Origin of the sequence: Streptomyces humicola (genome assembly GCF_024436035.1) — a bacterium.
Lineage (GTDB): Bacteria > Actinomycetota > Actinomycetes > Streptomycetales > Streptomycetaceae > Streptantibioticus_B > Streptantibioticus_B humicola.
This window is the reverse complement of record NZ_JANFNG010000003.1, coordinates 282,303-339,006: the sequence shown is the minus strand read 5'-3', so window position 1 is coordinate 339,006 and position 56,704 is coordinate 282,303. Positions and strand designations below refer to the sequence as shown.

Annotated in this window: 54 protein-coding genes (2 of these 54 only partly in view); 19 read left to right on the top strand and 35 right to left on the bottom strand. The window is 70.1% G+C overall.

All coding sequences use genetic code 11. The annotated features are described in order from the left end of the window. The 5 genes from pyk to NGB36_RS07570 all read left to right on the top strand — a co-directional run. Positions 1 to 1,062: the 3' portion of a pyruvate kinase gene (gene pyk / locus NGB36_RS07590; RefSeq protein ID WP_255919346.1), read on the top strand. It extends 369 nt beyond the left edge of the window; only the last 1,062 of its 1,431 coding nucleotides appear in the window; its start codon lies beyond the left edge, outside the window; the stop codon is at positions 1,060 to 1,062. Positions 1,063 to 1,299: 237 nt separating this feature from the next. Next, positions 1,300 to 2,565: a hypothetical protein gene (locus NGB36_RS07585; RefSeq protein WP_255919345.1), complete on the top strand. Its 1,266-nt coding sequence runs from the start codon at positions 1,300 to 1,302 to the stop codon at positions 2,563 to 2,565. A 254-nt stretch (positions 2,566 to 2,819) separates the two neighbouring features. Beyond that, positions 2,820 to 3,899, top strand: coding sequence for a mannose-1-phosphate guanylyltransferase (manB, locus tag NGB36_RS07580; RefSeq protein WP_255919344.1), 1,080 nt, complete (start codon positions 2,820 to 2,822; stop codon positions 3,897 to 3,899). Positions 3,900 to 3,929: 30 nt separating this feature from the next. Next, entirely contained in the window at positions 3,930 to 4,760 is an 831-nt protein-coding gene (locus tag NGB36_RS07575) for a polyprenol monophosphomannose synthase (RefSeq protein ID WP_255919343.1), read from the top strand. Next, positions 4,744 to 6,339: a hypothetical protein gene (locus NGB36_RS07570; protein WP_255919342.1), complete on the top strand. Its 1,596-nt coding sequence runs from the start codon at positions 4,744 to 4,746 to the stop codon at positions 6,337 to 6,339. Before NGB36_RS07575 ends, NGB36_RS07570 begins: the two co-directional genes overlap by 17 nt. A 46-nt stretch (positions 6,340 to 6,385) precedes the next feature. Here NGB36_RS07570 and NGB36_RS07565 read toward each other — a convergent pair whose 3' ends face one another. Together NGB36_RS07565 and NGB36_RS07560 are read right to left on the bottom strand one after the other, a co-directional pair. Then, positions 6,386 to 8,068, bottom strand: coding sequence for a glycosyltransferase family 2 protein (locus NGB36_RS07565; protein ID WP_255919341.1), 1,683 nt, complete (start codon positions 8,066 to 8,068; stop codon positions 6,386 to 6,388). A 59-nt stretch (positions 8,069 to 8,127) separates the two neighbouring features. Continuing rightward, on the bottom strand, positions 8,128 to 10,401 hold the full coding sequence (locus NGB36_RS07560) for a bifunctional glycosyltransferase/CDP-glycerol:glycerophosphate glycerophosphotransferase (protein ID WP_255919340.1): 2,274 nt from the start codon (positions 10,399 to 10,401) through the stop codon (positions 8,128 to 8,130). A 111-nt stretch (positions 10,402 to 10,512) separates the two neighbouring features. On the opposite strand from NGB36_RS07560, the gene galE reads away from it, so the two are divergent. After that, on the top strand, positions 10,513 to 11,484 hold the full coding sequence (galE, locus tag NGB36_RS07555) for a UDP-glucose 4-epimerase GalE (RefSeq protein WP_255919339.1): 972 nt from the start codon (positions 10,513 to 10,515) through the stop codon (positions 11,482 to 11,484). Positions 11,485 to 11,590: 106 nt separating this feature from the next. Here the strand turns inward: galE and NGB36_RS07550 are convergent, their stop codons facing one another. The 4 genes from NGB36_RS07550 to NGB36_RS07535 all read right to left on the bottom strand — a co-directional run bounded on the left by NGB36_RS07550 (position 11,591) and on the right by NGB36_RS07535 (position 15,645). Beyond that, a complete protein-coding gene (locus NGB36_RS07550) occupies positions 11,591 to 12,811 on the bottom strand; it encodes a hydrogenase expression protein HypF (RefSeq protein WP_255919338.1) in 1,221 nt (406 codons plus the stop codon). After that, the gene (locus NGB36_RS07545; RefSeq protein WP_255919403.1) at positions 12,804 to 13,337 is read right to left on the bottom strand and encodes a DUF6114 domain-containing protein; all 534 of its coding nucleotides are present in this window, start codon (positions 13,335 to 13,337) and stop codon (positions 12,804 to 12,806) included. Before NGB36_RS07545 ends, NGB36_RS07550 begins: the two co-directional genes overlap by 8 nt. Positions 13,338 to 13,467: 130 nt before the next feature. Next, entirely contained in the window at positions 13,468 to 14,091 is a 624-nt protein-coding gene (locus NGB36_RS07540; protein WP_255919337.1) for a DUF6230 family protein, read from the bottom strand. Positions 14,092 to 14,688: 597 nt separating this feature from the next. Continuing rightward, entirely contained in the window at positions 14,689 to 15,645 is a 957-nt protein-coding gene (locus NGB36_RS07535; protein ID WP_255919336.1) for a tetratricopeptide repeat protein, read from the bottom strand. A gap of 250 nt (positions 15,646 to 15,895) precedes the next feature. Here NGB36_RS07535 and NGB36_RS07530 point away from each other — a divergent pair, with 250 nt between their 5' ends. After that, positions 15,896 to 16,567, top strand: coding sequence for a TetR/AcrR family transcriptional regulator (locus tag NGB36_RS07530; protein ID WP_255919335.1), 672 nt, complete (start codon positions 15,896 to 15,898; stop codon positions 16,565 to 16,567). Here NGB36_RS07530 and icmA read toward each other — a convergent pair. The 5 genes from icmA to NGB36_RS07505 form a co-directional block, all read right to left on the bottom strand. Next, a complete protein-coding gene (gene icmA / locus NGB36_RS07525) occupies positions 16,543 to 18,243 on the bottom strand; it encodes a coenzyme B12-dependent isobutyryl-CoA mutase large subunit (RefSeq protein WP_255919334.1) in 1,701 nt (566 codons plus the stop codon). The two genes, NGB36_RS07530 and icmA, sit on opposite strands and share 25 nt — an antisense overlap. A 131-nt stretch (positions 18,244 to 18,374) precedes the next feature. Continuing rightward, positions 18,375 to 18,713: a DUF3817 domain-containing protein gene (locus NGB36_RS07520; RefSeq protein ID WP_255919333.1), complete on the bottom strand. Its 339-nt coding sequence runs from the start codon at positions 18,711 to 18,713 to the stop codon at positions 18,375 to 18,377. A gap of 50 nt (positions 18,714 to 18,763) precedes the next feature. After that, entirely contained in the window at positions 18,764 to 19,273 is a 510-nt protein-coding gene (locus NGB36_RS07515) for a MarR family winged helix-turn-helix transcriptional regulator (protein ID WP_255919332.1), read from the bottom strand. Between the two features lie 100 nt (positions 19,274 to 19,373). Continuing rightward, positions 19,374 to 19,670, bottom strand: a complete 297-nt coding sequence (locus tag NGB36_RS07510; RefSeq protein ID WP_255919331.1) for an MTH1187 family thiamine-binding protein — start codon at positions 19,668 to 19,670, stop codon at positions 19,374 to 19,376. Continuing rightward, positions 19,667 to 20,014, bottom strand: coding sequence for a DUF3817 domain-containing protein (locus NGB36_RS07505; protein WP_255919330.1), 348 nt, complete (start codon positions 20,012 to 20,014; stop codon positions 19,667 to 19,669). The genes NGB36_RS07510 and NGB36_RS07505 overlap by 4 nt, the downstream gene beginning before the upstream one ends. Positions 20,015 to 20,350: 336 nt before the next feature. On the opposite strand from NGB36_RS07505, the gene NGB36_RS07500 reads away from it, so the two are divergent. Beyond that, a complete protein-coding gene (locus NGB36_RS07500; protein WP_255919329.1) occupies positions 20,351 to 21,136 on the top strand; it encodes a DUF2127 domain-containing protein in 786 nt (261 codons plus the stop codon). A 154-nt stretch (positions 21,137 to 21,290) separates the two neighbouring features. Then, a complete protein-coding gene (locus NGB36_RS07495; RefSeq protein WP_255919328.1) occupies positions 21,291 to 21,767 on the top strand; it encodes a MarR family winged helix-turn-helix transcriptional regulator in 477 nt (158 codons plus the stop codon). Here NGB36_RS07495 and meaB read toward each other — a convergent pair. Then, entirely contained in the window at positions 21,764 to 22,744 is a 981-nt protein-coding gene (meaB, locus tag NGB36_RS07490) for a methylmalonyl Co-A mutase-associated GTPase MeaB (RefSeq protein WP_255919327.1), read from the bottom strand. The genes NGB36_RS07495 and meaB overlap by 4 nt on opposite strands. Before the next feature lie 99 nt (positions 22,745 to 22,843). Further along, positions 22,844 to 24,061, bottom strand: a complete 1,218-nt coding sequence (locus tag NGB36_RS07485) for an acetyl-CoA C-acetyltransferase (protein WP_255919326.1) — start codon at positions 24,059 to 24,061, stop codon at positions 22,844 to 22,846. 140 nt (positions 24,062 to 24,201) lie between these two features. Between NGB36_RS07485 and mce the strand changes: the two genes are divergently transcribed. The 7 genes from mce to NGB36_RS07450 all read left to right on the top strand — a co-directional run bounded on the left by mce (position 24,202) and on the right by NGB36_RS07450 (position 33,716). Next, positions 24,202 to 24,630 carry a methylmalonyl-CoA epimerase gene (mce, locus tag NGB36_RS07480; RefSeq protein WP_255919325.1) on the top strand — a complete coding sequence of 143 codons (429 nt, stop codon included), beginning with the start codon at positions 24,202 to 24,204 and terminating at the stop codon, positions 24,628 to 24,630. Positions 24,631 to 24,844: 214 nt separating this feature from the next. Further along, on the top strand, positions 24,845 to 28,546 hold the full coding sequence (scy, locus tag NGB36_RS07475) for a polarized growth protein Scy (RefSeq protein ID WP_308288815.1): 3,702 nt from the start codon (positions 24,845 to 24,847) through the stop codon (positions 28,544 to 28,546). A 101-nt stretch (positions 28,547 to 28,647) separates the two neighbouring features. After that, a complete protein-coding gene (locus tag NGB36_RS07470; RefSeq protein WP_255919324.1) occupies positions 28,648 to 29,583 on the top strand; it encodes a coiled-coil domain-containing protein in 936 nt (311 codons plus the stop codon). A gap of 318 nt (positions 29,584 to 29,901) precedes the next feature. After that, positions 29,902 to 30,912, top strand: coding sequence for an ABC transporter ATP-binding protein (locus tag NGB36_RS07465; protein ID WP_255919323.1), 1,011 nt, complete (start codon positions 29,902 to 29,904; stop codon positions 30,910 to 30,912). Positions 30,913 to 30,914: 2 nt separating this feature from the next. After that, the gene (locus NGB36_RS07460) at positions 30,915 to 31,685 is read left to right on the top strand and encodes an ABC transporter permease (RefSeq protein ID WP_255919322.1); all 771 of its coding nucleotides are present in this window, start codon (positions 30,915 to 30,917) and stop codon (positions 31,683 to 31,685) included. 104 nt (positions 31,686 to 31,789) lie between these two features. Beyond that, positions 31,790 to 32,890, top strand: coding sequence for an ABC transporter ATP-binding protein (locus tag NGB36_RS07455; protein WP_255919321.1), 1,101 nt, complete (start codon positions 31,790 to 31,792; stop codon positions 32,888 to 32,890). A 1-nt stretch (position 32,891) separates the two neighbouring features. Beyond that, positions 32,892 to 33,716 (top strand): DUF2705 family protein, encoded by an 825-nt coding sequence (locus NGB36_RS07450; RefSeq protein WP_255919320.1) that lies wholly within the window; start codon positions 32,892 to 32,894, stop codon positions 33,714 to 33,716. Between the two features lie 24 nt (positions 33,717 to 33,740). Here NGB36_RS07450 and NGB36_RS07445 read toward each other — a convergent pair whose 3' ends face one another. Continuing rightward, on the bottom strand, positions 33,741 to 34,055 hold the full coding sequence (locus NGB36_RS07445; protein WP_255919319.1) for an Rv1322 family protein: 315 nt from the start codon (positions 34,053 to 34,055) through the stop codon (positions 33,741 to 33,743). A 255-nt stretch (positions 34,056 to 34,310) separates the two neighbouring features. Between NGB36_RS07445 and NGB36_RS07440 the strand changes: the two genes are divergently transcribed. Continuing rightward, entirely contained in the window at positions 34,311 to 35,351 is a 1,041-nt protein-coding gene (locus NGB36_RS07440; protein ID WP_255919401.1) for an LLM class flavin-dependent oxidoreductase, read from the top strand. An 88-nt stretch (positions 35,352 to 35,439) separates the two neighbouring features. Here the strand turns inward: NGB36_RS07440 and NGB36_RS07435 are convergent, their stop codons facing one another. Further along, positions 35,440 to 35,832, bottom strand: a complete 393-nt coding sequence (locus tag NGB36_RS07435) for an SCO5389 family protein (protein ID WP_255919318.1) — start codon at positions 35,830 to 35,832, stop codon at positions 35,440 to 35,442. A gap of 326 nt (positions 35,833 to 36,158) precedes the next feature. On the opposite strand from NGB36_RS07435, the gene nucS reads away from it, so the two are divergent. Beyond that, positions 36,159 to 36,818 carry an endonuclease NucS gene (nucS, locus tag NGB36_RS07430; protein WP_255919317.1) on the top strand — a complete coding sequence of 220 codons (660 nt, stop codon included), beginning with the start codon at positions 36,159 to 36,161 and terminating at the stop codon, positions 36,816 to 36,818. 74 nt (positions 36,819 to 36,892) lie between these two features. Here nucS and NGB36_RS07425 read toward each other — a convergent pair whose 3' ends face one another. The 4 genes from NGB36_RS07425 to NGB36_RS07410 all read right to left on the bottom strand — a co-directional run bounded on the left by NGB36_RS07425 (position 36,893) and on the right by NGB36_RS07410 (position 41,617). Further along, positions 36,893 to 39,421, bottom strand: coding sequence for an ATP-binding protein (locus NGB36_RS07425; RefSeq protein WP_255919316.1), 2,529 nt, complete (start codon positions 39,419 to 39,421; stop codon positions 36,893 to 36,895). Positions 39,422 to 39,560: 139 nt separating this feature from the next. Beyond that, entirely contained in the window at positions 39,561 to 39,902 is a 342-nt protein-coding gene (locus NGB36_RS07420) for an STAS domain-containing protein (RefSeq protein WP_255919315.1), read from the bottom strand. Between the two features lie 180 nt (positions 39,903 to 40,082). Next, positions 40,083 to 40,931: a 3-hydroxyacyl-CoA dehydrogenase family protein gene (locus NGB36_RS07415; protein WP_255919314.1), complete on the bottom strand. Its 849-nt coding sequence runs from the start codon at positions 40,929 to 40,931 to the stop codon at positions 40,083 to 40,085. 128 nt (positions 40,932 to 41,059) lie between these two features. Next, positions 41,060 to 41,617, bottom strand: a complete 558-nt coding sequence (locus NGB36_RS07410; protein ID WP_255919313.1) for a Uma2 family endonuclease — start codon at positions 41,615 to 41,617, stop codon at positions 41,060 to 41,062. Between the two features lie 73 nt (positions 41,618 to 41,690). Here NGB36_RS07410 and NGB36_RS07405 point away from each other — a divergent pair, with 73 nt between their 5' ends. Then, positions 41,691 to 42,263 carry a cob(I)yrinic acid a,c-diamide adenosyltransferase gene (locus NGB36_RS07405; protein WP_255919312.1) on the top strand — a complete coding sequence of 191 codons (573 nt, stop codon included), beginning with the start codon at positions 41,691 to 41,693 and terminating at the stop codon, positions 42,261 to 42,263. 16 nt (positions 42,264 to 42,279) lie between these two features. Here the strand turns inward: NGB36_RS07405 and NGB36_RS07400 are convergent, their stop codons facing one another. From NGB36_RS07400 to prfA, 16 genes are all read right to left on the bottom strand, one after another. Then, positions 42,280 to 42,732 carry a DUF2550 domain-containing protein gene (locus NGB36_RS07400; RefSeq protein WP_255919311.1) on the bottom strand — a complete coding sequence of 151 codons (453 nt, stop codon included), beginning with the start codon at positions 42,730 to 42,732 and terminating at the stop codon, positions 42,280 to 42,282. A gap of 119 nt (positions 42,733 to 42,851) precedes the next feature. Beyond that, positions 42,852 to 43,229 (bottom strand): F0F1 ATP synthase subunit epsilon, encoded by a 378-nt coding sequence (locus tag NGB36_RS07395; protein WP_255919400.1) that lies wholly within the window; start codon positions 43,227 to 43,229, stop codon positions 42,852 to 42,854. Between the two features lie 112 nt (positions 43,230 to 43,341). Further along, entirely contained in the window at positions 43,342 to 44,796 is a 1,455-nt protein-coding gene (atpD, locus tag NGB36_RS07390) for a F0F1 ATP synthase subunit beta (RefSeq protein WP_255919310.1), read from the bottom strand. A 5-nt stretch (positions 44,797 to 44,801) separates the two neighbouring features. Continuing rightward, complete coding sequence (locus tag NGB36_RS07385; RefSeq protein WP_255919309.1) at positions 44,802 to 45,710, bottom strand: F0F1 ATP synthase subunit gamma; 909 nt, start codon at positions 45,708 to 45,710, stop codon at positions 44,802 to 44,804. Between the two features lie 2 nt (positions 45,711 to 45,712). Beyond that, complete coding sequence (gene atpA, locus NGB36_RS07380) at positions 45,713 to 47,284, bottom strand: F0F1 ATP synthase subunit alpha (RefSeq protein ID WP_255919308.1); 1,572 nt, start codon at positions 47,282 to 47,284, stop codon at positions 45,713 to 45,715. A gap of 218 nt (positions 47,285 to 47,502) precedes the next feature. Next, positions 47,503 to 48,318 carry a F0F1 ATP synthase subunit delta gene (locus NGB36_RS07375; RefSeq protein WP_255919307.1) on the bottom strand — a complete coding sequence of 272 codons (816 nt, stop codon included), beginning with the start codon at positions 48,316 to 48,318 and terminating at the stop codon, positions 47,503 to 47,505. Further along, complete coding sequence (locus NGB36_RS07370; protein WP_255919306.1) at positions 48,315 to 48,866, bottom strand: F0F1 ATP synthase subunit B; 552 nt, start codon at positions 48,864 to 48,866, stop codon at positions 48,315 to 48,317. The genes NGB36_RS07375 and NGB36_RS07370 overlap by 4 nt, the downstream gene beginning before the upstream one ends. Before the next feature lie 40 nt (positions 48,867 to 48,906). After that, a complete protein-coding gene (gene atpE, locus NGB36_RS07365; RefSeq protein WP_255919305.1) occupies positions 48,907 to 49,155 on the bottom strand; it encodes an ATP synthase F0 subunit C in 249 nt (82 codons plus the stop codon). Between the two features lie 74 nt (positions 49,156 to 49,229). Further along, on the bottom strand, positions 49,230 to 50,036 hold the full coding sequence (atpB, locus tag NGB36_RS07360; protein WP_255919304.1) for a F0F1 ATP synthase subunit A: 807 nt from the start codon (positions 50,034 to 50,036) through the stop codon (positions 49,230 to 49,232). A gap of 285 nt (positions 50,037 to 50,321) precedes the next feature. Beyond that, positions 50,322 to 50,924 carry a Cg1360 family ATP-synthase-associated protein gene (locus NGB36_RS07355; RefSeq protein ID WP_255919303.1) on the bottom strand — a complete coding sequence of 201 codons (603 nt, stop codon included), beginning with the start codon at positions 50,922 to 50,924 and terminating at the stop codon, positions 50,322 to 50,324. Positions 50,925 to 51,192: 268 nt separating this feature from the next. After that, the gene (locus NGB36_RS07350; RefSeq protein WP_255919302.1) at positions 51,193 to 52,512 is read right to left on the bottom strand and encodes an MraY family glycosyltransferase; all 1,320 of its coding nucleotides are present in this window, start codon (positions 52,510 to 52,512) and stop codon (positions 51,193 to 51,195) included. Between the two features lie 99 nt (positions 52,513 to 52,611). Continuing rightward, positions 52,612 to 53,910, bottom strand: a complete 1,299-nt coding sequence (glyA, locus tag NGB36_RS07345) for a serine hydroxymethyltransferase (RefSeq protein ID WP_255919301.1) — start codon at positions 53,908 to 53,910, stop codon at positions 52,612 to 52,614. Between the two features lie 210 nt (positions 53,911 to 54,120). Continuing rightward, positions 54,121 to 54,777, bottom strand: a complete 657-nt coding sequence (locus tag NGB36_RS07340; protein WP_255919300.1) for an arsenate reductase/protein-tyrosine-phosphatase family protein — start codon at positions 54,775 to 54,777, stop codon at positions 54,121 to 54,123. Beyond that, positions 54,777 to 55,424, bottom strand: coding sequence for an L-threonylcarbamoyladenylate synthase (locus tag NGB36_RS07335; RefSeq protein WP_255919299.1), 648 nt, complete (start codon positions 55,422 to 55,424; stop codon positions 54,777 to 54,779). Before NGB36_RS07335 ends, NGB36_RS07340 begins: the two co-directional genes overlap by 1 nt. 68 nt (positions 55,425 to 55,492) lie before the next feature. Then, a complete protein-coding gene (gene prmC, locus NGB36_RS07330; RefSeq protein ID WP_255919298.1) occupies positions 55,493 to 56,368 on the bottom strand; it encodes a peptide chain release factor N(5)-glutamine methyltransferase in 876 nt (291 codons plus the stop codon). 18 nt (positions 56,369 to 56,386) lie between these two features. Continuing rightward, on the bottom strand, positions 56,387 to 56,704 hold the final stretch of the coding sequence (gene prfA / locus NGB36_RS07325; RefSeq protein ID WP_255919297.1) for a peptide chain release factor 1. 753 nt of this gene lie beyond the right edge of the window; only the last 318 of its 1,071 coding nucleotides appear in the window; its start codon lies beyond the right edge, outside the window; it ends in the stop codon at positions 56,387 to 56,389.

Sequence of the window (56,704 nt, the reverse complement as noted above, 5' to 3'; positions counted from 1 at the left end):
AACGACGGCAATGTCGCACTGCAGGTGATCGAGGTCTCCGGCCCGCAGGTGCGCTGCCTGGTGGTCGAGGGCGGCGTGATCTCCGACCACAAGGGCATCAACCTGCCCGGCGCGGCCGTCAACGTGCCGGCGCTGTCCGGGAAGGACGTCGAGGACCTCAAGTTCGCGCTGCGCATGGGCGCGGACATGGTCGCGCTCTCCTTCGTACGGGACGCCAACGACGTACGGGACGTGCGCCGCGTCATGGACGAGGTGGGCCGCCGTGTCCCGGTGATCGCCAAGGTCGAGAAGCCGCAGGCGGTCGACAACATGGAGGCCGTGGTCGCGGCGTTCGACGCGGTGATGGTCGCCCGCGGTGACCTCGCCGTGGAGTACCCGCTGGAGAAGGTGCCCGTCGTCCAGAAGCGGCTGATCGAGCTGTGCCGGCGCAACGCGAAGCCGGTGATCGTCGCGACCCAGATGATGGAGTCGATGATCAACAACTCGCGGCCGACCCGCGCCGAGGCCTCCGACGTGGCCAACGCCGTGCTCGACGGCGCGGACGCGGTGATGCTCTCGGCCGAGTCCTCGGTCGGCAAGTACCCCATCGAGACGGTCAAGACGATGTCCCGGATCGTCGAGGCGGCCGAGACCGAGCTGCTCTGCCGCGGCCTGCAGCCGCTCGCGCCGGGCAAGAAGCCGCGCACGCAGGGCGGCGCGGTGGCCCGTGCGGCCGCGGAGCTCGCCGACTTCCTCGACGCGAAGGCGCTGGTCGCCTTCACCAAGTCGGGTGACACCGCGCGGCGGCTCGCCCGCTACCGGGTGCCGGAGCCGGTGCTGGCGTTCACCACCGACCCCTCGACGCGCAACCAGCTGGCGCTGACGTGGGGCGTGCAGCCGCACCTCGTCCAGCACGTGGACCACACCGACGCGATGGTCGACCTCGTCGACCAGGAGATGCTCAAGATCAGCGCCTACGACAAGGGCGACACGGTGATCATCACGGCGGGCTCCCCGCCCGGCGTCCCCGGCACGACCAACCTGGTCCGGGTGCACCACCTGGGCGGCGGCAGGGAGAGCTGACGTACACAGCGGGGTGACCCCGGCCGGGGGTCACCCGGCGGAAGCGTCCCCACGTCCGCGCCGAGGGGGTTACGCTGCTCCCGGGCTCTGGCCCGCAGCTCGCGGTCCCGCCGCAGGCCACCGTAGGCACTGTGTCGGCACTGTCTGAATTCGCCCGGGATTTCATCCCGCACCCGCTTTGACCTAAGGTACTCATTCGCTATTTCGCCCGACTGCTTGACCCCGGAGTAAACCCCCATGGTCGACGTGACCAATCCCCCCGAGGCCTCGGGAACGACCTCGGGATCCGTGCCGGCCCAGCAGGGGACGCCGGGAACGCAGCCCAAGCGCGGGGTCGTCGCACGCCTTGACACCCTGCTGCGCCGCGAACCGGTGACAATACGTTTCGACCGCCGTGAGGCGCTCAACGCGGCCGGGATCTATCTCGCGCTCTCCGCGGTCGGCTTCGGCCTGCTGATGGTGATCAGTCACCATCTGGGCTACTCCGCCGACCATGTGCTCCGCCGCTGGGACAGCGAGAACTACCTCAAGATCGCCGAGGGCGGCTACCCCAACCACCTGACGTACCGCCCCGACGGCACGCCGACCTTCAACACCCTCGCATTCTTCCCGCTCGTCCCCGCGCTGATCCGCGGCGTCCACCTCGTCTTTCTCGGCGCCCTCGCCTTCCCCTACGCCGGCGTGCTCGTCTCCTGGGTCGCCGGCGCGGTGGCCGCCGCCGGCGTGCACACGTTGTCGCGGTCGCTCGTCGGCCGCCGGGCCGGCTACGCGTGCGTGGGCCTGTGGGCCTGTTCGCCGTACGCGTTCGCGCTGTGGGTGCCGTACTCCGAGGCCTGCTTCAGCGCCGCACTGATGTGGACGCTCGTCGCGCTCGTCGCCCGCCGCTGGATCCCCGCGGCCGTGCTGTGCGTGGTGGCCGGCACCATCCGGCCGACCGCCTCCGTGCTCGTGGGCGTCCTGGTGCTCACCGCCGCCTGGTCGCTGCTGCACCGGCGCGGCGGCCGGCGCCCGTGGCTCGCGATGATCATCGCCCCGCTCGGACTGGTCTTCAGCTGGCTCTACTTGGGCAGCAGGATCGGGCAGCTCAACGGCTGGTTCGAGGCGGAGAAGGCGTGGGGCCAGTCCTTCGACTTCGGCTGGGGCACGCTCAGGTTCCTCAAGCGCGTCGTCTTCTACCAGCACATCGACATCCGCTACCCGCTGGTGCTCGCGCTGATCCTGCTGGTCGCGGTGGCGGTCGTGGCACTGGCGATGGACCGCCACATCCCGTGGGCGCTGGTGCTCGCGCTCGCCGGCGCCTGGGAGCTGATGGTGGGCACGCCTGGCTCGCCGCTGTCCAAGCCGCGGTTCATGCTGCCGTTCCTGCCGATCATGCTGCTGCTTGTGGCCAAACCGGTGGCCCGGCTGCCACGGCTCGTCCAGGGCGGGCTGTACGTGTGCGGGGCGATCTTCGCGGGGTGGTACGCGGTCGGTCTGCTCGTCCTGTTCAAGATGTCACCGTGAGCAGTCGATCCTTTGCCATTCCGCGACCTGATGAACGGAACGTGACACCACCACGAACCGTCTGACTCAGTGGGGTGCACAACTGTGCTTCCGGCGCAACGGGTTTTCGCGTCACGGCGCCCTTCGCGTAGCATCGCGCGTCCGACGCTCCCGTCGGCCATACGTGGCCCGCATGTGATCCATGCGTGGCGCACACGCGGCCCCGGTAGCATCGCCATTCGCACATCGACCAACTGTGATTGAGGTAACTGTTAGTGGAAGCGATCCTCCTGGTCGGCGGGAAGGGGTCCCGTCTGCGCCCCGTCACGGAATACACCCCCAAGCCGATGGTTCCCACCGCCGGAGTGCCCTTCCTCGCGCACCAGCTCGCCAGGGCCCAGGCTGCGGGCGTCGAGCACGTGGTGCTCGCCACCTCCTACCTCGCCGAAGTCTTCGAGCCGTACTTCGGTGACGGCTCGGCACTGGGCCTGAAGATCACCTACATCCACGAGGACGAGCCGCTCGGCACCGGCGGTGCGATCCGCAACGCCGCCTCCGCTCTGGAGTCGGGGCCGGACGCGCCCGTCCTGGTCTTCAACGGCGACATTCTCACCGGCCTCGACATCGCTGGCCTGGTCCGCAGCCACCAGGCGGCCGGCGCGGACGTCTCCCTCCACCTGACCCGCGTCGAGGACCCCAGCGCCTTCGGGCTCGTCCCGACCGACCCCGATGGTCGTGTGCAGGCGTTCACCGAGAAGCCGCAGCGTCCCGAGGAGATCGTCACCGACCAGGTCAACGCCGGGTGCTACGTCTTCCGCCGCTCCGTCATCGACACCATCCCGGCCGGGCGCGTGGTCTCCGTCGAGCGTGAGACCTTCCCCGGGCTGCTCGCCTCCGGCGCCCACCTGCACGGCGTGGTCGACAAGACGTACTGGTTGGACCTGGGTAAGCCCGCGGCGCTCATCCAGGCCTCCGCCGACCTGGTGCGCGGCGTGGTTCCCTCCCCCGCCGTCCCCGGGCCGACCGGCGACTACCTGGTGCTTCCCGGCGCCGAGGTGGCCGACGGCGCCAAGCTCACCGGCGGCACGGTCGTCGGCGCCGGAGCGCGGATCGCGGCGGACGCCGTGGTCGACGGCTGCGTCGTGCTCGACGACGCGGTGATCGAGGCGGGCGCCCAGGTGCGGGCCTCGCTCGTCGGCGCCGGAGCCCGGGTCGGTTCGCGTACGGTGTTGGAAGGTGCCGTCGTCGGAGACCGGGCCGAGGTCGGCGAGGACAACGAACTGCTCAGCGGGGCGCGGGTGTGGTGCCACTCGCAGATCCCCGCCGCCGCGATCCGCTTCTCCCCCAAGCCCTGACGGCCGCGGCCCGACAGAGAAGACACCCTTATGAGTGCTACGAGGATGCCCGCGCAGACCACCGGCGCCGACGCCACGCTGCGCCGGCCGCAGCCGCTGCCGCCGGAGTGGGGCCGCATCCCGCTGACCGTGGTGATGCCCACCTACAACGAGGCGGACAACCTCCCGAAGATGGCCGAGGCACTGATGGGCCTCGACCTGGAGGGGCTGCGACTGCTGGTGGTGGACGACAACAGCCCTGACGGCACCGGCGAGGTCGCCGAGACGCTCGCCAAGCAGTACAACAGCGCGGACCGCACCCGCATCACCGTCCTGCACCGCACCGCCAAGGACGGCCTCGGCCGCGCCTACGCAGCGGGCATGGACCAAGCGGTCGCCGAGGGCGCGCAGTACGTGCTGCAGATGGACGCCGACGGCAGCCACCCGGTCGAGTACGTGCCGCAGATGCTGGGGACGGCCCTGGCCACCGGCGCGGGCTTCGTCGTCGGCAGCCGGTACGTGGCCGGCGGCCGGCTCGCCGAGGAGTGGGGCCTGCACCGCAGGCTGCTCTCCCGCTGGGCCAACGCGTACGTCAGCGCCGTGCTCCACACCGGGCTGCGCGACGTGACGGCCGGCTTCGCGATGTGGCGCGCCGACGTGGTCACCGCGATGCGGCTCGCGGAGGTGCGCAGCAACGGCTACAGCTTCCAGGTGGAGCTGAAGTACCAGGCCGTGCGCACCGGTTACACGGGCGTCGAGGTCCCGATCCACTTCGAGGAGCGCCAGATCGGCGCCTCCAAGATGACGGCCGCCGTCCAGTTCGAGTCGGCCGTCCTGCCCTGGAAGCTGCGTTTGGATTCGTCCCGTGCGCGTCGCGGCTGACAAGGGCGCCAAGAGCGCCGCCGAGCCGGCCGAGCCGCGGGGCACCGACGCCGCGGCCGGCCGGCTGTCGCGCCTCCGCAGGGACACGCGGGTGAGCTGGGTGCGGGCGAACCGGCTGTGGAAGGGCGTTGCCGTCGCCGCCGGGCTGATCGTCGTCCTGCTCGCGCTCATGGTCATACGGCTGCCGTGGGCGGGCGATCTCGGCATTCACGCCGCGACGATCGAACGGCTGCGGCACGATCTGGGCAACCCGGGCGACCCGCTGGTCAACGCGGATGTGGCGAGCCCGTACTACTCGCCGTGGATGGCCGCTCTCGCCGTCATCGGCCAGGTCACCGGCGTTTCGACCTTCGGCGTGCTGCACTTCGCCGCCCTGGTCGACCTGGTGTTGCTGGTCACCGGCATCCACCACTTCGTGCGCACGCTGACCCGGCGGCGCGCGGCGGTGCCGCTGGCGATCCTGTCCATGACGCTCCTGATGGGCTGGGGACTGTTCACCTGGAGCGGCTTCCCGGGGCTCACCTCGCTCGCGCTCTGCCTCGCCTACCCGAGCACGTTCGCGCTCGGCGCCTCGTTGCACCTGTGGGCGCTGCTGCGCAAGGCGCTGACGCGCGGCTGGAAGCTGCCCGCGTTCCTCGGGCTCGGCGTGCTGCTCGCGCTCGTCATGCTCGTCCACCAGTTCACCGGCGTGGTTGCCGTCTGCGGGCTGCTGGCGCTGCTGCTCGGCGCGCGCCCCTTCCCCGCCCTCGCGGTGTGGCTGCGGGTCGCCGTGGCCGCGGCGCTCGCGCTGGCGATCCTGCTGGTCTGGCCGTACTACTCGTTCCTTTCACTGCTCGGCGTCGGCGGTCTCGACTCCGTCCACAAGCCGCTGTACGAGCACCTGTTCTCGCACTACGGGCTTGTGCTCGTCGGGGTGGTCGCGCTGTGGATGCGCTTCCGCCGCGACCGGCGCGACCCGCTGGTGCTGCTCTTCGCGCTCGGCGTCCTGGTCTTCGCCGTCGGCGGGATCACCGGCCACTACTCGTACGGACGGATCCTGCCCGCGGTGCTGATCTCCGCCCAGCTCGCCCTGGCGGTTGAGTGCGTCGAAGCACCCGACCGGGACAACCGGGCGATCCTCGGCACGGTTGCCGGCGCGGCGCTGCTGATGGGCTGCTGGGCGCAGGCGGGGACGCTGAGCTATGTACTGCCGACGAAGTCGCTTCCGGTCATCGGCAAGGCCCCGACGCAGAAGACGTGGGGATCCTTCGCCTGGGTGACCAAGCATGTTCCGTACGGCGGGGTCGTGATGACCGAGGACTACTTCCCGCTGCGACAACTGCCCGCGTACGGTCCGTACACCGTCGAGTCGGGCTATCCGGACTTCTTCCTCAAGGACACGGCGCAGCGGGCGAAGGACACCAAGGCCTACTTCTCGCCGACGACCACGCGTGAGGAGAGGCTGGCGCTGCTGCACGCATACCACGTGGGCTGGGTGCTGCAGACCGCCCACGACGGCGGCCTGAGCGAACACGACCCGGCGCTCCAGCTGGTCGAGAAGGGGCCGAAGGGCGAGCTGCTCTTCAAGATCGTCCGCTGAGCGGTCGCCGATCGGCGGAGGGGGCCGGAGGTCCGGCCCCCTCGTCTCACTTCATCAGGCCACGGACCAGTCCGCGCGCCCGCTTCAGCCCCGGTCCCACGACCTTGTTGATGGCGGGCAGGTGCGGTTCGGCCTTTGCCAGCAGTCCCGCGCGCTCCCAGACCACCTGCAGCCGCCCGGCGCCGTGGCCCTCCGGCTCGACCGTGACCATGTGCTCGGCGAGGCCGTGGCGGTACGCGATCTTCTTGCGCATCGTCGGGAACTCCAACGGGGCAAGGAGCAGGCCGGTGTTGTGCTGCTTGTGCTGAGTGATCGCCAGCACCGGGTGGCGGATCCCCGCGAAGCCGTGTGGTGGCAGCGGAACGGCCGCCAGGTCCAGCGTCACCTGGCCCTCGAAGAGGCCCGGGCGGACCGGGTCGAGGCGGAAGGATGTGCTCAGCCGGTGGTCCTCGGTGGGCGCCAGGTGGACGGTGGCGACGACCGGGCCCATCGGCAGCTGGGCGCCCGGGTCGTAGGTGCGCACGTCGAGGGTGACGCGCGATCCCGTGCCCGGCTCGACGCGGGTGATCTCATGGCGGAGCATCGTGGTGCGGAACGGCCGGTCGTGCAGCTCCAGATCGGTCACGTCCAGCTCGCGCGCCGCCTGAGGGTCGGCGGGGACAACCGGACCCCAGTAGACGCGCCCGTCGCCGTCCTCGGTGATCTCCCGGGGCGCCACGTCACGTCCCACGCCGCGGGCGGCGAGCTGCGCCTCCTCGTACCGTCCGCTGCGCACCAGCTGGATCACGACGCGCTGGTCGCGCGGCAGCCGCTGGAACGCCTCCGGGGCGAGAGTCGCCAGGTACGGGGAGACCTCGTCGGCGAACTGCTTGATCCAGTCGGTGGTGCGGTAGGGCAGGTCGCCGGTGTACATCCGCAGGTCGTGCTTGAGGAACTTGAAGTCCTTGTCGGCCTTGATCTCCTCGTGGCCGCTCTCGACGAGGAAGTCGTCGATGAGGCGAGCCACGTTGACGCGGTCGCGGACGTTCTCGATGCGGTGGCGCTGGTTGGAGATCGACAGCGAGTCGACCGCCTCGAACGGTGAGATGTACCAGCGGTAGACCGGGTCCGGGAGCACGGCGAAGGCGCGCGCCAGGCAGTAGGCCTGGGCCGAGAAGAGCTGGTCCTCGTAGTGGATGCCCTCGGGGAAGCGCAGCTGATGGCGGTCGATGAACTCGCGCCGGTACATCTTGTTGGTCGACAGGTGCTCGAAGAGCATCCCGGGCTGCTGCCGGATGCCGCGCACCGTGCGCTTCTTGGTGAACAGGTGCGGGTGCCAGGACGAGACGGAGCCGGTGTCCGTGCGCACCCGCTCGACGCCGCCCATCGCGAAGTCCACGGTGTCGTCGGCGCGCAGCTCGTTCAGCAGCATCTCGCAGGCACGCTCCGGCAGTTCGTCGTCGCTGTCGAGGAACATCAGGAACGGGGCACGGGCGATCCCGATCGCCGAGTTGCGCGGCGCACTGCAGCCGCCGCTGTTCTGCGGCAGCCGGTTGTAGACGATCCGGTCGTCCTGCGCCGCCAGGGCCTTCGCCACCTCGGGTGTGTTGTCCGTCGAGTGGTCGTCGCTGATGATGATCTCGATGTTGCGCAGCGTCTGACGACGCAAGGACTCCACCGCGCGCGGGAGTCGTTCGGCGTCGTTGTAGACGATGACGGTGACCGTGACGTCAGGGGCCGTCGGGGCCATGGGGTCCTCCGGGGAACTTCTACGTGGCAAGGCGAGCTTAGGGTGTGACGCCGTGCGGCTCACCCGTCCAGCGGGCCCAGCGCGGCGGCCTTGTCGGGAGTGGGCGCGGGGGTGCGCTGGTCGACGGGGACGATCGGCGGCACGCCCTTCTCCCCCAGGCCCCTCTCATTGAGAAAAACATGGCGTACAACGCGCTCGGCTGCGTTCCCGTCGTCGAACTCGCAGAACTTGCGGCGGAACGCGGCGCGGTCGGCCGCCGCCGCCTCGTCGCACCAGGCGCCCGACGCGAACAGCTCCTCGACCTCGTCCTGGCTGCGGGCGACCGCGCCGGGGCTGGTCGTGGTCAGGTCGAAGTAGACGCCGCGGGTGACCGAGTAGGTCTCCCAGTCGTCGGCGAACACCACGATCGGCCGGTCCAGGTTGGCGTAGTCGAACATCACCGAGGAGTAGTCGGTGATCAAGGCGTCGGAGGCGAGGCAGAGCTCCTCGACCGAGTCGTAGGTGGACACATCGATGATCACCCCGCGCCGGTGCAGGTCCTCCAGCGGGGACAGCCCGCGGTCGTAGAAGTAGTGTCCGCGCACCAGCAGCACGAAGTCGTCGCCGAGGCGTGCCGCCAGCCGCTCCAGGTCCAGGCGCGGGGTCCACTCGGCCTCGTAGTCGCGGTGGGTGGGGCAGTACAGCACCGCCTTGCGTCCCGGGGCGATGCCCAGCCGCTCACGCACACGCAGCACGTCCTCGGCGCTTGCGCTGTAGAAGACGTCGTTGCGCGGGTAGCCGTAGTCCAGCGAGGTGAACGGCACGGGATAGGCGCGCTGCCAGGTCTCGGTGGAGTGCTGGTTGGCGGAGACGGAGAAGTCCCAGCGGGCGCACCGCTCCAGCAGTGCTTCGTAGTTCTCGCCGCGGGAGGTGGCGGGGAAGGGGATCTGGTCGACGCCCATTCGCTTGAGGGGGGTGCCGTGATGGGTCTGGACGTGGATCTGGCCGGGCCGCTTGAGGATGGTGTCCGGGAAGTTGACGTTGTTGACGAAGTATTTGGCGCGGGCCATCGCCAGCCAGTAGCGGCGGGTGCCGGGCACGATGTAGTCGATGCCCGGCGGGACCAGCGGCACGTTGGCGCGGCGCACCACCCACAACTGCCGGATGTTCGGGGCGAGTTCGGCCAGCTTGACGGAGATCGCGGCGGGGCTGCAGGCCAGCCCGCGATCCCAGTAGGCGGAGAAGACCGCAAGGTCCTCCTCAAGCGGCAGCCGCATCAGCTCGCGGTAGGCGCCGTCACGCGCCTTCTCGCCGAGTACCTGCTTGGCCTTGACGGCCACCGTGCGCAGCCCCCGACGCCTGCGGTTGGCCGCCTGCAGCGCCCGGTAGCCGGAGAACGAGCCGCGCTCCAGCATCGAGTGGCGCACGCCGTTGAGATTGGCCGGGCGGGTGTAGCCGACGGGCCTGAAACGCCGGAAGTGCTGGGCGGCTGCGCGGAAGAACTCTGCCTGATCGCGCTCGCTCAGCCCGGGCAGGGTCAGCACCTTCAGGTACCGCTGGATCTGGCTGTTGAAGACGAGCAGGCGGTGCTCGGCGGTGAACGACGGGCGCTCCAGCAGCTCCCACAGCCGCTCGTACTGCGGGAAGAGGGTCAAGTGCCCCTCGGGCGCCGTGGCCTCCGGCTCGCGCACCCGTACGCAGATCGCGTCGTGGATCGCGATGCGCTCGGCGACGAGCAGACTGCCGATGCCGGGGAGGGCCGGTTCGTAGTCGTCGTTGGTGAACAGGTCGAGGTGGTCCCGGTAGAAACCGGTGCGGACGAGCCGGTTGGCGAGGCTCGCGGTGACCTGCAGCACCTCGGGGTGTGCGGCAAGACCGAACGCGTCCCGGCCCAGCTCTTGGAAGTGTTTCGCGTCACCGCTGGGGATCGCGGGGTTCGACCAGTGGGCGCGCACATGGTCGAAGAGGACGACGTCCGGCTCGCCGGCCTCGGCGACGCGCCGGGCGAGTGCGGCCGGCGCGCCCGGGAGGAGGATGTCGCGCCCGTCGAGGAAGAGCAGATAGCCGCCGTTCGCCTGTTGGACGCCCGTGTCCCTCGCTTCGCCCGCGGTGAGCCGGTGCGGGAGGTGGATCACCTTCACACGTTCGTCGCGGTCTGCGTACTCGTCGAAGATGGCGGCCGTGGCGTCGGTGGAGGCGTTGTCGACGCCGATGACATCCAGCACCGGAGCGAAATGCCCGGTTTGCCCTTCTTGTCGAAGGATGCTGTCGAGGCACTCCCTCAGGTGCCCCTGCGCGTCGCGGGCGGTGACGATGACGCTGACGCTGACGCTGAACGCCGTGGAGTGGGTCATGGAGTGACGATTCCTGTAAGACGCGGCGAGTGTGGGACGGGTTGCAGACGGAAGATGAATTTTTAAGTGCTGAAATCCTACGGCAGAGCGACGCCCTTTAGGCTGTCGGGCATGACGTGGTTGATCACAGGTGGTGCAGGCTACATCGGGTCGCACGTGGCGCATGCCATGGCGGACGCAGGCGAGCGCGTCGTCGTGCTCGACGACCTTTCGACCGGTATCCGGGAGCGGCTGCCAGAGTCCATTCCGCTGGTGAAGGGGTCCACCCTCGACCGCGAGCTGCTGGACCGCACCATCGCCGAGCACAGTGTGACAGGTGTGGTGCACCTCGCCGCGAAGAAGCAGGTCCCGCAGTCGGTCGCCGAGCCGCTGCTGTACTACCGGGAGAACGTGCACGGCCTGGAGGTGCTGCTCAGTGCGGTCATCGACGCCGGCCTGCAGCACTTCGTCTTCTCCTCCTCCGCGGCGGTCTACGGCATGCCCGACGTCGACCTTGTGACAGAGGACACGCCCTGCGCCCCGATCAACCCGTACGGAGAGACCAAGCTGGCCGGCGAGTGGCTCGTTCGGGCGACAGGGAAGGCGCACGGCCTCGCCACCACGTGCCTGCGGTACTTCAACGTCGCGGGGGCGGCGCAGCCTGAGCTGGCGGACGTCGGCATCTTCAACCTGGTGCCGATGGTCTTCGAGAAGCTCGACCAGGGCCTGGCTCCGCTGATCTTCGGGGACGACTACCCGACACCCGACGGCACCTGCATCCGCGACTACATCCATGTCCAGGACATCGCCTCGGCACACCTCGCCGCCGCGCGGCGGCTGGCGGCGGGGGCGACGGGCGATCTGACGGTCAACATCGGACGCGGCGAGGGCGTCTCCGTGACCGAGATGGTCGGCCGGATCCGCACGATCACCGGCCACGAGGCCGTGGAGCCGAAGGTCGAGGGGCGACGGCCCGGCGACCCGGCGCGCGTGGTGGCCTCGGCGGAGCGCATCCGCTCCGAGCTGGGCTGGTCGGCGCAGTACGGCGTGGACGAGATGATCTCCTCGGCATGGGCGGGATGGCGGGCCCGGCACGACGCGTAGGGCGCGCACGCAGACGAGCGAAACTGTGAGCGGGCGCAGAAGCGAACGGCGGTGGGCGCCACCCGGTGACCGGTGAGGCGCCCACCGCCGTTCTGCGGCTCCCGGACTAGTCCGGCGAGGTGTTTCCGTAGGCGTCCATGCCCGGCACGGTGAGCGTGCCGCCGAACTGCCCGGCCTGCGTGACCGTGACGTTGGTGAAGAACGCGAACGGAACGTTGACCGGCGGCGGGCTGTCGGGGCTGAAGGTGACCGGGATGAGCCCGAAGAGGTCGCCCTTCAGCTCCTGGGTGTACATCGTCACCGTGCCGTTGCGGATCGTCGACGTACTGCCCGGGGCGGCCTTGACATGGTTGTACGTGCCGTTGGAGCCGTCCTGAATCTGGTGGAGGTCCTTGATGTCCACGGCGGTGGCCGTGAACTTCAGCACGTCCTTGACGCTGCCGTTCTCCGTCTTCACCTTCACGACGCCGTGGTAGTCCAGGCCGGTCAGGGTCAGCAGGGAGGTCTTGAGCACCCAGGGCTGGTTGGGCAGCAGCTCCGGCGTCTGCTCAAGGCCCGCGTCGGCGAGCGCCTTGGCGTTGTAGGTCGGGCACGGGTACGGCGTGCCGTTCCCGGAGGACGACGACGAGGCCGTGGGGAGCGCGGAGGCCGCGTTGGAGACCGTCTTGGTCACGGAGTCCGTGGCGCCCTTGGCGGTCGAGGCGACCGAGCCCGTGGTCTTGCTCACCGTCTTCGTCACCGAGCCCAGCAGGCCGCTGCTGCCGCTGCCCGACGAGCTCGCCGACGGCGAGGCGCTGGGCGTGGGCGACGCGGACGACGAGCCGCCGCCCCCGGTGAGGGTGTTGCCCAGGCCGGAGAGCGTGTTGCTGAGTCCGCCGAGCAGCCCGCCCCCGGAGTTCGTCGTGTTCGACGTGCTGCCGGCCGACGAGGACCCCGACGACTTCGACGCGCCCGGTGCCTTGGCCTGTGTCGAAGCCTTCGGCGAGGCTGACGGCGTCGGCGAGGTCGACGGGGAGGCGGACGGCGAGGGCGTCGCGGAGGGGGAAGCCGACGCCGAGCTCGACGGCGAGGGCGAGTCGGACTGGCTGACGCAACTGTCGCCCGAGAAGGGGTTCTTGGGCAGTTCGTCGGCCGAGGCGAGGCGCGGCGTGAGTCCCATGCCCATGATCACGGCGGTCGGCATGGCGGCCATCGCTATCGCCTTGCCCGCCGAGGCGTTGGCACGGGTCAGCAGCGACTTGCGGGGAGCCGCGTGGCGCGGCCCCGTTCTCGTACCGGAACCGTCGCCCTCGGCGACCTGGTCCTCCGGCAGAGCATCGTCACGCACGGTGCCTCCCGTTCAGCGACTTGTCGTCCCCGAACGCCGACCAGGCGGGCTCCGGGGTCCTCTCGTGGCCACCGCCGCCGTCGCCCGCGGGTCCCGGGGGCGTGGCGCCCTCGCCCGCGGCGTCCGGCGCCGTGGTGCCGGGCGCCCACGCGATCGACAGGCCGCCGCCTATCAGCGCCAGCAGGAAGCCGACCAGGAAGCCTCCGAAGTTGGAGACGACCAGCGAGACCAGCGCCAGCAGGATCGCGGCGACGCCGGCGAAGAATCGGGCCGCCGACTGGAACCACATGGTGATGCCGAGCACCACCAGCAGTACGCCGATGATCAACGATCCGGAACCGGCCGTGGTGGCCATGCGGATCGTCAACTGGCCGAGGGTCAGGTTGGCGTAGGGCAAATACATGATCGGCAGTCCGCCCAGCAGCGTCAGCAGCCCCGCCCAGAACGGGCGCTGATCACGCCACGAACGGAAGGACCGGCGCCAACTGCCGATTCGGTCAAGCAGTCCGTGCGGCTTGGCGCTCATCTGCGACTCGGCGCTCATCGTAAACAGCTCCCTGCGACCGGCAATGGTGGTTCAGTTGCGACGGCACGAGCGAGGGACGAGGTCCCGTCCCTCACCCGGCCGTCGATGTGCGTACGAGCGCGTCAGCGGCTCAGAAGCACTCGTTGTCGCCCTTGCTGACCTTCATCTGCAGGCCGCTGAGCTTGAACGTTCCCGCGCTGGTCGCCCAGGCGGTCTGCTTGACACCGGTCAGCGTCGCCGAGTCGGCTTCCTGGGCGAAGGAGCCCGGGTCCGCCTTCTCGTTGCCGCCCTTCATGCCGGGGCCCTTGGTGCTGTCGCCTGCGGCAACACCGATATTGATGTTGTTGAACTGGGCGTCGGCGTTCAGCTGGTCCAGGTCGATGTAGAGGTTCTGCGCCTGGACCGGAGTACCGCTGCCGCCGGCGGTCAGCTTCATCGAGAAGTCGCCGAACATCGGGACGGGAACGACGACCGACTGGCACAGGTTGGTGATCTGGGCGCTCTTGAACGCCGAGACCGCGACCGGAACCTGCTGGCCGTTGTGCAGCGCGTCAACGGCCCCGTACTGCAGGAAGCCCTGACCGACGAGCTTGTCGGTGCTGACCTTGAACTGCTGGCCGGAGAGGCTGAACGATGCCGCGAGAGCGCCCTGTGCAAGGGCGACACCTATCGCGGCCGTGGCAGCAACGCTCGGCACCATGACGACGGCGAACCGCTTCCATCTGGTCCCGCCACGAGCCGTGTTGGACTCCATGACTTTCCTCCTTCTCGGACGTACATCTCCGGCCTGGATGCGCGATCCGGGCCTGGGATGGGAGAAGTGCTACGTCCTCGGGAAGGAGAGCGCCGTCGTCGGGGACCGTCGTACCTGCAGGACGGCCCGTGCCCGAAGCACCGGCGATCACCCCCGAGCGACAACCACTGGCCACGCTCTCGCGCAACCTGCTGTTGGGCAGGACCTGTCCGGTCGGACAAGTACCCCCCTGCCCAAGAGCACGACGGCAGTTGCCGCGTGCCCGCTCGGTGGGGACCCTTCGCAGCGGCTCCGGTGGGGGCGGAACTGTGTGAATGGACCGAGCGCCGCCGATCGTTGTCGATTCCAAGCCGCGACACAAGGGGGGTCGTTACCGCCGAGTAACGGCGGGATAACCGACGTGCGTCCGACAAGTGGAGGACGGACACAGAGCGTACATAAAAGGGGGTGGCCAAATTCAGACACACCCGGACGTGACCGGACAGCAAGATCGCCGCGGCTTACTACAGGTAACGGCGGCCGCGTTTTATCAAGATTTGATAAACGCGGCCGCCAGGTCGCTAAATCATCAACGACCACTCACGGTGAGTGCCCACGTCAGAACAGCACGCGCGCAAGCGTGGTGCGGGCCTGGCTCACCCGCGGGTCGTCCGAGCCGACGACATCGAACAGTTCGAGCAGGTGGACCCGGGCACGATCGCGGTCCTCGCCCGCCGTGCGCCGCACGGTCTCGACCAGCCGGCCGAAGGCGTCCTCCACGTGGCCGCCGACCATGTCCAGGTCGGCCGCGTCGATCTGGGCGTCGACATCCGCCGGGCTCTCGGCCGCCGCCTTGCGCACGGCCTGCGGGTCCTTGTCCTGCACCCGGCGCAGCAGCTCGGCCTGGGCGAGACCCAGCTTCGCCTCGACGTTGGCCGGGTCGTCGGACAGGACGTTTTTGTATGCGTTGACGGCGCCGCCGAGATCACCGCGGTCGAGCGCCTCGTGGGCGGCTGCCAGAACGGGATTCTCCGGTGCCTTGGGCGCCTCGGCCGCGGCGGCCTCGCCGTCGACCTGGATGCCGGTGATACCGAACCGCTGCTCGGCCACCGCGATCAGCTGGTCGAGCACTTCGCGCACCTGCGCTTCCGGCGCCGCGCCCTGGAAGAGCGGCATCGCCTGGCCGCCCAGCACCGCGAAGACCGCGGGAATGCCCTGGACACCGAACTGCTGGAAGAGCAGCTGGTTGGCGTCGACGTCGATCTTGGCGAGCACGATCCGCCCCGCATACGACTGGGCGAGGCGTTCGAGCATCGGGCCGAGCTGCTTGCACGGCTCGCACCACTCCGCCCAGAAATCGATCACGACCGGGACCTCGGCGGACCGCTGGAGGACCTCGCTCTCGAAGGTCTCCTCGGTGACGTCGATCACCAGCTGCGCGGGGCCGGTGCTCTGCCCGCCCCCGCGGGCGCTCTGCTCCCGGCGGGCTTGCTCGGCCTTCTGCTTGGCCTCACCCGCCGCCTTCACCGCGGCGAGGTCGACCACGCCGCTCATGGACATGTTCCGTGGCTGCATAAGGCCAATCCTCCCCCCTCGCCGGGATTATCGTGAACACGCCCTGCCCGCCGACGGTGTCGGCCCATGCATCACTACCCGTTGGCGTGGGTCCCCACCCACGCCCGTGGTCGTCGCTTGTGGTCATCGCTCTTTCGCTACGGCTCGTAGCGTAACTCCATGAGTACCCGCCCCCGCAATAGCTACGGCCGACTCGGGCGTGATTTCCCTCACCGGCGACCACCGGCTACCGCGCGGTAGGGTCGCCTGGATGAGCCGCACGGGACGACCTCGAAACGCCGAGGCGGATGAGGCCATACTCGACGCGACACGATCCGCGCTGGTCGACGTCGGCTGGGGAAAGCTGACGATGGGCCATGTCGCCGAGCGCGCCGGAGTCGCCAAGACCACCCTGTACCGCCGCTGGGCCAACAAGAACGAGCTGGTGCTCGACGCGGTCGCCGCGCTCTTCGACGAACTCCAGCTGCCCGACCGCGGCAGCCTCGCCGCCGACGTCGAAGGCGTGGTGATGGAGTTCGGGGCGCTGCTCGACCGTCCGGAGACCAAGACCGCCCTGATGGCCGTGGTCGCCGAGTCGACGCACGACGAGGCGCTGCGCCTGCGCATCCGGCACGCCATCGTCGACCGCCAGAAGCGCCTCGTCGAGCTGGGCCGGGAGCGCGCCCAGGCCCGCGGCGAGCTGCCGCTCGACTCCGACGACAAGGCCGGGGAGGACGCGGCGGCCCGCAACGCGGACCTGATCTTCGACGTGATCGCGGGCGCGGTGGTGCACCGCACGCTGGTCAGCGGCGAGCCGGTGGACACCTCCTGGGCCCGCACCTTCACCGCGCTGCTGATCGGCGGCCTGCCGGCGGCGATGCAGCAGATCCGTACGGAGGCGGCCGCCGGCCAGCCTGATCAGAAGCGCGCCGGCTCGGTGTAACTCCCCCACTCCTCGCGCAGCGCGCCGCAGATCTCGCCCAGGGTCGCCTCGGCGCGTACCGCGTCGAGCATCGGCTCGATCATGTTGCTCCCACCGTGCGCGGCCGCGACCATCGCGTCCAGCGCCCTGCGTACGGCCGCGTCGTCGCGGCCCGCCTTGCGGTCGGCGAGCACCCGCACCTGCTCGCGCTCGACCTCGTGGCTGACCCGCAGAATCTCCAGGTCGCCGGTGACCGAGCCGGTGTGGCAGTTGACGCCGACGACGCGCTTGTCGCCCTTCTCCAGGGCCTGTTGATAGCGGAAGGAGGCCTCGGCGATCTCGCCGGTGAACCAGCCGTCCTCGATGCCGCGCAGAATGCCCGACGTGATGGGGCCGATGGGGTGCTCACCGGTCGGCACGGCCCGTGCGCCCAGTTCCTTGATCCTGTCGAAGATCTTCTCGGCGTCGGCCTCGATGCGGTCGGTCAGCGCCTCGACGTACCACGAACCGCCCAGCGGGTCGGCCACGTTGGCCACGCCCGTCTCCTCCATCAGCACCTGCTGGGTGCGCAGGGCGATCTCGGCCGCCTGCTCGCTCGGCAGCGCGAGGGTCTCGTCGAGGGCGTTGGTGTGCAGCGAGTTGGTGCCGCCGAGCACGGCGGCGAGCGCCTCGACAGCGGTGCGCACGACGTTGTTGTAGGGCTGCTGGGCGGTGAGCGAGACGCCCGCGGTCTGGGTGTGGAAGCGCAGCCACTGCGCCTTCTCGCTCGTCGCGCCGTACACGTCGCGCATCCAGCGCGCCCAGATGCGCCGCGCCGCACGGAACTTGGCGATCTCCTCGAAGAAGTCGACGTGCGCGTCGAAGAAGAACGACAGGCCGGGCGCGAAGGTGTTGACGTCGAGACCGCGGGAGAGACCGAGTTCCACGTAGCCGAAGCCGTCGGCGAGGGTGTAGGCGAGCTCCTGGGCGGCCGTCGAGCCCGCCTCGCGGATGTGGTAGCCGGAGACCGACAGCGGCTTGTACGCGGGGATGCGGGCCGCGCAGTGCTCCATCAGGTCGCCGATGAGGCGCAGATGGGGCTCGGGCTCGAAGAGCCACTCCTTCTGGGCGATGTACTCCTTGAAGATGTCGGTCTGCAGCGTGCCGTTGAGGACGGACGGGTCGACGCCCTGGCGTTCGGCGGCGACGAGGTACATGCAGAAGACGGGGACGGCGGGGCCGCTGATGGTCATGGAGGTGGTGACGTCCCCGAGCGGGATGTCCTTGAAGAGGACCTCCATGTCGGCGGCGGAGTCGATGGCCACCCCGCAGTGGCCGACCTCGCCGAGCGAGCGCGGGTCGTCGGAGTCGCGCCCCATCAGGGTGGGCATGTCGAACGCGACGGAGAGCCCGCCGCCGCCGTTGCCCAGGATCATCTTGTAGCGCTCGTTGGTCTGCTCGGCGTTGCCGAAGCCGGCGAACTGGCGGATGGTCCAGGTGCGCCCGCGGTAGCCGGTCGGATACAGGCCCCGGGTGAACGGGTACTCTCCCGGCCAGCCGATCCGCTCGAACCCGGGCACGGTACCGCCTTCGGGGGGACCGTAGACGGGCTCCACGGGATCGCCGGAGAGCGTACTGAAGTCCGCGTCACGCTTGCGGGCGGCGTCGTAACGCGCCTGCCAGCGGCGGCGTCCCTCCTCGATGGCTGCAGCATCCATGCGGTGTCTCCGCCTCTCTTCGCCTCCGGCGCCCGGGTCGCGGGCCTCCAGTGGCACGCAAACAATTACTAGGACGTCCTAGTAATTGTCGGTGAGAGAGAGCGGACGCACAAGGGGCGGCCTCGGGGGCCTCAGACCTTGACCGGCTCCGGGGACGCGTCCCGCACCAGCGGCTCCAGCTCGCGGGTGACCCCGCGCTCGACGAAGAACGCCGCGGTCGGCACGGTGCCGGCGAGCAGCACCCATAGCAGCCTGGCGAACGGCATCTTGGCCTTGCTGCCCATGTCGAAGGCGAAGACCAGGTAGACGATGTAGAGCCAGCCGTGCGCGATGCCCACGATGCCGACGAACCCGGCCGCACCGTTGACGTGCAGCAGGTACTTGGCGATCACGCCGATCGTCAGCAGGATCAAAAGGACACCCGTGACATACGCCATCACGCGGTACCGGGTCAGGACACTCTGCTTCATGGCAGACGAGCGTACGCGGCCCTCCTGGAGCTCCTCGCGGGACCCCCGCCTCACTCCCCCGTGAAGTCCCCCGCCGCTATCCGCAGCGGCCGCAGCAGCGCGAAGATCTCCGCGCACTCCTCGTCGTCGTAGACCCCGAGACCGAAATCCATCGCCATCAGGTCGCGGGTGGCCGCCTCGACCACCTCGCGGCCCTTGTCGGTGATGGAGGCAAGCGTGCCGCGGCCGTCGTTGGGGTTGGGCCTCTTGTCGACGAGGCCGGATCTGACGAGGCGGTCGACGGTGTTGGTGACGGAGGTCGGGTGAACCATCAGGCGTTCACCGATCTTGGACATGGGCAGTTCGCCGGCCTGGCTGAAGGTGAGCAGCACCAGCGCCTCGTAACGGGCGAAGGTCAGTCCGTACGGTTTGACGATGGCGTCGACCTGGCTGAGCAGGATCTGCTGCGCACGCATGACCGACGTGATCGCTGCCATCGACGGCACGGCGCCCCAGCGGCGGCGCCACAGTTCGTCGGCGCGCGCGATGGGGTCGAAAGGCAGGCTCAACGGCTTCGGCACGCCCCGAGCCTACCGGGGGGTCATATGCAGGCCAGAGCCGTTCCACGATCCGGGCAGGCGGCCCGCACGCGGTCCGAGGCGTGCGCGCGCCTACTGCTGCCTACTGCTCGGCGAGGCGCCGCTCGACCGCTTCCACCTTGCCCGTCAGCCCGTCGGTGACGCCGGGCCTGATGTCGGCCTTCAGAACGAGCGAGACACGCGGGGCGCGCGCCTCGACGACGGCGACGGCGCGCTTGACGACGTCCATCACCTCGTCCCACTCGCCCTCGACGGAGGTGAACATCGCGTCGGTGCGGTTCGGCAGCCCGGACTCACGCACCACGCGCACCGCGTCGGCCACGTACTCGCCCACGTCCTCGCCGACGCCGAGCGGGGTGACGGAGAAGGCGACGATCACGCGTTCACCACTCCCTCCCTGCGCGCCCTGGCGGCGATCGCGCCGGCCTCCTCCTCGCGGCGGATCCTGCGGTCGCCGAAGAAGCCGCCGGTGGGCAGTACGGCGAAGAGGAAGAACAGTCCGACGCGCCCGAGCGGCCACTTCGCCTTGTTCCACACGTCGGCGAGGAAGAGCAGGTACAGGATGAAGAGCACGCCGTGGATCATGCCGAGCGGCATCACGAGGTTGATGTCGGTGATGCGGCTCAGCAGCGAGCCGAAGATCAGCAGTGCGAGGAAGGAGATGGCCTCGGCGATGGAGATGATGCGCAGGCGGCGCAGGGCGGCGGCGGTCTTCACGTCCACGAGGGGTCCTCAATCGTCACGGGGAGTTTCACGGCGCACAATTCCTGCCATTGTCCCAGTCCTGCACCGGTCCCTCGGCGCGGGGCGGTGTGTCGGTGGTCACCACGAGGCCCTGTCCGGGCGATCTTCGCGGATCAGCCCGCTCGTCGGGTGCAGGGCTACCCCCGCCGAGGGCAGTGCCGGCGCGGCGTGGTGGGCGAGCCCGGCACCGCAGCGAGGTGCGCCCGCCGCGGCAGCGGCTGACCTCGCCGTAGGCGTCGCGGGCCCACGAAAATCGCCCGGGCAGGGCCTAGCATCGATGGTTGATGTGATCGGCCTTGACCACGGGGGACGACGATGAAGCTGGACTGGAACCGACGGACCTGCGCCCGGCGCGGCCATGTCACGTACGCGCCGAGCGAGCAGCATCTGCGCGAGCGTCTGCACGCGCAGACGGCGCTCGGGGACGCCTGGCAGTGCCTGCGCTGCGGCGACTTCGCGCTGGGCGAACCGCAGGCTCGCGGACCGGCGGGAGACGCGCCGCCGGTGCCGCGGGGACGGGCGCTGCGCGATCTGTTCATCCTGCGGGTGCTCGCCGTCGAGCGCGTGCTGCGCTTCGTGTTCATCGCCCTGGCCGCGGTGGCGGTGTGGAAGTTCAGCAACTCGCAGGACGCAGTGCGCCAGCTGTTCTCCAACGACCTGACGGCCTTCCGTCCGGTCGCCGAGCACTTCCACTACGACCTCGATCACTCCCCCGTCGTCGACACCATCCAGAAGACCTTCCAGTACAAGCACTCCACGCTGCTGATCGTGGCCGGCGCGCTGCTGGGATACGCGGTGATCGAGGGGATCGAGGGCGTCGGTCTGTGGCTCGCCAAGCGCTGGGCGGAGTATCTGACGGTGGTGGCGACCGCCGCCTTCCTGCCGCTGGAGATCTACGAGCTCACCGAGAAGGTCAGCTACCTCAAAATCGGCACGCTGGTGCTCAATGTCCTCGCGGTGCTCTACATCCTGCTCGCCAAGCGGTTGTTCGGGCTGCGCGGCGGGGCGGCGGCGTTCGAGGCGGAGCGACGGGGTGCTTCGCTGCTCGAGGTGGAGCGGGCCGCCGGGGAGCAGGCCGCCGGTGAGCGGGCGTCGGTGTAACGGCGCGGAAGGCGCGGCCGACCCCCCGGAGTCACCGATCTCCGACGCACTGTGACGCGAGCACTTCACACGGTAGCCTTCAGGGAGCCGTCGAACACTAGTGGCACAATAGTGTTACTAGTCCGTTTTTCAACACTTTAGGTAGAATCCCCCCATGGAGACCGAGAACGGCGTCCGCTGGCTCACCGACACCGAGCAGCAGGCATGGCGCACTCACTTGGAGGTGTGCCGGCTGTTGACCTATCAGACCGAACGGGATCTGCAGCCGTTCGGACTGACCAACAACGACTACGAGATCCTCGTCAACCTCTCCGAGGCCGACGACCACCGGATGCGGATGAGCGATCTCGCCCGCGCCACGCTGCAGTCCAAGAGCCGGCTCTCCCACCAGATCACGCGCATGGAGAACGCGGGCCTGGTCCGTCGTGAGAACTGCGAGTCGGACCGGCGCGGCCTGTTCGCCGTCCTCACCGACCACGGTTGGGACACGATGAAGAAGGTCGCACCGCACCACGTCGCGTCCGTGCGCGAACATTTCATCGACCTGCTGTCACCCAATGAGCTCGACGCGCTCCAGCAGGCGCTGGCCCCGGTGGCCAAGCACCTGCGCACCGTGCGGGTCCAGAGCTAGGCGGGCCGGCGGGCTCCCGGGCCCTGGTCACCGGTCAGACCGGCGATCAGCTCGTCGGCAGCCGCGTAGGGGTCGAGCGCACCGGCGACGATGCGCTCGGCCAGCGCGTCGAGGTGCTGGTCGCCGCTGAGGTCACCTATGCGCTCACGCAGCGCCGTCACGGCGATGTGCTCCACCTCCAGCGCGGCCCGGCGCAGCCGCCGTTCGGCGAGCACGCCACGCTCCTCCATCCACGCGCGGTGCTTCTCCAGCGCCTCGACCACCTCGTCGATGCCCTCGGCGCGCGCCGCGACCGTCTTGACGATCGGCGGACGCCAGTCGCCCGGGGCGCGGGACTCGCCGAGCCCCAGCATGTGGTTGAGCTCGCGGGCCGTCGCGTCGGCGCCGTCCCGGTCCGCCTTGTTGACCACGTACACGTCGCCGATCTCCAGGATCCCGGCCTTCGCCGCCTGAATCCCGTCGCCCATGCCCGGTGCCAGCAGCACCACCGAGGTGTCGGCCTGCGCGGCGATCTCCACCTCCGACTGCCCGACACCGACGGTCTCCACGAGGATCACCTCGCAGCCCGCTGCGTCGAGCACGCGGATCGCCTGCGGCGCGGCCCACGCGAGTCCGCCCAGATGGCCTCGGGTGGCCATGGACCGGATGTAGACGCCGGGGTCGGAGGCGTGCTCCGACATCCGCACCCGGTCCCCGAGCAGCGCCCCGCCCGAGAACGGCGACGAGGGGTCGACCGCGAGCACGCCCACGCGCTTGCCGCGCTTGCGGTACGCCGTGACGAGGGCCGACGTCGAGGTCGATTTCCCCACGCCCGGCGAACCGGTGAGGCCGACGACGTAGGCACCGCCGGTGAGCGGGGCCAGGGTGGCCATGACCTCGCGCAGCTGCGGCGACGCCCCCTCGACGAGCGAGATCAAGCGGGCCACGGCACGGGGCCGGCCCTCCCGGGCCTGCGCGACCAACCCTTGGACGTCCACCGTGCTGTGCTCCTCACTTCGTTCGTACGGGGGCCGGGCACCCGGCCCCCGATTCTCCCCGTGCCCGGGACCTGCGGCGTCAGGTGCCGTCAGACCCCGTCAGGCGCCCTGGTTTCCGGGGACGCGAAGGATCAGCGCGTCGCCCTGGCCGCCGCCGCCGCACAGGGCAGCCGCACCGACGCCGCCGCCGCGGCGCTTCAGCTCCAGGGCGAGGTGCAGCGCCAGCCGCGCCCCGGACATCCCGATCGGGTGACCCAGTGCGATCGCGCCGCCGTTGACGTTCACCCTTTCGGGGGTCACACCAAGGTCCTTCATGGACTGCACGGCGACCGCCGCGAACGCCTCGTTGATCTCGATCAGGTCGAGGTCGTCGACGGTCAGCCCCTCCTTCTTCAGCGCGTGCTTGATCGCGTTGGACGGCTGCGACTGCAGCGAGTTGTCCGGACCCGCCACGTTCCCGTGCGCACCGATCTCCGCGATCCACTCCAGGCCCAGTTCCTCGGCCCGCCGCTTGCTCATCACGACCACGGCCGCCGCGCCGTCGGAGATCTGCGAGGAGGTGCCGGCGGTGATCGTGCCGTCCTTGGCGAACGCGGGCCGCAGCTTGCCCAGCGACTCGGCCGTCGTCTCCGCCCGGATGCCTTCGTCCTTGCTGCAGACCACCGGCTCGCCCTTGCGCTGCGGGATCTCGACCGGCGTGATCTCCGCGTCGAAGATGCCGTTCTTCTGCGCGGCCGCGGCCCGCTGGTGGGACAGGGCCGCGAACTCGTCCTGCTCCGCGCGGCCGATGCCGAGGCGGGTGTTGTGCTTCTCGGTCGACTCGCCCATTGCGACGTTCTCGAACGCGTCGGTGAGGCCGTCGTAGGCCATCGCGTCGAGCATCTCCACGGCGCCGTACTTGAACCCCTCACGGGACTTCGGCAGCAGGTGCGGCGCGTTGGTCATGGACTCCTGGCCGCCCGCGACGACGATGTCGAACTCGCCGGCCCGGATCAGCTGGTCGGCCAGCGCGATCGCGTCGAGCCCGGAGAGGCAGACCTTGTTGACGGTGAGCGCCGGGACGTTCATCGGGATACCGGCCTTGACCGCGGCCTGACGGGCCGGGATCTGGCCGGCGCCCGCCTGCAGCACCTGGCCCATGATCACGTACTGCACCTGGTCGCCGCCGATGCCTGCGCGGTCCAGCGCCGCCTTGATGGCGAACCCGCCCAGATCCGCACCGGAGAACGTGCGCAGAGCGCCGAGCAGGCGGCCCATCGGCGTCCGGGCGCCTGCAACGATCACGGACTTCTCAGCCTGACTGGCCTGACTGGTCATGGCGCGGCCCCTTTGCGAAGGGAGGAGGTTAACGAGGGTTAAGGGCCAATGTACTGACGGGTACGGCTTCCGGTCACCGGCTGCGACATGTGATCGCGCGCACGTTGCGTGACCATGCATGTGAGCGGTGCACTTGAACCATGCTGACGCGCATCGACCACATCGGGATCGCCTGTTTCGACCTCGACAAAACTGTTGAGTTCTACCGTGCCACGTACGGCTTCGAGGTGTTCCACACCGAGGTCAACGAGGAGCAGGGCGTACGCGAGGCCATGCTCAAGATCAACGAGACCTCGGACGGCGGCGCCTCCTACCTCCAGCTGCTGGAGCCGACCCGCGAGGACTCCGCGGTCGGCAAGTGGCTGGCCAAGAACGGCGAGGGCGTCCACCACATCGCCTTCGGCACCGCGGACGTCGACGGTGCAGCCGCGGACATCCGTTCGAAGGGGGTCCGCGTGCTCTACGACGAGCCCCGCCGCGGATCCATGGGCTCCCGCATCACCTTCCTCCACCCCAAGGACTGCCACGGAGTCCTCACCGAGCTGGTCACAGCGGCCGAGGACCACTGACCGGGTGCCTTAAGACTCCTGACCAGTCGGCCGCTCCCCGGTACAGTTGTCCAGGCCGACCGGGGAGACGGTCGCAGGATGGGCACGGGGACGAAACGGGGTACGGGCCCGATCCGCGGTGTGGATCTGACACCATTCTCCGGAATGGCTATGTTCACCCGAGAGCTCACCCGGTTGGCGGGTGAGCAGTCCAGGAGACGGATGGGACCGCGGAGTGCGGGGCTACGACGGCTACGAGGCTGACGACCACCTCTCGCAGTTCGAGGCCGAGATGGAACGGCTTCGGAAAGAGCGGGACAAGGCCGTCGACCACGCAGACGACCTGGGCTACCAGGTGGAGGTGTTGCGCGCCAAGCTGCACGAGGCGCGCCGCCGAATCACCCAGCCGCGTGGTTACGAGAACATCAGCCACCAGGCCGAGCAGCTGCTGCGCAACGCCCAGATCCAGGCCGACCAGCTGCGCGCCGACGCCGAACGCGAGCTGCGCGAGGCCCGCGCCAAGACCCAGCGGATGCTCCAGGAGCAGGCCGAGCGCCAGTCCCAGCTCGAAGCCCAGTGGCACGAGGAGGCGGTCGCTCGCCGCCGCCGCCTCGACGAGGAGCTGGCCGAGCGCCGCTCGACCGTCGAGTCGCACGTCAACGAGAACGTCGCCTGGGCCGAGCAGCTGCGCTCCCGCACCGAGTCCCAGGCCCGCAGGCTGCTCGACGAGTCGCGGAACGAGGCGGAGGCGGCGCTTGCCGCGGCGCGCGCCGAGGCGGCCCGCCTGACCGAACAGGCCCGCGAACGGCTGGAGTCGTCCGCCTCCGAGGCCCGCGCCGAAGCCGAAGCGATCCTGCGGCGCGCCCGTACCGACGCCGAGCGGCTGCTCACCGCCGCCTCCACGCAGGCCCAGGAGGCCACCGACCACGCCGACCAGCTGCGCACCGGCGCCCGCGCGGAGTCCGAGGAGGCCAGGCGGGAAGCCGGCGAGCTGACCCGGCGCGCCGAGACGGCGCTGGCCGATGCCGAGACCGCGCTGCGCGAGGCCCGCACCGAGGCCGAACGGATCCGCGCCGAGGCGGAGGAGACGGCGGCCAAGCGTCTCTCCGGCGCCGAGGCCGAGAACGAGCAGCGCACCCGTACCGCCCGCGCCGAGATCGCTCGCCTGGTCGCCGAGGCCACCAAGGAGGCCGAGGGCCTCAAGGCCGAGGCCGAACAGGTGCGTGACGACGCACGCGCCGAGGCGGAACGGCTGGTCGCCGAGACCGCAGAGGCCGCGCGCTCCGCCGCCGCGGAGGACGCCGCCGCCCAGCTCGCCAAGGCCGCCCGCAGCGCCGAAGAGGTCCTCGCCAAGGCGACCGAGGACGCCCAGGCCGCAACCCGGGCCGCCGCCGAAGAGGCCGAACGGATCCGCCGCGAGGCGGAAGCCGAGGCCGAACGGATGCGCGCCGAGGCGGCCGAGACCGCCGAGCAGCTCAAGGGCGCGGCCAAGGACGACACCAAGGAGTACCGGGCCAAGACCGTCGAACTGCAGGAGGAGGCGCGGCGGCTGCGGGGCGAGGCCGAGCAGCTGCGCGCGGAGGCGGTCGCCGAGGGCGAGCGGATCCGCGGCGAGGCGCGCCGCGAGGCGCTGCAGCAGATCGAGGAGGCCGCCAACAAGGCCGAGGAGCTGCTGACCAAGGCCCGCGGCGACGCCGACGAGCTGCGGCAGTCCGCCACCACCGAGTCCGAGCGGGTGCGCACCGAGGCGATCGAGCGCGCCTCCGCCCTGCGCCGCCAGGCCGAGGAGGCCCTGGAACGGGCCCGCGCCGAGGCCGAGTCGCTGCGTGCCGAGGCCGAGGAGGCCGCGAGCCAGGTCCGGCAGGAGGCGGAGAGCGACGCCGGGCGGGTGCGCACCGACGCCGTGGAGGCGGCGCGCCGCCTCCACGAGGAAGCCCGCGAGGAGCTCGACCGGCAGCGCTCGGAGCTCAGGCAGCGGCTGACCGCCGCGGACGAGACGCTCCGCGAGGCGGGGGCCGAGGCCGAACGGCTGCGCCGGGAGGCGGCCGAGGAGGCCGACCGGATCAGGTCGGAGGCCGCCGAGCGGATCCGCGCACTGCAGGCCGACGCCGAGGCGGAGGCCGAACGGCTGCGCACCGAGGCCGCCTCCGACGCCTCGCAGGCCCGTGCCGAGGGCGAGTCCGTCGCGGTGCGGCTGCGCAGCGAGGCCGCCGCAGAGGCCGAGGAGCTGCGCAGCCAGGCGCGCGAGGCCGCCGACCGGATGCGGGCGGAGGCGGCCGCCGCCGCGGAACGGACGGAGACCGAGGCCACCGAGGCGCTCGCCGCGGCCCGCGAGGAGGCGGCCCGGCGCCGCCGTGAGGCCGAGGAGCTGCTGGCGGACGCCCGGCGCGAGGCCGAGCAGGAGCGCTCCGGTGCGCGTGAACAGAGCGAGGAACTGCTCGCGTCGGCCCGTAAGCGTGTCGAGGACGCCGGCGCCGAGGCCGAGCGGCTCGTCGCCGAGGCCGAGCAGCGCTCTGCCGAACTGGTGGCCGCGGCCGAGCAGACGGCACAGCAGGTGCGCGACGCGGTCGCCGGGCTGCACGAGCAGGCCGAGGAGGAGATCGCGGGGCTGCGCTCGGCGGCCGAGCACGCGGCGGAGCGGGTCCGCACCGAAGCCCGCGCAGAGGCCGACCGGCTGCACGCGGACGCCAACGCCGAGCGGGAACGGGCCGGCCAGGACGCGGTGCGCCTCCGTCGCGAGGCCCACGAGGAGGCGGAGGCGGCGAAGGCCCTCGCCGAGCGGACCGTCGCCGAGGCGATGGCCGAGGCCGACCGGATCCGCGACGAGGCCCGCGCCGACGCCGACCGCAAGCGCAGCGAAGCCGCCCAGCAGGCCGACGACTTGGTCGCGGGCGCGGCCGAGGAGGCCGGACGGCTGCGCACCGACGCCGACGAGCGGGTCACCCGCGCGGCCCAGGACGCCGAACGCATCGCCCAGGAGGCGGAGCAGACGCGCCGCGACGCGGAGGAGCACGCCGCGGCCGCGGCGGCCGAGGCCGACCGGATCCGCGACGAGGCCCGCGCCGACGCCGACCGCAAGCGCAGCGAAGCCGCCCAGCAGGCCGACGAGCTGCTCTCCGAGGCGACGGCGGAGGCCGAGCGCATCGCCGCCGAGGCCCAGGCCGACGCCGTGCGCAAGGCCACGGCGGCCGAGGAGCAGGCGGACGCGATGGTCGGCGCGGCGCGCGCCGAGGCCGAACGTCTCGTCAGTGAGGCGACGGCGGAGGCCAATTCCCGGGTGGAGCGTTCCCGTGCGGACGCCGACACGTTGCTTGCCGAGGCCCGCCGGGACGCAACCGCGATCCGGGAGCGCTCCGAGGAGCTGCGCGCCCGCGTGGAGGCCGAGGTCGAGGAGTTGCACGAGCGGGCCCGCAAGGAGTCCGCGGAGGCGATGAAGTCCGCGGGCGAACGCGTCGACAAGCTCGTGGCAGCCGCCACCGAGCAGTTGACAGAGGCTGAGGAGAAGGCACGCAATCTGGTCGAGGAGGCGGAGAAGAAGGCGGCCGAGCTGTCCGCCGAGGCGTCCGCGGAGGCCGGCAGGATCCGTATCGCCGCGGTGAAGAAGGCCGAGGGACTGCTCAAGGAGGCCGAGCAGAAGAGGGCGGAGGCCGAACGGGCGGCGGAGCGCACGGTGGCCCAGGCGCGCTCGGAGGCGCAACGGATCGTCGAGGAGGGTCGTCGTGAGCTGGACGTACTCAAGCGCCGTCGAGAGGACATCAACGCGGAAATCTCCCGGGTGCAGGATGTCCTGGAGGCGCTGGAGTCGTTTGAGGCACCGGCGGGTGGAGGTAAGAAGGCTCCTGGCGTACCGAACCAGACGGGGCCCGTCAGGGCGGGCGCCGGCGCCGGAACCGCTCGTTCGAGTGGCAAGCGGTCCGAGGACGCTCCACTCGATTGAGGGGACATTCTCCAGACCTTACGGACATCCGCTCGATGACACGCCGTCCGGCACCCTAGGATTCCCTCTATCACCTCACCGGTCTCTTTGACAGGAACCCCATGAGCGACACTTCCTCCCCCTTCGGCTTCGAGCTCGTGCGGCGTGGATACGACCGCGGACAGGTGGACGACCGCATCACCAAGCTCGTCGCCGACCGTGACAGCGCCCTGGCCAGGATCAGCGCGCTGGAGAAGCGCATCGAGGAACTCCACCTCGAAACTCAGAACGCCCAGGCACAGATCAACGACGCCGAGCCGTCGTACGCCGGTCTCGGTGCCCGCGTGGAGAAGATCCTCCGTCTCGCCGAGGAGGAGGCCAAGGACCTGCGCGAGGAGGCCCGCCGGGCCGCGGAGCAGCACCGTGAGCTGGCCGAGGGGGCGGCCAACCAGGTGCGTGCGGACGCCGAGTCGTACGCGGCCGACCGCAAGGCGAAGGCCGAGGACGAGGGCTCGCGGATCGTCGAGAAGGCCAAGGGCGAGGCCAGCCAGCTGCGCGCCGAGGCCCAGAAGGACGCGGCGGCCAAGCGCGAGGAGGCGGACGCGCTCTTCGAGGAGACGCGTGCGAAGGCCGCCCAGGCCGCGGCCGACTTCGAGACCAATCTCGCCAAGCGGCGTGAGCAGTCCGAGCGCGACCTGGCCTCTCGTCAGGCCAAGGCGGAGAAGCGGCTCGCGGAGATCGAGCACCGCGCGGAGCAGCTCCGCCTCGAAGCGGAGAAGCTGCGCACGGACGCGGAGCGCCGGGCCCGCCAGACGGTGGAGACGGCCCAGCGCCAGGCGGAGGACATCGTGGCCGACGCCAACGCCAAGGCCGACCGCATCCGCAGCGAATCCGAGCGCGAGCTCGCCGCGCTGACGAACCGTCGCGACAGCATCAACGCCCAGCTGACCAACGTCCGCGAGATGCTGGCCACGCTGACGGGCGCGGCGGTCGCCGCGGCGGCCAACCCGGAGGACGAGACGCTCTCCCGCGGCGTCCCCGCCCAGCAGTCCCGCTGACGCAGGCGCGCCGAAGCCCCCGCCCGTGCAAGGGCGGGGGCTTCGCCCTGGTGCGCCACCCACAGCGCCGCGGGGTGCCAAGCCCCTGGCTCCCGCGGTATGGGAGGCTCGCCCACACCCCCGGCAGCGCCCCGCACCCCTGGGGTGCCTGGGGCGCGCAAGAGCGCTGCCCCTCGCACACGGCCAGGACGAAGCCCCCTGCCCCCGCACGGCCTGAGCACGCAGCCCCCCATCACCCCGCAGGGGCCTTCACCCGCGCGGCGCGCGCTCGCATGCTTCGGCGCGCAGGGGGGCGGGTATCCGCCTAGCGTGAGCGGCATGATTGAGCTGCACGGGCTGACCAAGCGGTTCGGCGAGAAGCTGGCCGTGGACAGCCTCACGTTCTCCGTGCGGCCAGGCATGGTCACCGGGTTTCTCGGGCCGAACGGCGCCGGGAAGTCGACCACCATGCGGCTGATGCTCGGTCTGGACCGGCCGACCGCCGGGGACGTACGGATCGACGGCAAGCACTACCAGGACCTGGACGAGCCGCTGCGCTACATCGGGGCGCTCCTGGAGGCCCAGGCCCGGCACCCGGGGCGCAGCGCCTACAACCACCTGCTGTGCCTCGCGCAGAGCAACCGCATCCCGCGCGCCCGCGTGGCCGAAGTCCTCGATCTCGTCGGGCTGCAGGCGGTGGCGAAGAAACGCACCAAGGGTTTCTCGCTCGGCATGGGCCAGCGGCTCGGCATCGCTGCCGCCCTGCTCGGCGACCCGACGATCCTGATGTTCGACGAACCCGTGAACGGGCTCGACCCCGAAGGCATCCACTGGATCCGCAACCTGATGAAGCGGCTCGCCGCCGAGGGCCGCACCGTCTTCGTCTCCAGCCACCTCATGAGCGAGATGGCACTCACGGCCGACCACCTGGTGGTGATCGGCAAGGGCAAGCTGCTCGCGGACACCACCATGGCGGAGTTCATCCGGCAGAACTCCCGTTCCTTCGTACGGGTGCGCACGCCTCAGCCGGAGCAGCTGCGCGACGCCCTGCACGGCGCCGGGATCACGGCGGTGACTGCTGCCGACGGCTCGTACGAGATCAGCGGCGTGACCGCCGCCCGTCTGGGGGATCTGGCGGCGCAGCACCGCATCGTGCTGCACGAGCTCAGCCCGCAGCAGGCCTCGCTGGAGGAGGCGTTCATGCAGCTGACCGCGGAGACGGTGGAGTACCACGCGCACGAGACGCCGCCACCCGAACCGGTCGCCGCCGAGCCGGTCGCCGAGCCGGCCGGCGCCTGGGGCGAGAACTGGCAGCAGCGCGGTCGGGGCCGGTCGGGCGAGGGAGGCTGATCATGGCAGTGGTGCCCGCTGTCCTCAGATCGGAGTGGACCAAGATCCGGTCGGTTCGCTCCACGGTGTGGACGCTCTCACTCGCGGTGCTGATCACGGTGGCGCTCGGCGTGCTCATCTCCGCCCTCACCAACAACAACTTCAGCAGGATGCCAGCGAGCGAGCAGATCACCTTCGACGCCACGTACACCAGCTTCGCGGGGATGAGCCTGGGGCAGCTGCTGATGATCGTGTTCGGGGTGCTCGTGGTCAGCAACGAGTACAGCACGGGCATGATCCGCGCCTCGCTGGCCGCCGTACCGCAGCGGGGGACCTTCCTCTTCAGCAAGATCGCGGTCGCGACGCTGCTCGCTTTCGTCGTCGGCGAGATCACCGCGTTCATCGCCTTCTTCGCCGGGCAGGCGTCGCTCGGCTCGCACAGTGCGCACATCAGCGATCCGGGCGTCCTGCGCGCGGTGTTCGGTGGCGGCCTCTACCTGACGCTGATCTCGGTCTTCGCCATGGGGTGCGCGGCGATGCTGCGCAGCCCGCTGCTCTCGCTCGCCATCCTGATGCCGTTCTTCTTTCTGATCTCCAACATCCTGCACGCCGTGAGCGCGACCCGGCACGTCGCCAACTACCTGCCGGACCAGGCAGGGCAAAAGGTCATGATGGTGGTGACGACGGGTGATTCCCGCCCCTACGGTCCCTGGATCGGCCTGCTCATCATGGCCCTGTGGGTGATCGCCGCACTCGTGGGAGGCTACGCCGTGCTGAAGGAGCGGGACGCCTGACCTTTTCGGCCCCGCCCGCCGGAACCATTTCGCGTCCCGATAGCCTCCTAAGCCTCACGGGGGCGTTGTGCCCCTCCATGTCAGGCGAGGGACAGGACGGGAGCATGATCGAGGCACGGGGCCTCACCAAGACCTACGGCGCGAAGACCGCCGTGTACAACCTGTCGTTCCAGGTGCGTCCGGGAAGCGTGACCGGCTTCCTAGGCCCCAACGGCGCAGGCAAGTCGACGACGATACGGATGGTCCTGGGCCTCGACGCGCCCACGTCGGGGACGGTGACCATCGCCGGCCGCCCGTACCGCCAACTGCCCAACGCACCGCGCCAGGTGGGCGCCCTGCTCGACGCCAAGGCGGTGCACGGCGGGCGCAGCGCACGCCACCATCTGCTGTGTCTCGCCCAGTTGTCCGGCATCCCGAAGAGCCGGGTGGACGAGGTGCTCGCCCTCGTCGGCCTGCAGGAGGTGGCGGGCAAGCGCTCCAAGGGCTTCTCGCTCGGCATGGGCCAGCGGCTGGGCATCGCCGCGGCGCTGCTCGGCGACCCGCAGGTGCTGCTGTTCGACGAGCCGGTCAACGGGCTCGACCCGGAGGGCATCCACTGGGTCCGCAACCTGATGAAGCGGCTCGCCGCCGAGGGCCGCACCGTCTTCGTCTCCAGCCACCTCATGAGCGAGATGGCGCTCACCGCCGATCATCTGATCGTGATCGGGCGCGGCCAACTGCTCGCCGACATGAGCGTGAAGGAGTTCATAGCCCGCAACTCCACGGCGTACGCGAAGGTGCGGACTCCCGACGATGCGGAGCAGCGGGAGAAGCTGACCGCTGCGCTCGCCGAAGCGGGGGCGGGCGTGCAGCCCGAGCCGGACGGCGCGCTGCGGGTCACCGGGCTCGAACTGCCGCGCATCAGTGACGTCGCGCACGGCACGGGGGTACGGCTATGGGAGCTCTCCCCGCACCAGGCCTCCCTGGAGGAGGCCTACATGCAACTCACCCAGGGCGCGGTCGACTATCGCTCGGCGCAGCCGCCCGGGTGGGGGTACGGGCAACCGGGGCAACCGCAGCCGTACGCACCTCAGCAGCCCTACGCACCACAGCAGTTCGCGCCGCCCGGGTCCTTCGGTCCGCCGCCCGCCGCTGCGCAGCCGCAGCCGGCGCCGCCCGCCCCTGCCGCCGACCCGACCGCTGCGCGTGAGACCGAGGACCGCTGAGATGACGACCCCCTACCAGGCGACCCCGTACCAGGCGTACGCCTCGCCGATCCCGGTCCAGTCCACCGGCCTCGGCCACGCGCTGCGCTCCGAGTGGACCAAGATCCGCACCGTCCGTTCCACCATGTGGACGCTGGGTGTGATGCTGGTGCTCGTCATCGGCATCGGCCTGCTCGTAGCGAGCCTGGTGAGCAGCCACACCCCGACGGGCACCCCGGTCCTGGCCTTCGGCTTCTTCGGTGTGCTGCTCGGCAGCCTGCCCGTCATCACCCTCGGCGTGCTGGTGATCAGCTCCGAGTACAGCACGGGCATGATCCGTACGACGCTGACGGCGTGCCCCAGCCGCTCACGGGTGCTCGCCGCCAAGGCGATCGTCTTCGCGCTCATCGCCTTCGTACTGTCGACGCTCGCCTGTCTGATCGTCGCGGGCGCCGACGCCGGGATGATCACCGGTTCCGGCATTCCGTCCCCGTCGGGCAGCCAGTGGCTGCGCGCGACGGTCGGCGCCGGCCTCTACGTGGCGCTGCTCGGCCTGCTCGCCCTCGCGGTGGGTGCGATGCTCCGGCACTCGGCGGGCGCGATCACGGCGATGCTCGGCGTCGTGCTGCTGCCGCTGCTGCTCGCGCTGTTCATGGCCACGCAGTCGCTGGCGACGGTCCGCACCAAGCTCATCGAGTACTCGGTGCCCAACGCGATCGCCACCCTCTACGGCATCCCGATGCTGAGCACCGGTCCGCAGGGCTGGACTCCGCTGTGGATACTGGCCGGCGTCACCGCTGTCGCGCTCGCCGGGGCACTCTTCGTCATCAACAAGCGTGACGTGTAGCCGGGTTCACCGGTTCAGCAGGGTTCAGTAGCGCGGCGCGTTCCGGGACCGCTGGAGCTTGGCGCTCCGGCGGTCCCTCGCGTTCCAGCAGGCGCGGTGCCAGTGGCGCCGGTCGTCCACGCCCCCGTACTCGGGCCACGCCACCACATGCCCGACGCCCGGCGGGATCTCCTGGTCGCAGCCCGGGCAGCGATAGGTCTTGCCGGTGGTACCGGCGACCGGTTTCATCACCCACTCCTGTCCCTGCCAGCTCTCCGTGCGCTCCAGCCCGTGGCGTTCGCCCTCCGGCCGCCGTTCCGGCTTGTCGGACCGTTGCGGGCGGTTTCGGCGGGGGGACACGCGGACACCTCACTGACAGCGGCACATTGCTCTGGGGCTACGGGGCTGAAAAAACAGCGTACGCGGTGGCACGGAATCCCTGTAACCCTCGCCCGGAACACCCGCGGGCGGTGCACCATCGCCTCAGACCATCACGCCATCACGCCATCACGCAGTAAATATTCACGACGGCACCGCACACACCGTGCCTTCGGCACGTGTCGCGCGTTAGTGCCATTGGGGAGCCTCGCTCGGGCGAGGAAAGAGGTGTCAACATTGCGTATCGGGGCATTCGCGCTCTCGGCCCAGTTCCCTGGCCAGGGCCACGCCGAGGCGCTGCACCGCACGGTGCGGACCGCCGAAGCGGCTGAGCAGGCCGGGCTCGACTCCGTCTGGCTTGCGGAGCATCACTTCATGCCGTACGGGGTGTGCCCGTCGGCGATCACTCTGGCCGGACTGCTGCTCGGCCGGACCCGCAGGATCGGCGTGGGCACGGCGGTCAGCGTGCTGCCGACGCTGCATCCGGTGGCCCTCGGCGAACAGGCCGCCATGCTCCATCTGACCTCCGGCGGGCGGCTGACGCTCGGCGTGGGTCGCGGCGGCCCGTGGCAGGACCTCGAAGTCTTCGGCACCGGAGTCGAGGCGTACGAGCACGGTTTCCCAGAGTCGCTCGATCTGCTGCTGCGGTGGCTGCGCGAGCCGCGGGTGGGGGCCGACGGCGAGCGCTACCGCTTCCGTGAGGTCTCCGTCGTACCGCGCGCGGACGAGATGGTCGACGACGAGGGCGCAGCGGCCGGCGGGCCCGAGGTGATAGTCGCCTGCACCTCACCCGTGACCGTACGGCTCGCCGCGGAGCGCGGACTGCCGATGCTGCTGGGCATGCACTGCGGTGACGAGGAGAAGGCCGAGATGGTCGCGTTGTGGCGCACGACGGCGCTGGCCTGCGGAATGTCACCGGATGAGGTGAAGGCCGCCGGGCACGTCTCGGCGGGCGTGGTCCAGATCGCCGATCGTGCGCAGGACGCCGTCGAGACGTTGACGAAGGCGCTGCCGGGCTGGCTGCAGCGCGGGCTCGCCGCACATGTGACCGTCGACGGCCGCGCACGTGCCATGCGCGACCCGTTCGCCTACACCGAACTGCTCTGCGGGCTGCACCCGGTGGGCACCCCTCGGCTGTGCGCCGACAAGCTCGCCGCGACCTCGGAGCGCACGGGTATCACCCGATTCGCGCTGCTTGTCGAGGGCTCCGGCGACATGGCCGAGACCGAACGCAATGTGACGCGCCTGGGAAGTGATGTGCTCCCGCTGCTCGCGTAGTGGCGAGCGCAACGGGAGCACGGGAATCACCGCCCGCCGACGCAGTCGGCTGATGGAGCAGAGTGACAAGGATGGCGATACGAGGAACTCAGCAGTCCCTCAGCTCCGGTGATTGGTTGAGCAGTTGAGCCCGAACGGAGGTGAACCGGGCAAGCCTCGCGTCGACCGAGGGATCGAGTGGGAAGACGGCGACGCGGTGGCAGTTCTGGAATGCGAGACGGACCCCGAAGTGCCGTTGGAGCGCGCCGCGTATGGCATCGCTCGCGAGTGCGCGAAGCAATTGGCCGCGCGCGTGCTCGTCCGGCGGCGGGACCTGGTTGTCGGCGAACTCTCCCCCATCTACCTTGAGTTGTGCCACCAGAGAACTGATCATCTCCCATGCGTAAGGCAGGGAAGTCCGGACGCAATCGACGAATTCGGATTCGTCGACCTCGCCTCGCTCGGCCTGTTCGAGGAGGGCCGGTGAGACGTCGAGCGACATGGGTACTCCTCTCGCGACCCCGAGCCGGGCCCGGGGCCTCACGGACAACGGAGGGAAGCCACCGGTCCTGAAGCCGTGGACTCGGCTCCAACTCCCGCACGGCGGACTCCCGGCTCCAACGGTAGGTGCGAAGGCCCGGCCGCACCAGGAGCTTGCGCGCACAACCGGCCAACCTCGCGTGCCCGGCTTAGGGCCCTATGAGTGACCTGTCCCATACAGTCTGCGCATCCCCCGCCACACCGGGTGGCGATCAACGGGCCTCGTCGGAACGCCGGAACGGAACGGGAATCGCGTATCCCGCCCCGGTTCGAGTAGCGTGGCCGACCGTGCGTCTCGTCATTGCTCGTTGCTCCGTGGACTATGTGGGCCGGCTCACCGCCCACCTGCCCCCGGCACCGCGACTTCTCCTGATCAAGGCCGACGGCAGTGTGTCGATCCATGCGGACGACCGCGCCTACAAACCGCTCAACTGGATGTCGCCGCCCTGCACTCTCAAGGAGGAGGACAGCCAGTGGACGGTGGTGAACAAGGCGGGTGAGCGGCTGATCATCACCATAGAAGAGGTTCTCCACGACTCCTCTCACGAACTCGGCGTGGACCCCGGGTTGATCAAGGACGGGGTCGAGGCACATCTGCAGGAACTCCTGGCGGACCGCATCGAAACCCTCGGCGAAGGCTGGACGCTGATTCGGCGCGAATACCCCACGGCCATCGGCCCGGTGGACATCCTGTGCCGCGACGCGGACGGCGGGACGGTCGCCGTTGAGATCAAGCGACGCGGCGAGATCGACGGCGTCGAACAGCTCACGCGCTATCTGGAACTGCTCAACCGGGATCCCCATCTCGCCCCGGTCAAGGGCGTCTTCGCGGCCCAGGAGATCAAGCCGCAGGCACGCGTCCTTGCCACCGACCGCGGGATCTCCTGCACGATCCTGGACTACGACGGCCTGCGCGGCATCGAGGACGACAAGCTTCGCCTGTTCTGAACCGCTTCAGAGAACGTCTCAGAGAAGAAGGGCCCGGCGCGGGGATGCGCCGGGCCCTTCTGCGTGGTGTGTGGTCAGCCGGTCGGGGAGGCGGACGAGGAAGACGAGGAAGACGAGGAAGACGAGGAAGACGAGGACGAGCTGGAGGGTGAGGCGCTCGTGCTTCCGCTGCTCGACGGGCTGCCGGTAGGCGTCTGGGACGTGCTGGGGCTCGGCGGAGAGCTGCCCGAGGTCTGCGTCGGGGTCGGGGAGGGGCTCGTGGTCGGTGTCGGGGTGGGCGACGTCGTCGGGGACGGCGACGAGGTGCGGCTCGTCGTCGGCGTGGGCGTCGGCGTCGGCGTCCGACTGTGACGCGGCGACGGCGGCCCGCTCGTGACGGGACCGCCCGGCGCCGTGGAGCCGGCCGTGGGCGACGGGTTCCCGGACGGGCTTGAGGAGGCGCTGGGCGAGGCGCTCGCCCGCGCCGTCGGGCGGTGGGAGGCGCCGTTGGCGCCCGCCGGTTGCTCCGCGGGAAGACCGCTGCTGTCGTCGGTCTGCTGCGCCGACTCGGAGGGGGCGGCACCCGTGGGCGTGGCATGCGCTCCGTTGTTGCCCGACGTCGCGCCGATTGTGACGACTGTGCCGAAGACGGCGGCGAGCACCGCGCCCGCCCCGGCCACCGCCAGGTTGCGGCGCCTGGCGGATGCCGGACGTCCCCGGTGGCTCGGCGGGTCGGCCGGCACAAGCGGGGTGACGGCGGTCTCGGTGACGTCCGCCGCGTCCGGCTCGGCCGGCGGTATGCGCCGTCCCACTGTCGGCTGCGGCGACGCGCTGCGGATGACGGGCATGGCCGGAACGGCGGGCACGTCCTCGCCCACCGGGCCTGCCGGGCTCGTCGGCACCGCCGGACTCACCGGAGCACGCGGCGGCGTCAGTCCGCCCAGCCGGTCCGTCACCAGTGCGAGCGTACGCCGGCCCACCACGGTGCCCTGGCGGTCGGCGAGCACACCGCGCATCCCTATCGACGCTTCGAGCTCGGTCCGCGCCCGCTCCGGGTTGCCGGAGCAGAGCGCGAGGACGCCCAGTTCGTGGTGGAAGTAGGCCTCTTCGCCGACCTCTCCCGCCAGCCGCGCCGACTCCAGTCCGATGCGCAGCGCCCGCTCCCAGGCGCCCCAGTTGAGGGCGGCGGCGAAGGCGGGCGCGGCCGTCCGCGCGAGCTGCACCGCGACGCCCGGCTGCCCGCAGCTCTTGGCTGCGGCCATGGCGGCGAGCACGGCGTCCGACTCCGCGCCGATGCGCTCAGCGGCGATCGACGGGTGGCCGGTCCACCAGGCGTAGTGCTCGGCGGCGGTACGGGCCTTGGCTCCGGTGTCCGGGACGCTCTCGACGAGCTGTGCCCGTATCCCAGCGGCGAGCCGGTAATGCGGGCCGGCCGCCGTGACCAGGCCGCAGCCGACGAGTTCGGCGAGCGCGGCGTCGGCGTGCGTGTCGCCGACCAGGGCGGGCAGATGGGAGGGGTGCGGGCAGTCCCCGCCGAGCGCGACGGCGTAGCGCAGCGTCTGCTCGGCGGCGGTGCTCAGCCCGGCCGCCAGCACTGCGGCGGGGTCGGCCGCCTCCGCGAGCGACGGAAACGGCTCGGGGGCGCGGCCGGGGAGGGTCGCCTCGAAGGGCGATGCGTCATCGGCCGGCGGCTGCGGCTGTACGTGGCGGCGGCGCAGCAGCGCGCCCGCCTGCACGAAGCGCAGCGGCAGCCCCTCACAGGCGAACCACAGGTCCTGCGCCAGGGCCGTCTCCGCCTCGGCCAGGGGGCGCCCTGCGGTGCGTTCCATCAGCTCGAGGCAGGCCGCCTTGGACAGGCCGGGGAGAAAGACCTCTTCGATGTGCGAGTCGGCCGAGGGGGCCGCGACATCGGGGGTCGCGGAGATCAGGAAGGCGCACTCGGCAGCCGCGGCGAGCAATTCCTCCAGGGCCGCCCCGCCGAACTCGATGTCGTCCAGGACGACGACGGCACCGATCTCGCGGACCCGCTCCAGCAGCCGCGGGCGGTCGGGGCGGGCTCCCTCGGTGCGGTAGACGGTGGCGTACAGGTCGTACAGCAGATCGGCCGGGGTGCGATGGTAGCCGGTCAGACGGACGACGCCGTCGGGGGCGAGGCCGGTGCAGCGTTCGGCCGTCAGCGACAGCAGCGCGGTGCGGCCCGAACCGGACGGGCCGGTCACGCGCACGGAACGGCCGCGGCCCAGCAGCCGCACCAGGCGATCGCTCTCCTCGGTGCGTTCGAGCAGCGGGGCGGGGGCGGGTACCCCGGCCGGACCGCCCACGGGCGCGGGGAGAGCGGCGCGGCGGCGCGCCTCGCGCTCCTCCTGGTCACGGCGCTCCGGCGACGGCACCCGGTCGCGCGGGCAGAGCTCGACCTCGCTGCCGTCGACGGGGTTGACCGTCAGCAGGTACTCACCGGCCACGACCTGTGCGGTGCGGGCGGCTCCGGCCGTGCGTGAACCGGACGCGTGGCCGGCGCCGCCCGTGGCCGTCTGCGGCGGCTGCTCCACGTGTCGTATAGGCGTGGTGTCGTCGGCCCCCATGCCGGGGGCGTCTTCCTCGGGTCCTCGGGTGTGTGGGTCCATCGTCCGTCTCCGCCCCCATAGCGCATGGCGTCCGGGATGTGTGGTACTCCCCTGGCCCTCCCGGGCATGGGTAACCCCGGAGAACCGAACCTTAAACCGTCGCACACCGCCCGCGCTCACCCGGGGGCGCCACGCCGGGTCAGCGGCGGGGCAGGGTCTGCGCAGCCGGGGCGTCCGTCACGCCGAGTCCCCGGTCGATGGTGAGGATGCGGTGCAGGCGGGTGGCGACAAGCAGCCGCTCCATCTGCGGCGGCACGCCGCGCAGGACGAGCCTGCGGTTGGCCCGTCCCGCACGGCGGTGCGCTTCCATGATCACGCCGAGGCCCGTGGCGTCCCACGAGTCGAGTTCGGTCAGGTCGAGCACGAGGTCTCCGCGGCCGGAGTCGACCGCGGAGTGCAGGACCGTACGGGCGTCCGCCGCGCTCCGTACGTCGAGGCGGCCCCCGACGGCGAGCTCGGCGTGGTCGCCCTTGATACGCATGCGTGCTCCCAATGGATGTGGATCCCCGTCATCGGTCAGTCGGTCGGTGAGCCGGCGAGTCGTAGGTTCACGAATCCGTTCAGTCTCACCGCAACTGACGAGCCGTCGCCCCCTTGCGTTGCCGTCCGTGAGCGAACCGATACCCAATTCACTCTTGCGGGTGATACGCGCCGTAGGCTGTCAGTAACGGTAGAAGCCCTGCCCGCTCTTGCGGCCGATATCCCCTGCATCAACCATGCGCCGCATGATCTCCGGCGGGGCGAACTTCTCGTCCTGGGACTCTGTGTAGATGTTCCCGGTCGCGTGCAACAGGATGTCCACACCCGTCAGATCGGCGGTGGCGAGCGGGCCCATCGCGTGTCCGAAGCCGAGCTTGCACGCGGTGTCGATGTCCTCGGCGGAGGCGACCCCGGACTCGTAGAGCTTGACCGCCTCGACGACGAGTGCGGAAATCAGGCGCGTCGTCACAAACCCGGCCACGTCGCGGTTGACGACGATGCAGGTCTTGCCGACACCCTCGGCGAACGCGCGCGCCGCAGCGAGCGTTTCGTCGCCGGTCTTGTAGCCGCGCACCAGCTCGCACAGCTGCATCATCGGGACCGGCGAGAAGAAGTGCGTGCCGACGACGCGTTCCGGACGCTCCGTCACTGCGGCGATCTTCGTGATCGGGATGGCGGAGGTGTTGGAGGCGAGCACCGTCTCCTCGCGCACGATCTTGTCGAGCGCGCGGAAGATCTCCTGCTTGACCTCGATCTTCTCGAAGACCGCCTCGACGACGATGTCTGCGTCGGCCGCAGCGTCCAGGTCGGTGGTCGTGGTGATCCGCGCGAGCGCCGCCTCGGCCTGTTCGGCCTCCAGCTTCCCCTTGGCGACGAACTTCCCGTACGAGGCCTCGATACCGCTCTTCCCCCGGGCCAGCGCCTCGTCGGTCACATCACGCAGTACCACTTCGTAGCCGGCCTGGGCCGACACCTGCGCGATCCCGGAACCCATGAGCCCCGCCCCGATGACGGCGAGCTTCTTCGCCACGACACACCCCACTTCTCGCAATGCGCTTGTGGCCGGACCTTAACGCCCGTTCACGCTCCTGCGCAGCAGGAAGAGGCGGGAGTCACGGTGTGTTCTTCGTCGCTCGTCACGACGGGCATGCGGTCGGCTCAACGCGGGGGGTAGAGCCGGAAGCTGGTGGTGTCGAGCGAGAAGTCGAAGGGGGACGGCAGGAGCACGGGCTCGCCGAACTCGCTCGTCCGCGTGGTCCGGTATACGCCGCCGTGGGGCTCTGAGTACAGCTCGCAGACACCGTCGTTCGGGTCGATCAGAACGTAGAGCGGGATGCCGCTCCTGGCATACCACATGCGCTTCTTGATGTAGTCGCTGTCCTTGTCGGTCGAGACAATCTCGACGATCAGCTCGACGCGATCCGCGGGAAATGGGTTGGCGTTGTCGTCGGCTTTACCGGCTGCAGTGACGACCGTGTCGGGCTTGGGCTCGAAGCCAGCCACCTGCGAGATGAGAGCCTGCTCCGTCAACGACCACCAGCCGCGCGTGATGAACGCACTGGCCACGGAGGCCTGGATGAAGTTGTGGATCGGGGTCGCCGAGGCCTGCATCTTGATGTTCCCGTCGATCAGCTCGATCTTGTAGCCGTCGAACTCGGGAATGTCTTCCAGCAGGCGTACCAAGTCGTGGGCGTTGCCCTGGTCCATCACCGTCATGGCACCTCCTCGCCTCCCCGCCCCATCGTAGTGCCGACTGCTGCGCCGAGCTTGGCAGAGATAGCCTGCTCACATGGTCCATCTCTCGCGTATCTACACCCGCACGGGTGACGACGGCACAACAGCTCTCGGGGACATGAGCCGGGCGCCCAAGACCGATCCGAGGATCGGCGCGTATGCCGATGTGAACGAGGCGAACGCCGCGATCGGGGTCGCCGTCGCGCTCGGCGGGCTCGACGAGGAGATCGCCGCCGTACTGGTGCGCGTGCAGAACGATCTGTTCGACGTGGGGGCGGACCTGGCGACGCCAGTCGTCCAGGAGCCGAAGTACCCGCCGCTGCGGGTCGAGCAGAGCTATATCGACAAGCTGGAGGCGGACTGCGACCGCTTCCTCGAAGGCCTGGAGAAGCTCCGCAGCTTCATCCTCCCCGGTGGCACGCCCAGCGCGGCCCTGCTCCACCAGGCCTGCACGGTAGTGCGGCGCGCCGAGCGCTCGACGTGGACGGCCCTGGAGACGTACGGCGAGTCGATGAATCCCCTCACGGCCAAATACCTCAATCGCCTCTCCGACCTGCTGTTCATTCTGGCCAGGACGGCGAACAAGGAGCGCGGCGACGTGCTCTGGGTACCCGGCGAGAACCGCTGACCGCGGCGAGCGGGCGTTACGCGACGTTGACGCGCTGGCCAGGCGGGGCGGCTTCGAGCCATGCGAGGAAGCCGGTCAGCGCGTCGTCGCTCATCGCCAGCTCGAGGCGGGCACCCCGGTGGGTACACGCCAGCACCACGGCGTCGGAGAGCAGCGCCAGCTCCTCCTCGCCCTGCGGATGCCGGCGTTCAACGACTTCGATCGCGGCGCGTTCGAGCACGCGGCGCGGCCGCGGTGCGTACGAGAAGACGCGGAACCACTCGACGCGGTCACCGCTGTAGCGGGCGACCCCGTAGACCCACCCCTTACCGGAGTGGCCCTCCGCATCCGCCGCGTCACGCGGGGTGCGCAGGCTGCAGTCGAAGGTGCCGCCGGGCCGCTGGATCAGCCGGCGGCGCAGGCCGAAGACGAAGAGTCCCAGCAGCGCCACCACGAGCGCGGTTGCGAACGCCTGCAAGGCGAGGACCATGTCCACTGACCTCCTCGCCTCGGGTCCGGGGTTGCCGGACACTCACCAAAAGCCAAAGCTCTTTCTGCGGTCGAGCCGCGGAGCCGCCCTCGTCGGCGCTCCGCGGCCCGAGACAGGTCTCAGTACGTGCCTGTGGCGGCGCGCAGCCGGATGGCGGCGCGCTTCTCGGCGACGGCGTCCGCCTCCGACTTGGCACGCTCGAACGCACGCTCGGCGCGCTCGACATCGATCTCGTCGGCAAGCTCGGCGATCTCGGCGAGAATCGAGAGCTTGTTGTCGGAGAACGAGATGAATCCTCCGTGCACGGCGGCGACGACAGTGCCGCCGTCGGTCGTGCGGATGGTGACAGGGTCGGACTCCAGCACGCTGAGCAGCGGACTGTGGCCCGGCATGATGCCAATGTCGCCCGACGCCGTGCGCGCGACGACGATCGTGGCTTCGCCCGACCAGACCTTGCGGTCGGCGGCGACCAGCTCGACGTGCAGCTCGGCCAAGATGGCTCCTCGGGTCTCCACCCACCGGCTCCGGCAGGTGATGGGTCACAGGATAACGGGGCGTGGGTCGGGGGCGGGACCAGCCCGCCCCCTCACACGCTCCGGGCGCGAGGCGTCAGGAGACGCCCAGCTTCTTCGCGTTGGCCTTGAGGTCGTCGAGGCCACCGCACATGAAGAACGCCTGCTCGGGGAAGTGGTCGAACTCGCCGTCGGCGATCGCGTTGAACGCCGCGACCGACTCGTCGAGCGACACGTCGGAGCCGTCCACACCGGTGAACTGCTTCGCCACGTGGGTGTTCTGCGACAGGAACCGCTCGATGCGGCGGGCCCGGTAGACCGTGGTCTTGTCCTCTTCGCCCAGCTCGTCGATACCGAGAATGGCGATGATGTCCTGGAGGTCCTTGTACTTCTGCAGGATCCCCTTGACACGCATGGCGCAGTCGTAGTGGTCCTTGCTGATGTAGCGCGGGTCCAGGATGCGGGACGTGGAGTCCAGCGGGTCCACGGCCGGGTAGATGCCCTTCTCCGAGATCGGCCGGGAGAGCACCGTCGTCGCGTCGAGGTGCGCGAAGGTGGTCGCCGGAGCCGGGTCGGTCAGGTCGTCCGCCGGGACGTAGATCGCCTGCATCGAGGTGATCGAGTGGCCGCGGGTCGAGGTGATGCGCTCCTGCAGGATGCCCATCTCGTCCGCGAGGTTCGGCTGGTAACCCACCGCGGAGGGCATACGGCCGAGCAGCGTGGAGACCTCGGAGCCGGCCTGGGTGAAGCGGAAGATGTTGTCGATGAAGAACAGAACGTCCTGCTTCTGCACATCGCGGAAGTACTCCGCCATGGTCAGACCGGCCAGGGCCACCCGCAGACGGGTACCCGGCGGCTCGTCCATCTGACCGAAGACCAGCGCGGTCTTGTCGATGACGCCGGAGTCGGTCATCTCCTCGATGAGGTCGTTACCCTCACGGGTGCGCTCACCGACCCCCGCGAAGACCGACACACCGTCGTGGTTGTTGGCGACACGGTAGATCATCTCCTGGATGAGCACCGTCTTGCCCACACCGGCGCCGCCGAACAGGCCGATCTTGCCGCCCTTGACGTAAGGGGTCAGCAGGTCGATGACCTTGATGCCGGTCTCGAACATCTCGGTCTTCGACTCCAGCTGGTCGAAGCTCGGAGCCTTGCGGTGGATCGTCCAGCGCTCGGAGCCCTTGACCGAGTCGGGGTCGGTGTTGAGGACCTCACCCAAGGTGTTGAACACCTTGCCCTTGGTGACGTCGCCGACCGGCACGGTGATGCCGGCGCCGGTGTCGGTCACCACGGCCTGGCGGACCAGGCCGTCGGTGGGCTGCATGGAGATCGCACGGACCAGGCCCTCGCCCAGGTGCTGCGCGACCTCGAGGGTCAGCGTCTTCTTCTCTCCGGCCTGGGAGGGGTCGGAGACCTCGACGTGCAGTGCGTTGTAGATCTCCGGCATCGCGTCGACGGGGAACTCCACGTCGACGACCGGGCCGATGACTCGCGCGACACGGCCCGTCGCTGCGACCGCCTCAGGGGCCGTCTCAACAGAGGTTGTCATGATGTTCAGTCACTCCCCGCGGTCGCGTCGGCGAGGGCGGAAGCGCCACCGACGATCTCGCTGATTTCCTGGGTGATATCGGCCTGGCGGGCCGCGTTGGCAAGCCGCGAGAGCGACTTGATGAGCTCCTCGGCGTTGTCGGTCGCCGACTTCATCGCCCGGCGGCGGGCGGCGTGCTCGGAGGCGGCCGCCTGCAGCAGGGCGTTGTAGATCCGGCTCTCGACGTACCGCGGCAGCAGCGCGTCCAGCACGCCCTCGGGGGACGGCTCGAACTCGTACAGCGGACGCAGCTTGCCGCTCTCCTCCGTCTCGACCTCGTCGAGGCTGAGGGGCAGCATCCGGCGGTCGACCGGCGTCTGCGTCATCATCGACACGAATTCCGTGAAGACGATGTGCAGCTCGTCGACGCCGCCCTCCGCCGTGTCCGCGATCACGGACTCGATCAGGGGGTCGGCGACCCGCTTCGCGTCCGCGTACGTCGGGCTGTCGGTGAAGCCCGTCCACGACTCGGCGATGTCCCGGCCACGGAAGTTGTAGTACGCGACACCCTTGCGGCCCACGATGTAGAGGACGACCTCCTTGCCCTCGGAGCTCAGCCGCTCCGTGAGCCGCTCGGCGGCCTTGATCGCGTTGGAGGAGTAGCCGCCCGCCAGACCGCGGTCGCTGGTGACGAGCAGGATCGCGGCACGGACGGGGTTGTCCGCCTCGGTGGTCAGCGGGTGCTTGTGGCCGGAGCCCGTGGCAACCGCCGACACCGCGCGCGTCAGCTCATCGGCGTACGGGGTGGAGGCCGCCACCGCGCGCTGCGCCTTGACGATGCGGGCAGCGGCGATCATCTCCATCGCCTTGGTGATCTTCTTGGTGGCGGTGACGGAGCGGATGCGGCGCTTGTAGACCCGAAGTTGGGCGCCCATGCTCAGTCCTCACCCAGCAGCTTGCCGTCCGAGGTCTCGAACTGCTTCTTGAAGGTGTCGACGGCCTCGGAGATCGCCTCGATGGTCTCGTCGGGCATCTTGGCACCCTCGCGGATGGCGGTCAGGAGCTCCTTCTTCTCCCGGCGCATCCAGTCCAGCAGCTCCCGCTCGAAGCGGCGGATGTCCGCGACCGGTACGTCATCCAGCTTGCCGTTGGTGCCGGACCAGATGGAGACGACCTGCTCCTCGACCGGGTACGGCTCGTACTGGCCCTGCTTGAGCAGCTCGACCATGCGCTTGCCCCGCTCCAGCTGCGCCTTGGAGGCCGCGTCCAGGTCGGAACCGAAGGCGGCGAACGCCTCCAGCTCGCGGTACTGGGCCAGGTCCACACGCAGACGGCCGGAGACCTGGCGCATCGCCTTGTGCTGCGCGGAGCCGCCGACACGGGAGACGGAGATACCGACGTTGACCGCCGGACGCTGGCCCGCGTTGAACAGGTCCGACTCCAGGAAGCACTGGCCGTCGGTGATGGAGATGACGTTGGTCGGAATGAACGCCGACACGTCGTTGGCCTTGGTCTCGACGATCGGCAGGCCGGTCATCGAGCCCGCGCCCATGTCGTCCGACAGCTTCGCGCAGCGCTCCAGCAGGCGGGAGTGCAGGTAGAAGACGTCACCCGGGTAGGCCTCGCGGCCCGGCGGGCGGCGCAGCAGCAGGGAGACGGCACGGTAGGCGTCGGCCTGCTTGGACAGGTCGTCGAAGATGATCAGGACGTGCTTGCCCTGGTACATCCAGTGCTGGCCGATGGCCGAGCCGGTGTACGGGGCCAGGTACTTGAAGCCGGCCGGGTCGGACGCCGGGGCGGCGACGATCGTCGTGTACTCCAGGGCACCCGACTCCTCCAGCGCGCCGCGCACGGAGGCGATGGTGGAGCCCTTCTGGCCGATGGCGACGTAGATGCAGCGGACCTGCTTGCTCGGGTCGCCGGAGCGCCAGTTGTCGCGCTGGTTGATGATCGTGTCGACGGCCAGGGCGGTCTTTCCGGTCTGGCGGTCGCCGATGATCAGCTGACGCTGACCGCGGCCGATCGGGGTCATGGAGTCGACGGCCTTGAGGCCGGTCTGCATCGGCTCGTGCACCGACTTGCGCTGCATGACCGTGGGGGCCTGCAGTTCAAGGGCGCGGCGGCTGTCGGTCTCGATCTCGCCGAGGCCGTCGATCGGGTTGCCCAGCGGGTCGATGACACGGCCGAGGTAGCCCTCGCCGACGGGCACGGACAGCACCTCGCCGGTACGGCGGACGCTCTGCCCCTCCTCGATGCCGCTGAACTCACCGAGGATGACGGCGCCGATCTCCCGCTCCTCCAGGTTGAGGGCGAGACCGAGCGTGCCGTCCTCGAACTTCAGCAGCTCGTTCGCCATGGCCGAGGGCAGCCCCTCGACCTTCGCGATGCCGTCGCCGGCCTCGCTGACCGTACCGACCTCCTCGCGCGAGGCCGCGTCCGGCTTGTACGACTGGACGAAAGTCTCCAGCGCGTCCCGGATCTCCTCCGGCCGGATCGTGAGCTCCGCCATCTGGGTTCCCTGCTCTCCTTGTTGGGCCCGAAGTTTCCTGCGGGGCCGGGGGCTTTCCCCCGCCCGCTACGGCCCAACCAGGGCCGCTTCAGTGCTGTGTCGTCCGTTCGCTCCGCCGCGCCAGCGGCTGATGTCACTGGCGCCCGCTCCCAGGTTCCGCGGGGGAGACCCCGGTCACCTGCTCGCGCGCGTCGCTCACGAACTAGGTTGGTGGCTGGTCACCCGGCCAACCGCCGCGTCGCCTCTTCGAGGCGGCCGGCGACCGTGCCGTCGATGACCTCGTCGCCGACCCGCACGCTGATCCCGCCGAGGACCTCGGGGTCCACGTCCAGGTTCAGGTGCACTGGGCGGCCGTACAGCTTGGCCAGCGCCGCACCGAGGCGCTGCTTCTGCCGGTCGGACAGTGGAATCGCCGAAGTGACCACCGCGACCACCCGGCCACGGCGAGCCGCGGCCAGCTTGGAGAGGGCATCGAGCCCCGCTTCCAGGCTACGGCCCCGCGGAAGTGTCACAAGACGCGTGACGAGCCGGACCGAGACGGGGTGCGCCCTGCCGCTCAGCAGCGTGCGGACCAGCTCGGCCTTGGCGGGGCCGCCGGCCCTGCTGTCGGTGAGCGCGGCGCGCAGGTCGGGGGCGGAGGCGACGATCCGCGCGGTGCGGAACAGCTCGTCCTCCACGTCGTCCAGCGCTCCGGAGCGCTCCGCGCCGATGATCTCGGCGAGGGACGCCAGCTCCTCCACGGCGTCGACCAGGTCACGCGAGGCAGACCAGCGGGACCTGACCATGCCGGAGACGAGATCCAGCGTCTCGCCGCCGACCTGCCCGGCCAGCAGCCGCTGCACCAGGTCCGCCTTGGCGTCGCCGGGCTGTGCCGGGTCGGTGAGGATCCGGCGCAGCGACACCTCACGGTCGAGCAGCGCCGTGACGGCGGCCAACTCCTCGGCAAGCCTTTCGACGTCGACGGAGGTGTTGTCCGTCAGCGCCTCCAGGCGCTCGCGGGCCGCGGCGTTCGACTGACGCGTGGTGTTGCTCACGTGGCGGCGCCCTGTGTCTCGTCGGCCTTGGCCTCGAGGTCGTCCAGGAAGCGGTCGATGACCCGGCTCTGGCGTGCGGCGTCCTCGAGGGACTCGCCGACGACGCGGCCGGCCAGGTCGGTGGCGATACGGCCGACTTCCTGACGGAGCGTGACGGTCACCTGCCGGCGGTCCGCCTCGATCTGGGCGTGTCCGGCGGCGATGATGGCATCGCGCTGACGCTGGCCCTCCTCGCGCATCTCCGCGATGATCACCGCACCCTGCTCGCGGGCCTGCTCGGTGATCCGGGCGGCCTCGTGGCGCGCCTCGGCGAGCTGGGCCTTGTACTCCTCAAGCGTCCGGGTGGCTTCGGCTTGAGCCTTCTCCGCCCGCTCCAGGCCACCCTCGATCGCGTCGCGCCGCTCTTCCAGGGTCTTCTGGATGTTGGGCAGCAGCTTCTTGCCGAGGACGCCGAAGACGATGAAGAAGCAGAGCAGGCCGACGACCAGTTCCGTGGTGTCGGGGACGAGCGGATTCTGCGCTGTCTCCGATGCCAGGAAGGTCAACATGTCTGAACCTTTCGTCGAGTGTGGCTAGGGATCGCCCGATTTACTTGAAGATGAACGGGACGACCAGGCCCAGAAGGGCGAGCACCTCGCAGAGCGCGAAGCCGAGGAACATGTTGGTCCGGATGATCGGCATGGCCTCGGGCTGGCGCGCCATGGCCTCGATCGAGTGACCGAAGACCAGACCGATACCGACACCGGGGCCGATGGCGGCGAGACCGTAGGCGACGGCGCCCAGGTTGCCGGTGAGGGTGCCGGTGCTGGCTGCGAGGTTAACGAGGTCGGCAGACATTTCCCTGTCTTCCTTGTGTGATGCGGTCCGCTGGGGGGCTTCCCAGCGGAAGTCTGATGGTGGTGCGGAGTGGGTCAGTGACCCTCTTCGAGGGCTCCGCTGATGTAGATCGAGGCGAGCAGCGTGAAGATGTACGCCTGAAGGAACTGGATCAGCACCTCGAAGGCGGTCATGCCGGCTGCCAGGACGAAGGAACCGCCTGCGATGGCAGCCATGATCGAGGGAGTCAGCAGGTACCAGGCCGCGACGCTGAACATCACGATCAGCATGTGGCCGGCGAACATGTTCGCCCACAGTCGCACCGCGAGGGTGAACGGCCGGGTGATCACGTTCTGGATGAACTCCAGGAGCACGATCAGCGGTGTGATGGGCTTGGGCAGGCCCTCGAGCCACACCAGGTTCTTGACGCCGCCCTTGAAGCCGTGGGTCTTGAACGTCAGGAACATGTACGTGATCCACACCAGCAGGGCGAGGGCCACCGGGAACGCGAACCGCGAGGTCGCCGGGAACTGCGCCAGCGGGATGATGGACATGATGTTCATGATCCACACGAAGAAGAAGATCGACGTGAGGAAGGGGACGTACTTGTCGCCCTTCTTGCCGATCACTTCGCGGGCGATGCTGCGCGCGATGAAGTTGTAGCCGATCTCACCGACCAGCTGGAGCTTTCCGGGGACCAGCTTGGGCTTGGCGAACGCGGCCCAGAAGAAACCGACCACGAGCAGCATGCAGATGACGGCGAGCAGCATCGGCTTGGTGAAGTCGATGCCGCCGATGGAGAAGATCGGCTTGAAGTCGAACGAGTTGAGGCCCGGCGCGGGGAAGCCACAGTGCGCGTTGATGTGGCATCCGCTCTCAGCGAGCAGCGTGTGGGCACTCACCCGTGACTCCTTCGTCGTGACGCATAAGTAACTGAAACCCTGTGTGTCAGCGCGGCTGGTGAGGCCGCTGGTCGGCACAGCAGACGTGACGTGGCAGTGCCACCGGTGTCCGCTGGGAGCCTGCATCGAAGACCGGGTACCCGTGATCCGCGCCGCTGGCGCGGCCAAGTATCCGAGTACACCGCAGGCCGAGGGGGCAGCGCCCTTCTCCGACGAGAGGGGCCCCCACGGCTGGATGCGATTCCGGACGATAGCAGACCGGATTCACAGCCCTTTACCCACCCCTTACGTCCCATCGGACGACCTCGTCGTGACCGGGTGGGAATGCATTCGGGTGTCCTTGCCGCTCCTCTTGTCGCCCTTGTCGCCCTTGTCGCCCTTGTCGTCCTTGGCGTCCTTGACGTCCTTGTCGCCTTGGGCGTCCTTGTCGCCCTTGGCGCCTTGGGCGTCCTTGTCGCTTTTGGCGCCTTGGGCGTCCTTAGCAGGCACGGACGGCTCGGGGTCGACGTAGAGCATCCTGCCCGCAAGGCTGAGACGCACCTGGCCGCCGATCCACGCCAGCGCGGTGACCAGCAGCGTGAGGGCGAACGCCTTGCCGTTGAACAGGGTGGTCCCGCTGAACACGATGATGAAGACGCCCATGAGCAGGATCTGCACGGCGTAGACCAGCATCCCCGCCATCATCGCCACCTGCGGCCGGTCCTGGGTCAGGCGCATCAGCGCCGCGAAGCCGAGCCCGAAGAAGAAGGCGACGACAGCCACCCCCACCAGGGCACCGATCAGGCCCTTTTCGCCGGCGATGACGGCGCTGACCACCGTGGCAATGATTCCCACTGGGGCGGCGACAATCGCGGCGCCCCGGAGGATCCGGGCGTCGTTGGACTGCATGGGGGCAGCTCCGGCGGGGGTCGGGGGCTGGGGTACTACCGAGCGTACAGGCGGACAGGAAGGTGAGCCTCCGGCCTCAGGACCCCGCTCATTTGGGACCTTCGACACTCGTCCGCGCTTTCGTGAACGGTATCACAAAGTATTTGATGCGGTCTTTACCTATTTCATGTGCTCGTTGTCACACTGACGGGCGAAACTGCCGCCCGCCGGACTGACGGAGGGTTATACGCCTGGTATGCGGTGAAACGTCGGATGTTGAGTACGGGGCCTACCGCGCGCTCGGTACCCGGCGCCGCTCCGGGAGACGCGAGCGGTCGCCGATGGCGGTCGCACCGTTGAGGCCGTGGGCGACGGGGGCCGGGGCCTCTGCCTCCACGGGCTCGGCGACCTGCTCCGCCGCTGCCGCCGCCGTCGTTCGCCGGCTGCGCCGGTACCGGGGCGGTACGAAGGCCTCCGCCCAGCGCGGCGTGTGCGGCTGGAAGCGCGGCAGCAGCAGGACGACGAGCCCGATCGCGCTCAGGCCGACGACGGTGAGGACGATCCACATGCTGGACGAGCGCGCCGAGAAGCCCACCGTGCCGAAGGCGATCACCGCCGACCAGAAGTACATGATCAGTACAGCGCGGCTGTGCGAGTGCCCGATCTCCAGCAGCCGATGGTGGAGGTGCCCGCGGTCGGCGGCGAAGGGGGACTGGCCGTTCCACGTCCTGCGGACGATCGCCAGGATCAGGTCCGCGGCGGGAATCGCGATCAGGGTGAGCGGCAGCAGCAGCGGCATGTAGACAGGCACCATCTCGTGCACGGTGTCGCGCAGCGACCCGGTCGTGTTGGTGATCACGTCCGGGTCCACCTGCCCGGTGACCGAGATCGCGGAGGCCGCCATCACCAGGCCGAGCAGCAGCGCGCCCGAGTCACCCATGAAGATCCGCGCCGGGTGGAGGTTGTGCGGCAGGAAGCCGACGCACATGCCGATCAGGATCGCGCTGAAGAGCGTCGCGGGAGCGGCCTGCTCCACCCCGTATCCGAACCAGAGCCGGTAGGCGTACATGAAGAACGCGATCCCGGCGATGCACACCATGCCGGCCGCGAGGCCGTCGAGCCCGTCGACGAAGTTGACCGCGTTGACGGTGATCACCACCAGGGCCACCGTCAGCAGTGTCCCCTGCATCGGGCTGAGCGAGATGGTGCCGAAGCCCGGCACCGGCAGCCACAGGATGGTGAGCCCCTGCATCACCATCACGCCCGCGGCGATCATCTGCCCGCCGAGCTTGATGAGTGCGTCGACCCCCCACTTGTCGTCGAGCACACCGAGCAGCCAGATCAGGCCCGCGCCGGAGAGCAGCGCCCGGGGTTCGTTGGTCTGGGTGAAGACGTCCCGCAGGCTGGTCAGCTGCGAGGCCACCAGAAGCCCGGCGCACAGGCCGCCGAACATCGCGATGCCGCCGAGCCGTGGGGTCGGCTCGCGGTGCACGTCGCGTGCGCGGATCTCGGGCATCGCGCCGGCGGCAATGGCGAACTTCCGCACCGGGCCAGTCAGCAGGTACGTGACGGCCGCTGCGACGCAGAGTGTCAGAAGGTATTCGCGCACAGCGTCACACCTTATTCGCCTCCGGGCAGGAACAACGAACAATAGTGAGGACACACAGGAACGCGCGGCGGTTGCAGCGATCGTTCGTCGTGGGATGCATCACCGTCGATAGGGCAGGAACGCGGCGACGAGCTCGGCCACTCGCGCGGCCGTCCCGGGCTCCTCCCGCAGCGCACTCCCGATCACCTTGGCGATCTGCGCCATCTCGGGCTCCTGCATCCCCTGCGAGGTGACCGCGGCCGTCCCGAGCCGTATCCCCGAGCAGCCGTCGGCGGGCACCGGATCGCCCGGCATCGCGCACTTGTCGAGGACGATACGGGCGGCGGCGCAGCGTCCGCGCGCCCGCAGGCCGTCCACCCCGAGCGGGGTGGTGGCCGCGGTGATCAGGTGGGTGTCCGTGCCGCCGGTCTGCAGCTCCATGCCCTCGGCGATCAGCCCTTCGGCGAGAGCGTGGGCGTTGGCGGTGACCTGATGGGCGTAGGCCCGGTAGGCCGGGGTCGCCGCCTCGCCGAGCGCCACGGCCGTGGCGGCGATGGTGTGCATCTGCGGGCCGCCCTGGGTGAAGGGGAAGACGGCGCGGTCGATGCGCCGGGCGAGCTCCGAGCCGCACAGGATGAGGCCCCCGCGCGGGCCGCGCAGCAGCTTGTGCGTGGTCGCGCAGACCACGTCGGCGTACGGCACGGGGCTGGGGGCCGCTCCCCCGGCGACGAGACCGAGGGTGTGGGCGGCGTCGACGATCAGATACGCATCGACCTCGTCGGCGATCTCCCGGAAGGCGGCGTAGTCGATGTGCCGGGGGTAGGAGATCGCCCCGGCCATGATCGCCTTGGGGCGGCGTGCATGGGCCAGGTCACGCACCTGGTCGTAGTCGATCAGGCCGCTGACCGGATCGACGCCGTAGCCGGCGAAGTCGAACCAGCGGCCGGAGAAGTTGGCGGCCGAACCGTGGGTGAGATGGCCGCCGTCCGGCAGTCTCATCGCCAGCACGGTGTCCCCCGGGACGAGCAGGGCGGCGTACGCGGCGAACACGGCGAGCGAACCGGAGTACGGCTGCACGTTGGCGTGCTCGCAGCCGAAGAGCGCGCAGGCCCGCTCGACGGCCATCCGCTCGGCGAGGTCGACGAGTTCGCAGCCGCCGTGGTGGCGGTGGCCCGGATATCCCTCGGCGTACTTGTTGGCCAGCGGGGAGCCGAGGGCGGCGAGCACGGCGGGCGAGGTGACGTTCTCGGCCGCGATGAGCTGCAGCTGGGTGGCCTGGCGGTCGCACTCGGCGAGCAGTACGCCCGCGAGCTCGGGGTCCTGGCGGCGCAGCGCGGAGAAGTCCGCGGCCCAGGGCGCGGCGGGCGCTTCGGTGGACGATGAGGAGGCCGCTTCAGGGGTGGTTCCGGCAACCGTCATGGGACCCGCTCCCGGCGTGAATGGGGACCTGCCCTCCACTGTAGGCGCGCTACCGGATCGCTGCGCTCCGGTTGCGTCCCCGTTGCTCCGACGGTGTCTGAGCGGCTTCGCCGAAGTCCGGCAGAGAACAGCGCGGGTCGTGGTCGGCTGGTCGCGCAGTTCCCGCGTCCCTTCGGGGCGCCCCCACGCACTCGACTGCGCGCTAAGCGCTTAGCGCTGCCGCGCCGGGACTCCGGTGAGCGCCGTGACGACGGGGTCGACCGCGGTGTGGATCTCCTCACCGATGTGGCGGAAGACCGTCACGGGTGCCCCGTACGGGTCCGAGACCTCGTCCGCCTCGGCGCTCGGCGCCTGGAGCCAGCCGCGCAGCGCCGCGGCCGCGCGGACCAGCGCGCGGGCGCGTTCGATCACCCCGCCGTCGGGCAGCGTCGCGGTGTCTATCGCCCGCACCAGACGGGTGAACTCCTTGAGCGTGAAGGTGCGCAGCCCCGCCGCATGGCCCATCGAGATCACCTGGGCGCGGTGGTCACGCGTGGCGGTCAGCACGAGATCGGCCTCGATGACGTGTTCGTCGAGCAGCTCACGGCCGCGGAACCCCTCGGGGTCCGCGCCGTACTCCGAGAGCACCGTGGCCGCGTGCGCCTCCATCGGTGCGTCGACGTGGCCCCAGGTGCCGGCGGAGTGGACGGCAACCTGGGAGGCGCCCTCACCGAGCCGCCGCTCGAGTTCGAGGCGGGTGAGGCGCTCGGCGATGGGGGAACGGCATACGCTGCCGGTGCACACGTACAGCACGCGGAAACGATCCGCCTCGGGGACGCGCCCCCCTGCCCGTATGCCTCGGCTGTCCCCCTGGCGCAGCCCGGCCATCAATGGGATTCCTCCAGGTCGGGTACGACCTCCCGGAGCTGTTCCGCACTGACCGCGCCGGCCCGCAGCAGCACCGGCACCTTGCCGGTCACGTCGACGATCGACGACGGCACGCTGTCGGGCGTCCGGCCGCCGTCCAGGTAGACCGACACGGCGTCGCCGAGCATGCCCTGCGCCGCGTCGCAGTCCTGCGGCGCCGGATGGCCGGTGAGGTTGGCGCTGGAGACCGCCATCGGGCCGGTCTCGGTGAGCAGTTCGATGGCGACCGGGTGCAGCGGCATGCGCACCGCGACCGTACCGCGGGTGTCGCCGAGATCCCACTGCAGCGAGGGCTGGTGGCGGGCGACGAGGGTCAACGCGCCCGGCCAGAAGGCGTCGACGAGCTCCCAGGCGAGTTCGGAGAAGTCGGTGACGAGGCCATGCAAGGTGTTGGGCGAGCCGACCAGCACCGGCGAGGGCATGTTGCGGCCGCGCCCCTTCGCCTCCAACAGGTCGCCCACGGCCTCGGAGTTGAAGGCATCGGCACCGATGCCGTAGACGGTGTCGGTCGGCAGCACCACAAGCTCGCCGCGGCGCACGGCCGATGCGGCCTCGCGCAGCCCGGCAGCGCGGTCGGACGCGTCGGAGCAGTCGTAACGCCGTGCCATGTAACCAACCTCCGGTTGTGGTGCGTTCGCTTGGACTGCCGCCCCTCGGGCGGAATCGTACGTACCGTTCACGGCCTCGCCTTGCGGGCGGACGTGAAGCGCGGGCGGTTGTTGAGGTCGCGGTGGTCGGCCGCGTCGACCCACCCCGTCTCCTCGTTGAAGATCCACGGCACCTGGCCGCCCTGGGTGTCGGCGTGTTCGACAACGACGACGCCTCCGGGCCGCAGCAGTCGGTGTGCGGTGCGTTCGATGGCGCGAATGGTGTCCAGTCCGTCCTCGCCGGAGAACAGCGCCAGCTCGGGGTCATGGTCGCGGGCCTCGGGTGCAACGTACTCCCACTCGGTCAGCGGAATGTACGGCGGGTTGCTGACCACAAGGTCCACCTGGCCGTTCAGCTCGGGCAGCGCGGTCAGCGCATCGCCCTGATGGAGAACGACCCGGGATCCCTCGACGTTCTTCCGCGTCCAGTAAAGAGCGCCCTCGTCGAGCTCCACGGCGTGCACGCGCGAGCGCGGGACCTCCTGGGCGAGGGCGAGGGCGATCGCACCCGAGCCGGTGCACAGGTCGACGATGAGCGGTTCGGCGACGTCCATGGCGCGCACGGCGTCTATCGCCCAGCCGACGACCGACTCGGTCTCGGGTCGGGGCACGAAGACCCCGGGGCCCACCTGCAGCTCCAGATAGCGGAAGAAGGCACGGCCGGTGATGTGCTGCAGCGGCTCGCGGTTCTCCCGGCGGGCCACCGCCTCCCAGTAGCGCGCGTCGAAGTCGGCATCGGGCACGTTGTGCAGCTCTCCGCGCTTGACGCCGTGCACGTACGCGGCCAGCTCCTCGGCGTCGAAACGCGGGGAGGGCACGCCCGCATCGGCCAGCCGCTGCGTGGCCTGGGCCACCTCGGCGAGCAGAAGGGATCGCTGGGGCCGGCCCCCGTTCTGCGACTGCACTCCTGGCCTCCCGCTGTCTTACTGGGCCGCGGCCAGCTTGGCCGCGGAGTCGGCGTCGACGCACGCCTGGATGACGGCGTCGAGATCGCCGTCGAGCACCTGGTCCAAGTTGTACGCCTTGAAGCCCACGCGGTGGTCCGAGATGCGGTTTTCGGGGAAGTTGTACGTCCGGACGCGCTCTGAGCGGTCCACGGTACGCACCTGGCTGCGGCGGGCGTCGGACGCCTCGCGCTCGGCCTCCTCCTGCGCGGCGGCAAGCAGCCGGGAGCGCAGGATGCGCATCGCCGACTCCTTGTTCTGCAGCTGGCTCTTCTCGTTCTGGCAGGAGACGACGAG

Bases quoted from the DNA above. Each gene is read 5' to 3' on its own strand.
- NGB36_RS07530 (WP_255919335.1), top strand. From the start codon at position 15,896: ATGAGCCGCACGGGACGACCTCGAAACGCCGAGGCGGATGAGGCCATA.
- NGB36_RS07565 (WP_255919341.1), bottom strand. From the start codon at position 8,068: ATGGCCCCGACGGCCCCTGACGTCACGGTCACCGTCATCGTCTACAAC.
- NGB36_RS07485 (WP_255919326.1), bottom strand. From the start codon at position 24,061: ATGACCAGTCAGGCCAGTCAGGCTGAGAAGTCCGTGATCGTTGCAGGC.
- NGB36_RS07450 (WP_255919320.1), top strand. From the start codon at position 32,892: ATGACGACCCCCTACCAGGCGACCCCGTACCAGGCGTACGCCTCGCCG.
- NGB36_RS07410 (WP_255919313.1), bottom strand. From the start codon at position 41,617: ATGACGGTGATGGACCAGGGCAACGCCCACGACTTGGTACGCCTGCTG.
- glyA (WP_255919301.1), bottom strand. From the start codon at position 53,910: ATGACGGTTGCCGGAACCACCCCTGAAGCGGCCTCCTCATCGTCCACC.
- NGB36_RS07455 (WP_255919321.1), top strand. From the start codon at position 31,790: ATGATCGAGGCACGGGGCCTCACCAAGACCTACGGCGCGAAGACCGCC.
- NGB36_RS07545 (WP_255919403.1), bottom strand. From the start codon at position 13,337: ATGAGCGCCAAGCCGCACGGACTGCTTGACCGAATCGGCAGTTGGCGC.
- NGB36_RS07575 (WP_255919343.1), top strand. From the start codon at position 3,930: ATGAGTGCTACGAGGATGCCCGCGCAGACCACCGGCGCCGACGCCACG.
- NGB36_RS07495 (WP_255919328.1), top strand. From the start codon at position 21,291: ATGGAGACCGAGAACGGCGTCCGCTGGCTCACCGACACCGAGCAGCAG.
- atpD (WP_255919310.1), bottom strand. From the start codon at position 44,796: ATGACAACCTCTGTTGAGACGGCCCCTGAGGCGGTCGCAGCGACGGGC.
- NGB36_RS07405 (WP_255919312.1), top strand. From the start codon at position 41,691: ATGGTCCATCTCTCGCGTATCTACACCCGCACGGGTGACGACGGCACA.
- NGB36_RS07560 (WP_255919340.1), bottom strand. From the start codon at position 10,401: ATGACCCACTCCACGGCGTTCAGCGTCAGCGTCAGCGTCATCGTCACC.
- NGB36_RS07585 (WP_255919345.1), top strand. From the start codon at position 1,300: ATGGTCGACGTGACCAATCCCCCCGAGGCCTCGGGAACGACCTCGGGA.
- NGB36_RS07355 (WP_255919303.1), bottom strand. From the start codon at position 50,924: ATGCAGTCCAACGACGCCCGGATCCTCCGGGGCGCCGCGATTGTCGCC.
- NGB36_RS07340 (WP_255919300.1), bottom strand. From the start codon at position 54,777: ATGGCCGGGCTGCGCCAGGGGGACAGCCGAGGCATACGGGCAGGGGGG.
- NGB36_RS07470 (WP_255919324.1), top strand. From the start codon at position 28,648: ATGAGCGACACTTCCTCCCCCTTCGGCTTCGAGCTCGTGCGGCGTGGA.
- NGB36_RS07335 (WP_255919299.1), bottom strand. From the start codon at position 55,424: ATGGCACGGCGTTACGACTGCTCCGACGCGTCCGACCGCGCTGCCGGG.
- NGB36_RS07425 (WP_255919316.1), bottom strand. From the start codon at position 39,421: ATGGACCCACACACCCGAGGACCCGAGGAAGACGCCCCCGGCATGGGG.
- NGB36_RS07520 (WP_255919333.1), bottom strand. From the start codon at position 18,713: ATGAAGCAGAGTGTCCTGACCCGGTACCGCGTGATGGCGTATGTCACG.
- NGB36_RS07540 (WP_255919337.1), bottom strand. From the start codon at position 14,091: ATGGAGTCCAACACGGCTCGTGGCGGGACCAGATGGAAGCGGTTCGCC.
- NGB36_RS07535 (WP_255919336.1), bottom strand. From the start codon at position 15,645: ATGCAGCCACGGAACATGTCCATGAGCGGCGTGGTCGACCTCGCCGCG.
- atpA (WP_255919308.1), bottom strand. From the start codon at position 47,284: ATGGCGGAGCTCACGATCCGGCCGGAGGAGATCCGGGACGCGCTGGAG.
- NGB36_RS07435 (WP_255919318.1), bottom strand. From the start codon at position 35,832: ATGTCGCTCGACGTCTCACCGGCCCTCCTCGAACAGGCCGAGCGAGGC.
- mce (WP_255919325.1), top strand. From the start codon at position 24,202: ATGCTGACGCGCATCGACCACATCGGGATCGCCTGTTTCGACCTCGAC.
- NGB36_RS07500 (WP_255919329.1), top strand. From the start codon at position 20,351: ATGAAGCTGGACTGGAACCGACGGACCTGCGCCCGGCGCGGCCATGTC.
- icmA (WP_255919334.1), bottom strand. From the start codon at position 18,243: ATGGATGCTGCAGCCATCGAGGAGGGACGCCGCCGCTGGCAGGCGCGT.
- NGB36_RS07465 (WP_255919323.1), top strand. From the start codon at position 29,902: ATGATTGAGCTGCACGGGCTGACCAAGCGGTTCGGCGAGAAGCTGGCC.
- NGB36_RS07420 (WP_255919315.1), bottom strand. From the start codon at position 39,902: ATGCGTATCAAGGGCGACCACGCCGAGCTCGCCGTCGGGGGCCGCCTC.
- atpE (WP_255919305.1), bottom strand. From the start codon at position 49,155: ATGTCTGCCGACCTCGTTAACCTCGCAGCCAGCACCGGCACCCTCACC.
- NGB36_RS07385 (WP_255919309.1), bottom strand. From the start codon at position 45,710: ATGGGCGCCCAACTTCGGGTCTACAAGCGCCGCATCCGCTCCGTCACC.
- NGB36_RS07400 (WP_255919311.1), bottom strand. From the start codon at position 42,732: ATGGTCCTCGCCTTGCAGGCGTTCGCAACCGCGCTCGTGGTGGCGCTG.
- NGB36_RS07370 (WP_255919306.1), bottom strand. From the start codon at position 48,866: ATGTTGACCTTCCTGGCATCGGAGACAGCGCAGAATCCGCTCGTCCCC.
- galE (WP_255919339.1), top strand. From the start codon at position 10,513: ATGACGTGGTTGATCACAGGTGGTGCAGGCTACATCGGGTCGCACGTG.
- NGB36_RS07460 (WP_255919322.1), top strand. From the start codon at position 30,915: ATGGCAGTGGTGCCCGCTGTCCTCAGATCGGAGTGGACCAAGATCCGG.